Below are 57,671 nucleotides of genomic sequence, written 5' to 3' on the forward strand. Positions count from 1 at the left end.
TGGATACATCCCGCTGCATAAACAGGGAGCTGAACTATTATTTCAAGTCATCAGTCTGTGTTACGAAAAGAGGAGTATTATCATTACGACAAACCTTCAATTTGGGGAATGGAATCATGTATTTGGTGACCCGATTTTAACGGAGGCGGTCGTGGATCGCTTGATCCATCACTCCCACCTCGTCCTATTTAATGACGACAGTCATCGATTGAAAGAATCTATGGCTTTTCAGCCAATGTAGGAAATAAACGAAGGGATGCGAGTGGCTACATAAACGTTTTCCGTTTTATGCATTTTTCTCTTGCCAAATACACCTATAGTGGTGTTTTGGTTGTTAGATAGTTTTTATTTAATGCAAGAAAGAATTTTTCGAGACCTATATAATGAAATCAGAATAGAACCTAACGATTTTAACATGGCTTTAAAAAAAGAAAATGGTACAGTTCAAAGGTTATTGAAAGCTTTTTTTTCTCCAACTATTCTACTATTCTATTTTCATTTATTAATTTTTGTATTTCTTTTTATTTGTTTAAAAAGTTAATGAATACGACCTCCCTAAATGCCTGTTAGCTTTCATGCAGCAGGGTATTTAGGGAGAATTTTCTTTTTATAAACACCCAACCCGTTCGAAATGAGATTGATCATCTTGCGGCGAAGCATGATTGAAAATCTCCTGAAGCAGGGCCACGTCTTTGGGTTGCTTATAAAGATGATAGCCAAAGGTCTTGCGCATCGTAGGCGTGCTGATGTTAGTGTGCTCAAGCCAGTCGGCGGACTCTAGGATGTGATACAACACTTGCATGGCCGAGGGATGTGTGCCTTTCCGGCCGATAAAGAGGTATGTTCCCCTTCAAGGAAGGAGTCCAGATTCTGCCGAATCGAGTCGAGCTTAATTTCTCATTTTTCCTGATGTCCAGAATTTCTCTATTATTACTTAGTTTATTTGTGGTAAAGTCATATTAGAGATTAATACATAAAAATGAAAACGTTCATGTGTTTATTTGCATTCCTAGATACATTTTTTACGCTATCGGTCTTGCAGCCCAACCTTCAAAAAGAGTTATTGATTTCGGACTTAAGGAACTAAAGCGTAATCGAAAATGGATTCCGGCCTATTTTTAAAATACTTAAATTCTGTTTTGAAAAATAAAGCTGATGCATTTAAACTGAAATCACATAATTTTTTAATTATGATTTCATCCCGTAGCTATTATTCTCCCCGGTGGAGGTCAAAAATAAATATACGAATTTAAATATTTCTGTAGATACTTCAGAAGATTTTGAAAAATAAGCGAATTTACGTGTAAAGACGAAGGGTAAAGGGAATAACCGAAGTATCCCGAGCAAAGTGAGGTTTTGCAGATGGATCGTGTAATGCTCGTACGACATGCAGAAGCCGAAGGGCAGCATCGTGATTCCCCCTTGAGCCGTCGCGGGCTGAAGGAGACTGCTGCTCTTGCAGAGGAGCTTAATAACTGGAGCTGCTGCGAAGCTGTTTTTTCCAGTCCCTTTTTACGTGCGATTGAGACTATCAAACCTTTTGCCGAAGAACACGGACTTTCCATCCAGACCGATGAGCGGCTGGAGGAAAGAATATTGAGTGACGTTCCTCTGGAAGACTGGGAAGAGTATATCGAAGACAGTTTCCACGACAGGGAAATGAAAGTCTCCGGCGGGGAGTCTGCCCGTGATGCTAAAGAACGCGTCCGTGAGTTTCTGGAGGAAGTCGATTCCTTTACGTATCCTCTGCTCGTAACCCATGGGGAAATTTTAGTATATATTCTTGAACATTTCGGGATGGAAGTATCATTCGAAGACTGGCTCAGCTTCTCATATCCGGATGCCATTCTTCTTGAGAAAGACGGTAATCAGTGGAAATTCAGGAGAATTTGGCATAAATAATTGCCAGGTTTCATTATAATAGGTATGATTGAAGGTAGTGCTTCTTTCTAATTAAGATAGAGGGAAGAGTTTATCTTATAAAAAGGAGGAATAGAAATGGCATTTGTTATAACATCCCCGTGTAAAGACGAAAAATCAGGTGAATGCGTAGAAGTATGCCCTGTTGATTGCATAGAAGAAGGAAAAGACATGTTTTATATCGATCCGGCTATCTGCATCGACTGCGGGGCCTGCGAAGCGGTCTGCCCGGTAGAAGCGATATATATCGAAGACGAAGTACCGGAAGAAGAGACGCCATATATTGAAATGAACCGTAAGTTCTTCCAGGAATAGAGGAACACATAGGAAAAGCTGCCTGTTCAGAGGCAGCTTTTTTTACTGGAGAAGCTGTATCATCCTACAACTTCAAAATCCTGAAAATTACCCGGACCATCCAGGTCGGTGACGTCCGTTTTTGTAACATCCGCAGCAGGGGCAGGGCCGTTCTCGATTTTCTTTATGAATTCCTGTATTTTTTCTTCTTCACCCTGGGCGATTATTTCTACGGTTCCATCCTCTTTATTCTGTACCTGCCCTGTGATGCCGTGCCGGTCTGCAACCTGCTTGGCAGACATACGGAACCCGACTCCCTGGACTCTGCCGTGCACTGTTATCTGTTTAAGCATACGCTCACTCCTTTCTTTCATCATCAATATGTACCTTTTTCCTATCAATTTTAAACGTGGGAGGAATCACTATGAAAAGTATAGATGTACGCGAGGTCACTCCTTTCCTTTACGGTCACTGCACAGACGAAGAAAATGGGACCGGGACTACTGTCATCATTTACGAGACAGGCGCTGTGGGCGGTGTGTCCGTCCAGGGCAGAGCTCCGGGAACGAGAGAGACCGACCTTCTGAAATCGGAGAACACGGTACAGAAGATTCACGCTGTTACGCTAAGTGGCGGCAGTGCTTTCGGTCTCGAGGCGGCCGGAGGAGTGATGAGGTACCTGTCTGAGAGAAAAATAGGGTTCGAACTGCTTGGCAATACGATCCCTATCGTGCCGGGGGCTATTTTGTTCGACTTTCTTCCCTTGTCAGGAAACGCCTGGCCCGATTCTTCCTATGGTTATGAGGCTGCGCGTCAGGCTTTCGATAAAAATGATGTTCCCTCGGGCAACAAAGGGGCCGGCACAGGAGCCAGTATCGGTAAAATGAGAGGGTTCGATTCCGCCATGAAAAGCGGGTTCGGGTCCTGTGCCGTAGAAGTTGACGGTTTGAAGGTGGGCGCATGTATTGCAGTGAACGCGTTCGGTGATATAATAGACCCTGAAACCGGCCGGATCATTGCCGGAGCCCGGGAAAGCGGTTCCTTCCTGGATACCGCAAAATCTCTCCGGGAAATGGATCCTCCGGACGGAGCGGAAGGGATGAATACAACCATCGGCTGTATCACCACGAACGCGAATATTACGAAGTCTGAAGCCAATCACCTGGCCTCTGCTGCTCATGACGGCCTGGCAAGGTGCATACGTCCGGTACATACGGTGATGGACGGCGATGCTCTGTTCGTCATGGCCGGCGGCGAAGTGAATGTTTCACTCTTGCAGCTGTCAGCTCTGGCTGTGCACGTTGTGGAGCAGGCAGTACTTACTGCCGTTCGTGAGGCGAGAGGGGCGTATCAGCTACCGGCCCTTCAGGAATTATTTAAACAAGAATAAAGGAGATCGACTATGACTACCGTTCAAACATCTGCACATACGATCAAACAACTGTATACGTTCCTCGTGGAAGAAGGTCTTACCGAACAGGCTGAAAAAGTCCTGGATATATACGAAAAGGATATCGAACAGACGTTCATTATCGGATTCGCCGGTCATTTTTCCGCCGGAAAATCGTCTCTGATCAATTACCTGGCCGGGACGGATGTACTTCCTTCCAGCCCGATTCCGACCAGTGCCAATATCGTCCGTCTCCAGAAAGGGGAAGAGATGGCGGTTGCTTATAATCAGGAGAAACGACCGATTGCCAAAGAGGCCTCGCGTGACCTGGAGCGTCTGCAGGCTCTCTGTAAAGATAACAGGCAGATCGCTTCCCTTTCCATTTATAAGTCAGATGTCGACTTTCCTGAAAGCATCATGTTCATCGATACTCCCGGCGTCGATTCGACAGACGATATGGATCGTACGATTACGGAGGGCTCTCTTCACATTGTCGACCATTTGTACTATGTCGTCGATTATAACCACGTCCAGTCGGAAGTGAACAGCAGCTTTTTGACGGAGCTTGAGAATCAGGGGATTCCCTACACGCTTGTCATTAACCAGATGGATAAACACCAGGAAGAGGAAGTGACTTTCGATGATTTCAGCTCCTCGGTCCGGGTGTGGCTGAATGGTTACGAACTACACCCGCAGGACATCTTTTACACGTCGATGCACCAGGAGCACCTGAACCGTCTTGAAGGGAATGCGCTGCTGGGTGAAGACGTAAAGGAAAGGATAAGGGAGAGGGACGGGGAGAACCACATCCAGTCAGTACTTAAGGAATGCGAACAGGCTCTTCGGCAAAAATATGATATAGATGCTTACGAAGCCGAACTGGAAGCATACAGTACGTCCTCGCTCGAAGAAGCCGGGGAACGGATAGAAACGATCAAGCACAATTTTATGGAAAAGAAGAACTCACTTGAAGAGCAGTATAAGAAAAGAGTACGCGGTTTTCTGAAGAATGCCTATATCACCCCCGCTGTCCTGAGAGATGATGCACAGCAGTATCTGGAATCGATGCAGCCGAACTTCAAGAAGGGACTTATATTCACGAAAGATAAAACCAGTGAAGAGCGGAAGAGACGGCTGGATGTTTTTTATGAAAACCTGTCCGCGATTCTTGAAAAAAACCTGGAGTGGCCTCTGCGTGATCGTATGCGGGAACTTGCCGACACCCATTCGCTGACCGATGAACATCTTGAGAAACGGATACAACAGTTTCATGTACAGGTACCTGAGCAACTGCTCGAAGACGTGATTGCGAGCGGGGCCAACGTTACCGGCGAATATGTACTGAGGTATATGGAGGACCTCAGTAAAGACATATTGAAAATGTACCAGCAGGAGACGGAAGATATCTACAAACAGATGAAAGAACAGCTGGACGCCCAGCAGGAAAATGAGCTCGCTCTTTCAGGTGATGAGGAAGAAGAGCTGAATGAGAAACAAAGGGTCGAGGAACAGCTGAATGGACAGAAAGAAAAATGGGAGGAGAAACGGAAACTCCTGTATCGGGTCCATGATGGAGAGATAGAACAAGATGAGCAGCAGGCCGAGGCTGCACTTGCGGCCAGAAAAGAAACCGATTTTGAAAATGATCTGGAACTCGAATACGACCAGCGGCTGCAAAAAGAAGAACAGCCGGAGGAAGCGGGTAGCGGGCCGTCCGGCTCAAAGACCGAAATTAGAAGAAAAGCCGAAGAAGTGCTGCCGGTGCTGCAGGATTACGAATTCCTGGAGTCTTACGCCCGCTCCATTAAAGAAAAATTGAGCCGCGTGGATCATCAGCAGTTTACGGTAGCTTTATTCGGAGCATTCAGTGCCGGAAAATCTTCGTTCATAAATGCGTTACTGGGTGGGGACTACTTACCGACGTCCCCGAACCCGACGACCGCTTCCATCAACCGGGTAGTACCTCCGGAGGATAACCACCCTAATGAAACAGCGACTGTTCACTTTCTTACTGAAAAGGAACTCATCGAATCGTTCGATTTTCTTGACGTTTCCGGTCCGGAAGAAATTTTACGAACGAAAACCGATGAACTGGAAACGAGAAAACGAACGATGGTGCAGGCTTTTCAGAACGGTTATGAGGAACTTAAAGGACACATCGGAAGCCGCCTTGAAGTCTCTCAGAAAGAATTCGTAACATACGTCAGAGATGAATCGCACTCTGTGTTCGTAAAAGCGATAGACTTTTATGTCGATTCCGTTTATGCAAGGGAAGGGATAACATTTGTGGATACTCCCGGAGCCGACTCCGTTAACGACCGCCACACGGACGTATCGTTCGGTTATATAAAAGAAGCGGACGCTATCCTTTTTCTGACTTATTATAACCACGCCTTCACGAAAGCGGACGCCGGCTTTTTGCGTCAGCTCGGCCGGGTAAAAGATTCATTCGCCGTAGATAAAATGTTTTTCATCATCAATGCCAGTGATCTTGCCCAGAGTGAAGAGGATCTTCAGTCCGTACGCTCTTATATCGAATCCCAGCTCACCTTCTACGGAATAAGAAACCCGAGGATGCACGCCGTTTCTAGCCTTAAAGCAAGGCAGGGAGAGAAAGAGGAGAGCAACCTCCCCGCGTTCGAACGCGATTTCCGTACGTTCATTCATGAAGATTTGCAGGCTATGGTCTTTCAGTCGGTCCATTCCGATCTCGAAGAAACCGTGGAAGTGACTTCCCAGCTGCTTGATTTTGCTGCCGGAAATGAAGAAGAGCAGAAAAGACAGTTGGATAAATGGGAAGAGGAAGAGAGACGGATATCCGAAATACTTCTCGAAGAAAAAGGGAAGAAAGAAGCCCCTGCTGTGGGTCAGAAGGTGGACAAGCAGTTCCACTACCTGGAGGAGCGGCAGATTCTGCAGTTATCCGATTTCTTTAAAGAGGAAATCAACCCCGGGTATATACAGGGAGAGAAATCAGAAATAAAACCACAGCTGGTGAGAGCACTGGATCGTCTTTTGAACAGATATGAGAAGGAGCTTCTCGACGAAGTCAGAGCCATCAGTCTTCGTATGGAAAGTTTCGTCGGCGACCTTCTCCGGGAAAGAAGCCGGAAAACGGTGGAACAGGTAAAAGCCGTGACGGACTCCAGACCTTTCAAGGAAGAAAAGGAGGAAGTATCGGTGGAAACCCCATCGTTCACCGTCGAGATAGAGGAAACGGCCGAAGATCTGGATATCTCGCTGCAACGGTACTCGAGTGCCAAACAGCTCTTTGAAGGGAACAGAAAAGAAGAGTTACGCGAAGAAGTGAAAGAACAGCTACCCGGAATTTTCGGGAAAGTACTTACTCCGGTCGAGGAGAGTTTCGCGGAGTATTACAAGGAAGCCTATCTTGATGCGGTCAGCGAACTGATGGACAGGTATGAAGAGAAGGTGAAAGAGTACTACAGGAAACTCCGTAATAACGGAGAAGATGCCGTAAGTACGGAAGAGCTGCAGGAACTTAAAGAAAAGCTGACATCTTCCATCTAAAAAAACCCCCGGATTTCCGGGGGTTTCTTTTATACATTGACTTTAACGTCGGCTTTCTCACGAAGGGATTCAATGTGTTTGTTGACGGCTTCGCTCTGTTTCTGGGAAGCGAGCTGCTGTTTGATCTGGTCTTTCATCTCTTTGAAAGAGCCGAGTTGCTGCTGCTGTGCTTTCTGACCGTCTTTGTTGCCTTCTTCTTTCTGTGCATCCTGCTGTGCTTTCATCTGTTCCTTCATTTTCTCATACTGTTCTTTCGCTTCTTTATCCGTAACTTCCGGAACGTCTACGTTTTTGTCCACGTATTTCTGTGCTTTTTGACTTTTCTTCATTTCCTGTTTAATTTCTTCCTGAGACATATCATTTTTTTTAAGGAATTTTTCCCACTGATCGTTTTCTTTGTACTGTTTTTTCATTTCCTCGAACTGCTTGTTTATTTCTTTATCCGATACTTTAATATCCATTTCTTCCGCCTTCTGCATCACAAGCTCTGTACCGATCAGCTGATTGATGGCGGTTTTATTGATCTGATCTTCCTGCTTGGAAGCGTCCATGCCGAATTTCTTATACTGCTGCTTGACGCTTTCCACATTGGATTCGAATTCCTTCTGGGTAATTTCTTCCCCGTTTACGACTGCTGCCGCTTTGCCTGAATTGTCTTTATTTTCTTTGGAATCCCCGCTGCTGCTTTTTCCGTCATCTCCGGAAGAACATGCTGCCAGAAGAGTGACTGCTGCAACCAGAACGAGTAATAATACTTTTTTCATTGAAAAGCTCCTTTTCGTAAAAACGTTAATTGGAGTGTAGCACACAGGTATGGCGGTGTAAAACCTCCGGCGCGATTTACACATTTGTGCCATATAATTTTGACTTAACCGAAAAAAAGTAGTAAAATTAAAACAATTGTTTATTCTCTAGAATAAGAGGTGAGATAGTATGGCATTCGGAAGACAGAATCAGGAGAAAGCACCAGAGGAAGAAACATCCGTTTGGGAATGTACCGCGGAAGGTTGTAACTGCTGGATGAGGGACAACTTCAAAGATAAACAAGTTCATACATGCCCCGTCTGTGACAGCGAAATGAAACGCGCTACAAAAACGATTCAGGTCGTTGAGAATAAAAGCTTATACTATAATCAGTAGAAACGCGGATGCCCGCGTTTTTTATTTTGTGATTTCCTGATATAATAAATGAGAATTTTTGAATGGAGGATTAGTTACTATGCTACAAGTACAAAACGTAAGTCTGCGTTTCGGGGATAGAAAACTGTTTGAAGATGTGAATATCAAGTTTACGGAAGGGCACTGTTACGGATTGATCGGGGCCAATGGTTCCGGTAAATCGACATTTCTTAAAATATTAAGCGGCGAACTGGATGCACAAAGCGGAGAGGTCGCTCTCGGTAAAGGGCAGCGTCTCGCCGTTTTGAAGCAGGATCACTTCGCTTATGATGAATACAATGTTCTTGAAACAGTCATTATGGGATACGAACGTCTGTATGAAGTAATGGAAGAGAAAAATGCGATCTATGCGAAAGGTGACTTCACGGAAGCGGACGGTATGCGTGCTGCGGAACTCGAAGGTGAATTCGCCGAGATGAACGGATGGGAAGCGGAATCCGAAGCTGCACGACTTCTTACGGGTCTCGGTGTAGATGATGCTCAGCACGATAAAAAAATGAGGGAACTTCCGGCAAACGACAAAGTTAAGGTGCTTCTCGCCCAGGCACTGTTCGGTAATCCTGATGTACTGCTTCTCGATGAGCCGACCAACCACCTTGACATCCACGCCATCCGCTGGCTGGAAGAGTTCCTCATCGAATTCGAGAATACAGTGGTAGTCGTTTCCCACGACCGTCACTTCCTTAATAACGTATGTACCCACATTGCGGATCTGGACTTCCAGAAAATCCAGGTATATGTAGGGAACTACGATTTCTGGTACGAATCCAGCCAGCTTGCCAGAAAGATGGCAGAAGAACAGAACAAGAAAAAAGAAGAGAAAGTCAAACAGCTGAAGGAATTCGTAGCCCGTTTCAGCGCTAACGCTTCCAAATCGAAACAGGCTACGTCCCGGAAGAAAATGCTTGATAAAATTACGCTGGATGACATCCAGCCGTCTTCCAGGAAATATCCTTATATAGCTTTCCAGGCGGAAAGGGAAATCGGTAACGACTTGTTGACGGTGCAGAATCTTTCCAAGACGATAGATGGAGAAAAAGTGCTGGAAAATGTAAGCTTTACACTCAATAAAGACGACAAAGTCGCTCTTGTCGGTTCTTCCGAGACGTCCAAAACGGCCCTTCTCGAAATACTCGCCGGGGAGATGGAACCGGATGAAGGTACGTATAAATGGGGGGTCACGACATCCCAGAGCTACTTCCCGAAAGATAACACGGAATACTTTGAAGGGAACGAGAAAACGTTAGTCGAATGGTTGAGACAGTATTCCCCGGAAGACGAGACGGAGACATTCCTGCGCAGTTTCCTCGGCCGTATGCTTTTCTCCGGGGAAGAAGCACTGAAGAGCCCGAATGTTCTGTCCGGGGGCGAAAGAGTCCGCTGCATGCTTTCGAAAATGATGCTCTCCGGAGCTAACGTTTTGATTCTGGACCAGCCGACCAACCACCTGGATCTGGAGTCGATCACGTCCCTGAACAAAGGAGTGGCCAATTTCAAAGGTTCGGTCATTTTCGCCTCGCACGACCACGAGTTCATACAGACGGTGGCGAATCGTATCATCGAAATCACTCCTAATGGAATAGTGGATAAAGAAATGAGATATGATGAGTATCTCGATGACCCTAAAGCTCAGGCGGAAGCTCAACAAATCTAAGCTTTGTAATGTCTGTGCAATGTGAATGTTAATATTGCAAACAAACTGTTAGCTCCTTGTTCTTAAATTATTCTGTACACCTGTTATTATGGATATTGTGCAGATGAGAGATAACCATCAAGGAGGAATTAACAAATGAAAAAACAGATCGTTACACTAGCAACTACAGCAGCCCTTACAGGAGCATTCGCTACTACAGTAAGTGCTGAGGATCACAACGTAAACAGCGGAGATACACTTTGGGGCATCTCCGAACAATATAATGTGTCGGTAAGCCAGCTGAAATCCGTCAACGGCCTTAACTCCAACATCATTTACCCTGGACAGTCGTTGAGCGTGGACGGTAAAGCGGCAGAAAAAACAACAACAAATTCCAACGTCTATACCGTAAAATCCGGAGATACACTTCACAAAATCTCCAGCAGCCATGGCATCAGCGTGTCTCAGGTGAAAAGCTGGAACAATCTATCCAGTAACCTGATCCACCCTGGAGATGAATTGGCGGTAGGAAGTAAAGCGGCAGTTAAATCAGCTTCTGACTCCAAACAGGAAGAGAAAGCGGCTTCCAGTGCAAGCAGCAGCTCTGCATCCGAGCAGAAACAAAGTAGCAGCACAGCATCTGAAAGCAGCAGTGCCAGCTCTTCTGAAAGCAGCTCCCAGGGAGATGTACAGAAGCAGTTCACAGCTGAAGCTACAGCATATACAGCTTATTGTGCAGGATGCAGCGGTGTTACAGCTACAGGTCAGGATTTGAGAGCCAACCCTGGTCAGAAAGTCATCGCAGTCGATCCTGACGTCATCCCGCTCGGTTCCAAAGTATGGGTCGAAGGATACGGAACAGCTATCGCTGGTGATACCGGTGGAGCTATTAACGGCAACCGCATCGATCTCTTCATGCCTAGCCAGGGTGACGCCCTTGACTTCGGACGTCAATCCGTAACTGTCAAAGTACTTGACTAATATATTTTAAAACGAGAGTCCATCCTTAAAAAGATGGACTCTTATTTTATTTTCCACAGATTATTGGTAAGCTGAAGGTAGTCTTAAAAGAAAGGGGACAGTAATATGAAAGCGATTGTACATGAACACAAGCAGGGAATCTCCGGACTTACATACAGGGAGATGGACGTAAGGACGCCCGGTGCCGAAGAAGTGCTTCTGAAAGTGAACGTGGGTGGACTGAACCGGAGAGATGTGGCGGTCGTCGAGAACAAACATGACCCGGAATCAGGACCTTTCATTCCGGGATCCGATGCTTCTGCTACGATTGAAGAGACGGGAGCGGACGTCAAAGATTTTCAAAACGGGGAGGAAGTCATTATCTATCCAGGTCTCGGCTGGAAAGAGAAAAGTGATGCTCCGCCGGAAGGATATGAAATCGTAGGGTTCCCGAAAGACGGGACATTCGCCGAGTATATCGTCATGCCAGCGGAGAACGTGCGTAAAAAACCTGATCACCTTACGCTGGATGAATCGGGAGTGCTTTCTCTTGCAGCATTGACAGCTTACCGGGTAATGTTCACCCGTGGAAATATATCTGAGGAAGATACGATTCTTCTGCCTGGTATCGGGAGCGGTGTACTGACATATGCACTGAAATTCGCAAAAGCAGTCGGCGCACGTGTCATCGTTACCTCACGTTCGGAAGATAAGATGAAAGAAGCTCTTGATATAGGAGCGGACCGGGCCGTTTTCACCTATGATGACTGGAATGAAGTTCTTCATGACGAGACGATTGATGTAGTAGTCGAGAGTATCGGCGGCGAAACATTCCAGAAGTCCATCGATGCCGTAAGAAGAGGGGGAACTATCGTAACGTTCGGTGCTACAACGAAGGACACTTTCGAACTGGATATCAGAAGTTTCTTTTATGGCCAGTATAATCTTCTCGGTTCAACGATGGGGAGTATGGAGGAATGGGTGGACATGCTTCAGTTCATAGAGAAGCACGGCATCCACCCTGTTGTAGACAAGATGTTTTCAGCAGAGAACTGCCAGGAAGCCTTTACGTACATTAAGGAGTCCAAAAACTTGGGTAAAATAGGCATTAAATTTTAATCTAGTTCTACTTTAAACTTAGTAGTAACTCCGAAATAAAAATTTAATACCGGTTAAACAACCAGAAGAGAGTAATTATCTTATATAGAGAAGGAAGCTGATTTTTTCAGCTTCCTTCTTCTAATTATACGTAGTGCATACTGAGAATGATGATATAGGGACTGATTAAAAGCATGAAACTTAACGTAACTAATTTATAGTTCCGTAATAACAGTGCTACCATCCCTCCGAACAGACCACATATAAATGTAAAAAAAACTGTATAAATCACTCCGTAATCCACAAAGAAAAATTGCCAATAAGAGTGAAGCCCCAAGAGAAAGAGGAACCAATAAACAATGTAGGGGAATTTTTCTTTCATTACAGCAGGACTCCTTTACATATCATCTTCTACTTGCCGGACGAGTTTGTAAAAGGTCGTTTTCTTCACTTCCGCCTGTTTCATCGCCTGTGTCGCTGTAATATTTCCTGACTTCCATTCATTGTACGCTTCTAGGAAAGCATCTGTAATCTCAGCTTTCGGGCGACCCAATCGTTTGTAGGGATTGTTGACTTCGCTTTCTTCTTCCTTCTGCAACTCGCTCTCATCGTTATCATTTTTGGCCATCCAGGAAAGCATTTGTGAAACGAGATCGGCAATAAATGTCCCCATGCTGTCTTTATACTTTGTCGTATCCAGAAGAGGCATGTCCAGTACGACAACATCTACTTCAAGCTCTTTCGTAACAGTGTGCCATTCCTGCATAATCTCTTCTTTACTACGCCCCAGATGGTCAAGGGAATGAAGGTAGAGAACATCTCCCGGGTAAAGAATCCGTTTAAGAAGCTCATAATTATCTTTTCGAACGCTTTCATCAGTGTTCACATCTGTAAAAATGTCCCGCCCCTGAATGTTTTTTTCCTTTAGACCGGTAATCTGTTTATTATTATTTCGTTCATTATTGTCGGTATATATGTATCCGTATTTTCTGTGTTCCATCGTACAGCCCCGCTTTTCTTATGTATTATTCATTCATATCATAACACAAACGTTCGCAAACTTTCATCACTTAACTTACTAATTATCTTAACCTGAATCAAAGAAAGCGTACTAAATTATTTACGAACGTTCATCAATTAGTTGGTTGATGGAATACTACCAGTCTTTTTTAGGTTTCGTTTAACATTGCTGTACCTGCTTGTATAATCAGAAGTGACTGTTTCGAAGAGTAACCCACTGGATTGTATGATAAGGAGGTTTTCGTTATGAGACGTTTTGAAAACAAAGTAGCACTGGTGACAGGTGGACGAAAAGGAATCGGCCGCGCCATAGCCAGACGCCTGAGTGAGGAAGGTGCAACGGTCATAACTGCGCAACGGAGTGAGGACGAAGCATTCGACTCTATTACCGCGGACTTCTCCGATCCGGAAGCACCGGGGAGAATTATAAAAGAAGCCATCGCCCGTACTGGTCGACTGGATATACTGGTCAACAATGCGGGAATGATGAAGGAGAGTTCCATTGAAGAAATGAGCCTTGAAGATTGGGAGAGGAATCTCAATGTGAATCTGACAGGTCCATTTTTGATGATTCGTGCCGCTTTGCCATATTTGCGCAGGACGAAAGGCAACATTGTCAATATCGGGTCGGTGGAAGGGCTGGCAGCGAACCCTGGACACGCAGCATATAGTTCCACGAAGGCTGCCATACATGGATTGACTCGTGCGGTAGCTGTAGATCACGGACATGAAGGGATCCGTTGTAATGCAGTAGCACCCGGCTGGATTGATACCGAATTGAATCTTGATTTCATCAAAAGCACACCAGATCCTGCAGCATTCCAGCGGGATATAGGAGACATCCACCCTGTGGCTCGCACAGGTACGCCTGAAGAGGTGGCGTCTCTTGTGGCTTTTTTGGCAGCGGAAGAGGCCGGTTTTATTACCGGGCAGGTCTACCAAGTCGATGGTGGACGAACAACAAAACTGAGTTTGCCATAACGTTAAATCGTGTCTGTCGTTTTTTCAGTCCAGTGATCGGTAAAAGACAGTCTATATCTTGAAGAAGTGGATTGTTTTATAGTCTATTCTGTGAAAGGGAGGCTTTCGATGAGTGAAAGACTCAAAAACGGTCTTCTCTCAGCTGTGGTTTTCGCAGTTGTTTCTATGTCCTTTAGTTACTTTGCTGAAGGAGAGATAAGGTGGAATAACGTTATAGGCTTGGCCATAGGGGGATTTGTTTCCTGGTATTTTATTATACCCAGGATTAATAAGAGGAGAGCTGACAAAAAGAAGGGATGACCCGTAAATTCAAGGCCGGCAAAAGGACAGACACTGTTAGTATTGTTAGGAATTTTAATATTTTGAAAGGGAGGGCCGGATTATCGTTAAGTATTTTTATGGGATACTGGTAAGCATAATCCTATTCACAGGTGTTACAGGTTTAATTTCCGGAAGAGTAGGTGTACCGGGTTTCGTTTTCGGTGTGTCGGCTTTTGTTATTTTAGAATCATTAAGAAGAAGCGGAAAGAAATCCGACAAAACGGAGGAGCGGGGAGAAGTAAACGGGAAAATTTATAAGGTTTCATTACTGGTCTTTTTGGTGTCGACTATAATATTAACGGTAATTCTGACCATTAATAGTTATTTATTAGGAATGAACACTGTAAAAGCTGATTACATCCTTTTGTATCTAATGGTTACTTTTTATATTGCGTTGTTTTTAGGTCCTTCGCTAATAAAAAATAAATAAATGATCGGAAGCGGAGAAAAGACAGACTGCAATGTGTTCAAATGCTAAATATTAAAATAAAGCATTTTAATTTATTACTAAGTAGTTACTCCGAACATAAATTAATATACATAATTATTAAGTCCAGGGTATTACAACAATACGGCATCACTAGTGAAACAGTAGTTGGAAACTGGCTTTCAGATATAAGATGGCACCAATGATAATGGCTTAGTTTCAAAATGTTACTTAGATTATCCAAATAGCTATTAAACTGTACTGAAGGAAAAGGTTTTATTTATTAGAGCTTTCAGGTTTGGAGTGAAATAATTGAAAGACTCAGGTCAGTTATCTAAAAAGAGAAGATACCAAGAAAGATTTGCAGTTATTTATTTTGTGGTAGCTTTATTTTTTATAACAGTAATATTAGAAGATGATTATAACGTTTTTATTGTGGCCGCCATCACTTTATCAATATATGTATTGGTGAAATTTCTGATAGGTGTTTACGTAGAAAAAAACGAGAGGGGGTCGTAATGAAGCGAAAAGATATCCTGGATTCCAGTCATATAGAAGGCCAGGACTCACAGAGGAGAATTTTTAATCAGTTATACAAAATAACGATCGAAGTGACACATCAACTTACTGGTGTCAAAAAATGTTCATTCTCCAACCGTGTTCCACCCTCGTTGCTATCTGTCATATATTCATTGCTTTAAAACAACGGTCATTCATTAACGGGTGGACGTTGAACACCTATATCAAGGCCCGGCTTCCTTTATAACGTAAGGGGACGGGTTTTTTATTGTTCTATGCTATACTAACGCACCTATTATAAAAGTAGAGGACGGAGGGGGATGATGCCAAAGGAACCGTTTTTTTTAGGTTCGATAGGGGAAGAGGGGTGAGAGGAGGGACACAAAATGACTATACTTAAAATAATAGGACCTCCTATTTTTCTTACCGGAGTGATTTTAGTATTAGGTCCACTTTTTGATTATAATATAGCGGAACGTATAAGTGCAGTTATTGTAGCTACCTTATTTTGTTATTTGCAAATTTTTATTTCGAATAAGAAAAGTCAGAATAGTTTTAAATCTTAGTTAAACATCTATCTAAAAGCACTATATTTTTGTATTGAGTTACTGTGTTATCGTTCGTAGGCAAATATGAAGTAGTAACTAGGATATATAAGACTATTGGAAAGACTGCCTTTAGGTAACGTGGAGGAAGTCATAGACGTTTATTCTTATTGTAGCTTTTTTTGCGTTCTTTTAGAGCCGCTATTCCTATGAAAATAAGTAAAAAAGAAATAAGAAGACTTAAAATTATTGTAATTTCTACATAAAAATGTAAGAAGAAAAATGATAGAAGCCCTATAGTTATATAAAAATGCGCCATTTTCTTACTAAATGATTTATAAGGCGGATTTGCTTTCATTAAATGAGCGTTTGTTCTCAATATTTATCACTCTTCCTTTTTAATTAAATGTAATCAAAACCAGCAGATTGAGCGCCAGCCCTTCCACCAGCTACGCTGCCAGCAATTGCTCCAGGAATTCCAAGACCTCCGAATCCGGCAAGTCCGGCTGTACCATCTGTACTTGCAATGCCTAGATTACATTTTAGAGCATTCTGGCTAAAAGCTGCTTGGATCGTACCATCTGCAGTGTATTTTACTACTTGAACTTCAATTGTATTACCATCTTGATCTACTTCATTTGTTGGGAGAGTGGTTTGCTCTCCAGTTTTAGAACTGTGTATTTCAACGGGATCATTAGTATCTAAAGTAATAACCGCATTGTTTACTATTAACTCCATAGTGCTTTCATTTACAAGTTCAAGGTTATATGTAACGTAACCTTTTTTCTTTAAGAGTAGTTTTTTTTCCTCTTGTTCTTCACTATAAGTAAAATAGTCCTTCAATTAAAGACCATTCATTCTATGCAGGTTGCTAAAGAAGGTAAGAAACGTAAAAAAGCCACTTACTAACGATTTCTTAAATCAATAAGATTTCTATTGTGCAATCAATGAAGGGCAGGAGTTCATGAGGAAGATGTTGGAAGTGACTGACATCTAGTATATCAAGAAAGAAGTGAATGGAAAAGGATGCAGCTACTCAGATGTTGCAAGAATGACGAATACGGACGTCCGCACGGTAAAGAAATATGCAGACCAGGAAGGTTTCGTTTTTTGAACAGAACTAAAAAAGAATCAACCAGCCGCTGTCATGGGTTTCGTAAAACCGAAGATTGTTGAAGGGTGATGATTTCAGAGTTTTTGAAAGAAGCGTGTGTACCTAAGTGTCGAGGAGGAAGAGGGAGTTAATTGAGGAAGGGGAAAATGTTTTTTAGATGGGTTAAAACGATTCTTCGATCAAACCTTTCGATTGAAAGGAAGTTATTCCGAATATAATAATAAAAAACATAAGTATATAAAATCAATCACTTTTAAAAAAAAGATCGAATTTTAAAATACAAGTAGAATAATAATTGGTAGTGTTATCACGTACATATGATGTCGTATAGTGGGGAGGGGGGAGTTGTCAGTGAAAATACTTCAAATAGTGCTGGGAGTTACCATAACTGCCCTGGCCGGGTATAGCCTCATAACCGGAACGGCTGATAGAGGACCTTACCTTCTGTTGTTGATGAGCGGGTTGGTTATCCTCATAGGGATCAACGAATATCAAAAGCGGAAACCGGCTGCTTTCACACTTTTTCTTTCCGCAGGTTTTACTATCTTTGTGGCAGTTTATATTTTATAGACCATCTGTACCTTCAGGAGAGAAGTCACTCTTTGTAATTGAATAGTTAGCGCCCGGAAAGAAGGAGGATGTTACTTTGAAAAACCTGTATGTTCATCTTTTGAACGTAACTGCTTTGGTTTTATTAACTGTTTTTAATCTTTTTGCTTATCTCGGGTTGAATTTCACTCCATTAGATGAGCCTCTTACAGCGGAATATACTCATCTGGCCAGCTTTTATGTACTTTTAGGGAGTTTTTATTATTTACAACTACAGCAAATCTCACGGGTTAAATTTATAATTATTATCATGATTGAATTTTGTTGTATTTATACGTGGGCTTTGTTTGGGGAAGGTGTACTGGAACCTTTGATTGAGTAGTGCTTACCGGTTTCTTTTGAACGGAAATTTCTTTAAGCTGCCCGTTGTAGAGTCAGCAGCCATAAATCTCCGAACTTTGAAGCATGTGATATAATTTATACTATATATTCTTAAAAGAAGGGTGACTTTTATGCAAATTTATTCTATTGAAAACGCAAAACAATTTAATGAGGAGCAATTCACTAAAGTCAATCTTATTAAAAATGAACACAGCACAGCGTTCGTACTGAACTTTTTACCTGGACAGCATATGAAAGCGCATAATCATCCACATCGTGAATTGTATTTGTACGTTATCGACGGAGATGGGATCTTCTTAATCGACGGTGAAGAAGTAGCGGTGTCAGCAGGTGATGTAATTTATTGTGACTCCAAGCAGCAGCTCGGCTTTACCAACACCAGCGATGCGCGCGTTTCGATTTACGCAACGATGACAAAATTGCAGGACTGATACAGCGGGTGAACTGCAAAATTAAACCTTGAAAATCTATGTATGTGAACTGTTGGAGGTGGAGGAAAAGTCCCCACCTCTTTATTTATGGTTATAAGAAATTTCACAACGCAGGATTTGGCATATTCGTTCAGGGTTAAATGAATTGATAAAAGAGAAGGTGAAGGGATTATGAAGGTAGGGCAAATGTTCGTCAGTCTGTTTTTTTTTGTTTTTGCTTACCGCTTGTCAATTAACCTCTGACTCCTCGGAAAACGTGTCAAAAGAAAAGGAGAAAGATACTATGAATCAACAATTAATCGACTCCGCTCAACGTGGGGACAAGAAGAACGTCCTGGAGCTTCTGGAAAATGGTGCAGATATCGATGCAACGAATGAACAGGGAGTGACCGCTGTAATGGCAGCAACCCGTGAACATCACACAGGTACTGCAGATGCCCTTATTCAACGAGGAGCGGATATTGATATACGGAATAACAATCAGGATAATGTACTTTTATATGCAGGGGCAGAAGGGTTTCTTGACATTGTGAAACTTGCAGTTGAAGCAGGAGCTGATACGACACTAACGAACCGGTATGGAGGAACGGCACTTATACCTGCTGCAGAAAGAGGTCATGTTGACGTCGTGAAAGAGCTTTTAAACAATTTTGATACAGATGTTAATCATATTAATAATCTGCACTGGACAGCATTATTGGAAGCGATCATTCTAGGGGATGGCGGCAGGGATTATCAAAAAATTGTACAAATATTGGTGGACTACGGGAGTGATCTCAGTATTAGTGACAGGGAAGGTGTAACGCCTTTGCAGCACGCCAAGAATAATGGATATCAGGAAACTGTAAGTATACTAAAAGAAGCCGGAGCCTGATTACTATTGGAATAAAACTGCAGGATAGAAAGGACGACCGTGTTTTTTCAGGGTTACTTTACGTATTATATTAGAAGGGATAGATCAACTGTGAATTCCACATTTCAGGCACAAAGACGGAATGTTTCCATCTATTAATCAAGGACCAGAAGATTGCAAAGTTTGTACCTTCCGCTGAAACGATAACTGATGATTTACCAAAAAGAGATGCGAATCAACTGCTGGTGCTCCCGTCGTTCATCGAAAAACATTGTCATTTAGACAAAACATTACTTGGGGATCGATGGCGTTCTGTACCCTCCGTCAATAATATCTTTGAAAGACTTGAAAGTGAAAAAGAGGTTGTGCCGTCCCTGGAAACTACTACAAAAGAACTTGCAGACCAACAAGCATTACAAACATTTGAAGGAAGACTATCCTATGAAATCGTCGCCTTTCCTCAACATGGTTTACTGCAAACGAAGACGAAAGATTTAGTGAAGGAAGCACTTGATCGAGGGGCGGACTTTGTAGGCGGAGTTGATCCTGCTACCATGGATGGGGATATAGAAGCCTCTTTGAACAGCATGGTGGAACCGGCCGTGGAAGGGAATGCAGGAATTGACTTGCATTTACATGACCCGTATCACCTCGGAATTTTTACAATGAAACGATTGGCTCAGTTTACGAATGAAGCCGGTCTGCAAGGCCAGGTTGCGATTAGTCATGCATTGGGACTCGGAGATATTTCGGCATCTCAAGCAGAGGAAATGGCAGAATTATTGGCTGAAGCGGGGATCACCATTATCTCCAGCGTTCCGATTGATCGAAAGTTCCCGCCGATAAACTTATTGCGTGAGAAAGGAGTAGCAGTTGCCATAGGATGTGATAATATTTTTGACGTCTGGTCTCCGTTCGGTAATGGAGATGTGTTAGCACGCGCCAGTCGTTTAGCAGAAATTTCAGGATGGACAGATGAACAATCGTTAGCACAGACCCTCTCTTTTATCACCAATGGGAAGACCCCGCTTAATTCCAAAGGGACACAGGTATGGCCCAAACCCGGTGACGAAGCCAGTATCGTTTTTGTTGAAGCTTCCTGTTCTGCCGAAGCTGTTGCGAGAAGATCAAGTCGGGTAGCTACAATTTATAAAGGGAACATAGTCTCAAGTTCTTTGGAAGATATAAGAAATAACTGAAAACCTGATATCTGAAAAAAACACTTCCCCAAAACGTCTGCCTCAGGAGACTGATGTTTTGGGGAAGTTTGAAACATTATGAATTTATGAACGGGACTGCATTGATCTTCTTATAATTTTCCGGCCGTGTATCCGCCGTCCACCGGTACCGTCACACCATTAATCTGCTTCGCAAGGTCGGAGCATAAAAACGCAACAACGTTCCCCTGATCTTCCGGTGTGGACATTTCACCTGCAGGGAGTGACTCCAATACGCCGTTATATTGTTCCGGCTGGTTCTGGGCCCATTTTTCAATGGCCGGTGTAATGGTTGCGCCCGGAGCGATTGCATTAATACGTATGCCCTGTTTTCCGTATTCCAGTGCCACGGACTTCGTCAGACCGACGACACCGTGTTTTGAAGCGGTGTATGGTGTCATCTTCGCTGAGCCTTCCAATCCGGATCCTGAAGCGGAGTTGACTATCGAACCGCCGCCCGTTTCCAGCATCTCGTTAATCTGGTGCTTCACACAGTAAAAAACTCCGTACAAGTTTATTTTTATCGTTTTATCCCAGTCTTCGGATTCCATTTCTCCTATTTTGACCTGACCCGCGTTAATACCGGCGTTATTGTGAGCGATATCCAATTTACCAAAAGCGGAGACCGTTTCATCCACTAATGCTTTCACCTGATCTTCGTCACTCACGTCACACTTGAAGAATTGTGCTTCGCCGCCATTATCCCTGATCATTTTAACGGTTTCTTTCCCGCCTTCTTCGCTGACATCAGAAACCATTACTTTGGCTCCGGATTTTGCCAGGGCGATCGCACTGGCACGGCCGATGCCCGATCCTGCTGCAGTGACTAATCCTGCTTTGTCTTTGAGTAATTCTGTCATAACAATCTCTCCCGTACATTAATTTTCAGGACGTGTTACTATCTACATATAGAAAAATTCTACATGTCTATGAATCTATATAACTATTTCAGTTTACCACTGTTATGTGCAGCTTTCGATGATAAGAGATCAGAGGTTCAATGATTGAACGAAAAGGGAACTTATTCAAAAAATCATGAGTTCCATTCAATAAGGAGATTGGAATGAAGAATCTTAACCTAAAGTTCAAAAGCTCCTGGCAGTGTAGAAATTCAACTGTCAGAAGCTTTTAGTTCAATTGATGATTAATTGGAGGATTTAAGCATAGTCTCCACTTTATCTCTATTATCCTCGATCCACTTTTGGGCAAGTTCTTCAAATGACTTATCTTCCTTTTCATATTTCAGCATCATTTCTTCTAGATCTTCAACACTGATTTCCCAATTTGAAAGGATATTGTAGGCTTCAGGATGTTTCTCTTCGAGTCCCTGGTAAGAAAGGACGTACACATTATCATATTTGAAAAGGTCTTTTGATTCTTCGAGAAATTTCAGATCATATCTCTGAAACATAGAGTGAGGTCTCCATCCTGTGATAATAAAAGGTTCTTTAGCCTTGGTCTTTTCATCGACAACTCCCATCATGGCAGATTCACTGGTTGGAACTAGTTCGTAATCGTCAAGTCCGTAGGCTGGAAAAATATCTTTAGAAATTTCTACAATACCTGCCCCGGCTCCGATAGTTACTACTTCATCGGTGAATTGATCTGATTTTCCTTTTAAATCCTCTATAGAGTCTGCTTCCATATATTCAGGTACAACCCAGCCCAGAGGAACTTCTTTGTAGCTGGCCGTTACTTTTTGTAATGAATCTTTGTATTTATTCCATAACTCCTCTTCTGTATGAGGAAGCCAGGCGTCCATAAAAACATCCATATCCTTATTAGCAAGACCCTCGAAAATTAAGGGTTGGGCAACTGTGGTAATCTCTGTTTGATAACCGGCTTCTTCAAGGATCTGACTCGCAATGGCCGTAGGTACCTGAGTACTAGTCCATGTAGTAGCTCCAAAAGTAATTGTTTCATCTTGTTTTGTGTCAGCGGTTTCTTCTTTATTATTACTTTCTTCATTTGATTGAGTTTCTTCACTTCCACATGCTGCAAGCATGAGTAGGGCAAAGAAGAATAGAAGGGCGGTAATTTTCTTCATGATTTATAGTCTCTCCTTAGTATTCGCGATTTTTTGGAATTGCTTTTTCATAGTTTCTGGAGTGAAAGGCAGAGCATCAGGAGAAGGAGCTTCATATACATCGTAAGGGATTCCATTAAGTTTGTTGATGATATTCTTCGTATCGTAAATAGATAAGGTATAAACCCAGTTGGACATAATCAACATGGATGCCATATGCGCTCCTGTATTAGTGGTAGCGCAAATATCTTCAACCAGGTTGATTTGGTAATCTCTGAAATAAGCATCAAAAACAGAAGTCATAAGGCACCCGTCACTAACGAGGCCACCTATAATTATGTTTGTAACTCCCATGTTTCTAAGCATAAGATCAAGGCTTGTTTCGTGAAAAGCACTCCACCGATATTTATCTATAATAATATCGTCTTTTTGAGGTTTTATATCATTTATGATTTCTATGTTTTTTGAATCCGAGGAGTAGTAATAAGGGCTTCCGTCTTTATTTAGGGGTTCCCCTTTAGAAAGTCCCTTTGTATCAGCTCTATTGATTTGTCTTGTATAAATAATAGGAATGTTTTTTTCACGACAAGTATTAATGATTTTTTTTGTTCGACTCACGATTTTTTCAAGGTTGTCGATGTCAAAATTATTTTCTTTTTGAATATCGATAAGCACAAGTGCTGTTTGATCCATAAGTGTGTTAATCCTCTCTTCATTAGTTATTTTTAGGAAAGTATTTGAAAATATCTCCTGATTCCATTGCATTCGCAAGTTTCATTGTCCAATGAAAGTAATTCATGGATCCATGTATCAAGTCCAGATTTTTTTGTGCTTTTTTTTTAATTTCAGGATTCTCACTATTTGTCGACAGGTATTTGAAGGTGTCTTCTGTTTGTTCTACTCCTTTCAAAATTAACTGTCGCTCCTGACGTATTTTCTTAGTGAAGAAATTAATAAAGTTCCGCAAGAAATCTTTTTCAGCAATGTAATGATCTTTTCTTTCTCCTTTTTTCCATACTTTTGTGACCATATCGGTTTCTAGAAGTTCCCTCATACCGTTACTTACACTGGCTTTGCTCATTGCTACTTGAACTTTTATATCGTCGAGAGTCATAGGTTCGTCAGCAAAGAAAAGAAGTCCATAAATTCTTCCTACTGATGGGGTGACTCCGTATATGACCATAGTTTGAGCGAGGGCGCTGATCATCACATCTTTTGATTCTTCCAGTAAATATTCATCTTCATTCGCCATATTCATCCCTCCTTTTGTACAATTAATTAAAATTATTCAATTTATACTGTATAGATTAAACAAAAAGATTGTTATTGTCAACTTTACTTAGAAACATCTGAAATTATTTTATGATAGAGCAAAGGAAGTTACAGAAGAGTATAGACATTTTCCCTCCTTTTATGAGTTAGGAGTATTCCCGAATTATACCCAGGGAGATTGAACAAATGTTCTTATTCATTTAATTCCCCTCGTCTCTGAGGTAAAATGATAGGGAGGAGGGGTGTTTTCGTGAGTCACAAAAATAATCCTAAAAAATTCGCATTGAATATGAGCGCAGCTCAGTTTACCAAGTTTTATATTATGCATCTGCTTCAGGTGAAACAGCCGATGATCAGCGAACACTTCAAAAAGGAATTCAAAACCTTAACAAAAAACTGGATACCGGCACCTTCCACGCTGCTGGATACTTTACATGAGATGACGGAAGAAGGGCTTCTGGCAAGGAAGGAAGACTATAAATCCCATGACAAGAAGCGGCAGAAGGTGTATTGGTACTATTTGACCGATGCCGGGAGAGAAGAGTTCGAAGTTCTTAAAAAGAGATATAAAATTCTCTTTGAAGAGCAGCAGCAGATTTTAGACAAAATAATGCGGGACGTGTATAAATAAACAGGAGGATGTACAGTGATACTTAGTGTGTTGGATCAATCACCGATTTCGGACGGAGGTTCGCCAGGGGTCGCATTAGCACAGACGACAGAGCTTGCACAGTTCACGGAATCCCTCGGATATCACCGGTACTGGGTGGCCGAGCATCACAATACGAACGGGTTGGCCAGTGCCGCTCCGGAAGTAATCATAAATACGATTTTAAGTAAAACGACGAACATAAAAGTAGGGTCAGGGGGAGTGCTGCTGCCACAGTACAGTCCGCTGAAAGTTGCCGAAGTGTTCCGTACACTTGAAGTCTTCTACCCGGGTCGGGTGGATCTCGGTCTCGGAAGATCTCCGGGAGGAGGCCAGAAGACGAGGGCGGCTCTGACTGATGGAGTGAACAAGCCGCTCAGTTCTTTTCAGCGGCAATTGAAGGAACTGCAGCATTTCCTTTACGACGACCTTCCAAAAGGCCACGATTATTATGGAGTAAAAGCAAAACCGGCATCGCCGACGATTCCTGACATGTGGGTGCTCGGTCTCTCGGAGCGGGGTGCCCGGCATGCGGCGAAGCAGGGGACGGGCTTCACTTTCGGGTATTTTATCAGCCCCGATGCGGTGGAAGAGGCCCTGCAGACTTACCGCGATAAGTTTGAGCCATCTCTGCAGCTCAGCGAGCCTTCCGTGAATATGTGCGTCTTTGCTGTATGCGCGGATACGGAAGAAGAAGCGGAGTATCTGGCCAGGAGTCAGGATATGTGGTTACTCCAGGTGGAAAAAGGACTCGATACGAAAGTATATGCGCCTGATGAGATTGATTTTGATAATCTGCCCGGGGACGAAATAGACAAAATACAGAAGAACAGAAAACGAACCATCATAGGCACCCCTGAAAAGGTGGCAAGGAAATTACAACAGTTATCCGAATCGTACCAGGTGAACGAGTTTCTTCTTATAACGAATATTTACGATTTTGAAAAAAAGAAAGCATCTTATCAAAAAATCAAAACGGCTGTCGATCGTCTGTATCAGTAAAACAGCCCGAAAGGAACTAGCTATGAACTTATCTATTATCGGAACCATTCAAAAAGCGGAAGTCACCGGTGACGCTGAGGTTACCGTACACGGAGAGACACTCCCGCTGGAGACGACTGATGGCGCTCCGGCCCTGAATACAGAAATAGAGGTATTCTGCTACTTGAATAAAAACGGGGATCTCGTCACGACGGATTCATTACCGGCAGCTACCGCAGATGCTTACGGATGGGCGGAAGTTGTCAGTATCCTGCCGCATCTCGGAGCATTCGTCCATATTGGAGTGGAAGGCAAAGACATCCTCGTTTCCAAAGATGACCTGCCTCTGATGAAGGCTGTGTGGCCGAAAGAAGGAGACTTCCTGTTTGTTACGCTGGAGACGGACAAGAAAGGAAGACTCGAAGCTAAACCCATTTCGGAAGACGAAGTAATGGCAGAACTTGATAAGGCTCCTGAAGATATGCTGAACAAAGAAGTCGGAGTACGTGTGTATAAAGCTGTAAAAGCCGGTTCTGCTGTACTGACGGAAGAAGGATATCGCGGGTTCATTCATCCGACGGAGCGGATCGCGGAACCGAGGCTCGGGGAAGACTTAACAGCAAGAGTAATAGCCGTTAAAGAAGACGGCACTTTGAATTTGTCCTTGAGACCCGTAAAAGCGGTCAGCCAGAAAGAAGATGCGGAAGTGATCTACGAGTATTTAGAAGAAAATGACGGCGTTATGTTCTTTACGGATAAAAGCGATCCGGAAGATATCCGGGCAACATTCGGCATCAGCAAAGCTGCATTCAAACGAGCATTAGGAAAGCTTATGAAAGACAATAAAGTGATCCAGCAGGAAGACAAAACAGTCATTAAACATTCATGAACAGGACGGGATCAGCGGGGACGATAGATATTCTGCTGATCTTGTCTGTATATAAAAGAGGGGAGTATTAACAATAAAAAGATAAAACCCCTCTCTTATTAACAAAATTACTTAGTTTACATAATATATATTATAGGAAGTTAAGGGGAATTACTTTTCGATGTCTCATAAACTAAGCATACTTATGATAGTGAGACAAAACATAATTTAACAGCTCCCTGATACATACGTAACGGGAGCTGTTTTTATTTGGCTATAGCAATCGTCTTCTTATAGATCTCAAGAATTTGTTCGGAAGGTTTCTCCCAACTGAAATTCTCTGCTTCTTTTCTGGCGTTTTCGCTGAGATGTTCCAGCAGTTCGGGGTCTTCCAGTTGTTCCACAGCATCTATCATGCTTTGAGTGTTCTCATTTTCGAACAGTATTCCGGTTTCGCCGTCTACTACCTGTTCTTTCGTAGGGCCACTCTCAGCTGCTATTACCGGCAGTCCGGATGCCATAGCTTCCAGTATAACGAGTCCAAGCGTTTCCGTCACCGATGGAAAAATCATCGCGTCCCCACTTGCAAACGCTTCTCTGAACTCTTCTCCGTGCAGATTACCCGTAAATACCGTTTTCGTCCCCTCAAACTCTTTCTCAAGCTGCTGACGGATCGGTCCGTCCCCGATGATGGCCAGAGAGACGTCTTTCCGCTTTTCCAGCAGAGGCTTTATTTTATGGATTTCTTTCTCCGGAGCAAGACGTCCGACGAATACCAGCAGTTTATCCCCCGGATTCCCGTTGGATAACCGTTCTCTCATACTCGTGCTTTCGTGCTTCGGATGGAAATGGTCGATAGCCACGCCCCGTTTCCAGACTTCAAGATTGTGTATGCGCTTTTGCTGCAGTTCTTTCAATATCGTTTGCGATGTACATACGTTTGTATGGGCATAGCTGTGCAGTTTCTTGAAATAAGCCCAGAAAATCGGTTTAAAAGGATAAAGGTTATAGTAATCCAGGTATTTCGGCACGTGTGTATGATAGGAAGCCACGAGCGGAAAACCTAATTTGTTGGCATAATATACCCCGGATACCCCTACTAAAGCAGGGTTGACGACGTGAACCACGTCAGGGTTATGTTTTTCCAGCAGGTCCTTTACTTTTCTGCTCGGAAGGGAAAAGTACTTGGAAGAGTAAACGGGTAGCTTTGCGGGTTTTATGCCCTCCACAATCGCTCCGTCGAATTCTTTCACCCCAAGATCGGGGGCTATAATGACCACTTCATGCCCTTTTTTATGAATATAAGTAATAGCCTCCTTCAGACGGGTGACCACCCCGTCTGTAGAAGGCAAAAAAGTTTCTGTGACAATAACGATTTTCATAAAGGTCCTCTATTACTTCCAGGTGACAGACGGAAGAACGTTGTCTTTAATGACACGGTCTTTATGATCAATCACCGTCTGGAGCATGTCTTTGATGACTTCGTCTGTCAGAAGGTGTGGTTCCAGTCCGAGATCACGAAGTTTCGTATTGACTGCACTATAGTAATGGTCTTCTGCTTCCACCCTTGGGTTCTCCATATTATCAATGGAAACATCGATACCTTCTTCTTTGGCTACCTTCTGAACTTTGTCTGCGAGCTCTTTGACAGAGAACCACTCCGTAAACTGGTTGAATACGCGGAATTCACCCGGTTCGGCAGGGTTTTCGGCCGCAATCTCTACACAGCGGACCGTGTCCTCGATGTTAAGGAAAGCACGCGTCTGTTTACCGGAACCATAAACGGTCAGGTCATGTTCGATGGCTGCCTGGTTGATGAAACGGTTAAGAGCCGTGCCATACACCCCGTCGTAATCCAGTCGGTTGTTCAAAACAGGATCCTGCTTCGTTTCTTCGGTATGTAAACCGTAAACGATTCCCTGGTTCAGATCAGTGGCACGGATACCCCAGATTTTACAGGCGAACTGGATGTTGTGGCTGTCATGAACTTTTGACAGGTGATAGAAGGACCCCGGCTGTTTCGGGTAAGGAAGAGTGTCTTTTCTTCCTTTATGTTCGATTTCAATATACCCTTCTTCAATATCGATGTTAGGCGTGCCGTACTCACCCATCGTCCCGAGCTTAATAAGATGACAGTCCGGTGCCAATTCTTTGATAGCGTAGAGTACGTTCAGGTTCCCCATAACGTTGTTCGTCTGAGTGTACACCGCATGTTCACGGTCGATCATGGAATAAGGCGCAGAACGCTGTTCGGCGAAGTGGACGAAGGCATCCGGCTTGAACTGAGTAAAAACCTGCGTCAGGAAGTCATGATGGTTCAGATCACCCACGAACGTTTTGATTTCTTTACCGGTAAGCTCTTTCCACTTATTCACCCGTTCTTCGAGTGTGGCGATAGGTGTTACCGAGTTCGAATGCAGTTCATTATCGATTTTACGTCGTACTAAATTGTCGAGGATTGCTACGTCATGACCCTGCTTGGATAAATACAAAGCAGTAGGCCATCCACAGAAGCCATCTCCTCCGGCTACAATGATTTTCATAAATATCTTTCCCTCCTAAATCAACATACATCTATAGAATAACATTTTCTTCAGTATAAGCGCTATTATTTTATGGAAGATTATTATTCCAGCGGACTTTCATAGCCCACTTTTCTCCAGGCCCCCGTCACATCCCCGTTCTGTTCGGTGTCTATAACGAATGTTCCGTTGCTGTAGCTGTCCTTCGAACGGTACTGCTTCGGTTGGACCTCAATCGCTTCTTTGTCAGTGACGATACGGATATGACTCTCTTTATCAACGACGAGCATTTGTATGAGTGTATGAGGGTTTTTCTTCAGAGCCCGGAATACGACGTTTCCTTTTTTCGCTCTCGTCGTCGATTCAAATTCCCTGAGATCCATCCGTTTCACCGCACCTCTATGAGATACGACGAGAACAGTTCTTTGAGCTTCCGGGTCGAATACTTCCCCGGAGACAATGACTTCCTCCGTTTTTAACTGCATGCCTTTAACACCCGCAGCCCGGGCTCCCACGATATTGATTTCATTTTCCGGAAAACGGAGGCAGTAACCTTTGTTGGAGGCCAGCATAATATCTTTACGGCCGTCGGTGCGGTGAACAGCTACGACTTCATCATCTGCTTTCGTATTTATACCTACGAGAGGTTTGGAGTAGCGCTGCGCCTGATAATCTTTCAGCAGCGACCTTTTCACCATCCCATTTTTAGTGACGAATGTCAGGTAGTCATCCGTTTCGAAATTTCGTACAGGGATAACTTCTATGATTTTTTCACCGGCTTCGACCGGTACCAGGTTCGTTACGTGCTGACCCAGTTCCTTCCATTTTATGTCCGGTAACCGGTGCACCGGGAGATAAAGATACTTCCCTCTATTTGTAAACAGTAATAAAGTATCCGTCGTATTGAGTTCCATGAGGCTTAAAAGATAATCTCCTTCTTTCAGAGGCGGAGATTCTTCCTGTGAAGCTCCGTAGGAACGGAGACTCGTCCGTTTGACGTAGCCGTCTCTCGTAACAGAAGTCAGTATGTCTTCACTCGGAACCATGACTTCCAGGTCCACCTTCAGCTCCTGAACCTGCTCTTCGATGACCGTCAGTCTGTCATCTTTATAGGTTTTCTTTATGGAGCGGAGATCTTTCTTAATTTCTTTCAGCAACAGTTTCTCATCCGAAAGAATACTCTCAAGGTTTCTGATCGTCTCTTCCAGCTCTTCTGCTTCTTCCTGAAGGGCTGTGATGTCCGTGTTCGTCAAGCGGTAAAGCTGAAGATTGACGATAGCTTCCGCCTGAGCCTCGGAAAACGTATAGGCAGACTTCAGTTTTTCTTTGGCATCGCTTTTATCACTGGAGGAGCGGATCGTACTGATCACTTCATCCAGGATCGAAATAGCTTTAATGAGTCCCTGGACGATGTGCGCACGATTTCTCGCTTTTTTCAGGTCGTGCATCGCCTGGTTCCTTACAATGTTTTTCTGATGACTGATATAGGCATCGAGAATCATCGGAAGAGACATAAGTTTCGGTTTCTGATCGGAGATAGCTACCATATTGAAGTTATAGGATACCTGAAGATCCGTGTGTTTATATAAGTAGTTGAGTATCCCTTCACTGTTCGACTCTTTCTTCAGTTCGATCACAATTCTCAGACCCGTACGGTCCGTCTCGTCGCGGACTTCTGCGATCCCTTCCACTTTCCGGTCGATGCGAAGCTCATCCATCCGTTTCACAAGTGTGGATTTATTCACATCATAAGGAAGTTCATCAATGACGATCTGTTCCTTACCGCCTTTGATCTGCTGGATTTCCGCTTTTCCGCGGACGATGATTTTTCCTTTCCCGTTTTCATAAGCTTCTTTGATGCCCTGAGCACCCTGGACGATGCCTCCGGTAGGGAAGTCAGGTCCCGGTAATTTAGTCATCAGTTTATCTACTGAAGCCTCGGGATTATCGATCCTCATAATAACGGCCTCGATTACTTCCCCAAGCCGGTGAGGAGGGATGTCGGTGGCATATCCGGCCGAGATTCCGGTAGAACCGTTAACGAGAAGGTTCGGGAACCTTGCGGGCAATACGGTAGGTTCTTCTATCGTGTCATCGAAGTTAGGGATATGTTCCACCGTATCTTTCTGGATATCACGCAGAAGTTCCGTGGATATTCCGGAGAGCCTTGCTTCTGTATACCTCATGGCTGCAGGCGGATCGCCGTCAATACTTCCGTTATTCCCGTGCATCTCCACGAGCGGATAGCGGACTTTCCACGTCTGACTTAGTCTTACCATGGCTTCGTATACCGAAGAATCCCCGTGCGGGTGGTAATTACCGATTACCGTACCGACAGTTTTTGCAGATTTCCTGTACGGTTTGTCGGCCGTGTTTTTTTCCTGCTGCATAGCATAAAGAATACGGCGTTGTACGGGTTTGAGCCCGTCCCTGACATCAGGCAGGGCCCGTTCCTGGATAATGTACTTGCTGTAGCGGCCGAATCTGTCTCCCAGTACTTCCTCAAGTGGCAGATCCAAAAGTCTTTCTGTTTCAGACATGAGAACTTCCTCCTGTTAGTCGTGCAATTTTTCATTTTCTAAAATATTTTCGCCTTCATCAAGACCGAAAGTAACGTGCGATTCAATCCATTTCCGGCGTGGAGGCACTTTGTCCCCCATCAGAGTTGTCACCCGTTTTTCGGCGGTTGCGATATCATCAATCGTTACGCGAATCAGCGTCCGGGAAGACGGATCCATCGTAGTCTCCCACAACTGATCGGCGTTCATTTCCCCGAGTCCTTTGTAACGCTGGATGGTATAGCCATTCTTAAATTGTTTCAGTACTTCTTCAAGACCGTCTTCATCCCATACATACTCCTCTTTCGCTTTCTTACCTTTCCCTTTGGAAATCTTATAAAGCGGAGGCAGTGCAATGAATACCTTACCTTCCTCAATGAGCGGTTTCATATACCGGTAAAAGAAAGTGAGCAGCAGTACCTGGATGTGAGCGCCATCTGTATCTGCGTCCGTCATGATGATTACTTTATCATAATTACAATCCTCAATGTCGAAATCGTTCCCGACGCCTGCGCCGATCGTGTGCACAATCGTTGATATCTCTTCGTTTTTAAATATATCATCAATCTTCGCTTTTTCCGTATTAATGACCTTACCTCGAAGCGGGAGGACGGCCTGGAACCGGCGGTCCCTCCCCTGTTTGGCAGACCCGCCTGCCGAGTCCCCCTCGACCAGGTACAGTTCATTCTTATTGGGATTACGTGATTGGGCCGGTGTAAGTTTACCACTTAGGAGGGAGTCCTTTTTCTTACGCTTTTTCCCACTGCGGGCATCTTCTCTGGCTTTTCTTGCCGCCTCGCGAGCAGCCTTGGCTTTGATGGCTTTTTTTACAAGCATAGCAGCCGTCTCCGGGTTCTCCTCGAGAAAGTAAGCAAGGCGCTCAGCAATGACGTTATCTATAGCCGAACGGGCTTCCGGTGTGCCGAGTTTGCTTTTAGTCTGACCTTCAAACTGAAGCAGATCTTCCGGTATACGTACGGAGATGATGCACGTAAATCCTTCGCGTATATCGTTCCCTTCCAGATTTTTATCTTTCTCTTTCAGCAGTTGTGTCCGACGGGCATAGTCGTTAAAAACGCGAGTAATGGCCGTTTTTGCTCCGGATTCATGCGTTCCGCCGTCTTTTGTCCGTACGTTGTTGACGAAGGACAATATGTTCTCCGTGTACCCGTCGTTGAACTGAAAAGCGGTGTCCACTTCGATGGACGTATGTTTCCCTTCGAAGGAAATAACCGGGTGGAGCGTCTCTTTCTCTTCGTTTAAGTAGGCTACAAAAGATTCGATTCCATCTTCATAGTAGAATACTTCTTCCTGTTTTTCATCTCCACGTTCGTCTACCAGTTTGATTTCCAGTCCTTTCAGAAGGAAAGCGGCTTCTCTTAAGCGTTCCATCAGCGTCTCGGTGTGAAAGTTGATCGTGGAAAAGATGGACGTATCCGGTTTAAAGGAAATAGTGGTTCCCATTTTCTTCGTATTACCTATCTCTTCCAGCGTGGTGACCGGCAGCCCGCCGTTCTCGAAACGCTGCCTGAAATGGGTACCTTCTCTGAATATATCGACGACGAGCCATTCCGAGAGCGCATTTACAACACTGGCCCCGACGCCGTGCAGACCGCCGCTGGACTGGTAACCTCCCTGACCGAATTTACCGCCGGCATGCAGTACGGTCATTATAACTTCAGGGGTAGGTTTGCCGGTCTGATGAGTCCCGGTAGGCATACCTCTCCCTTTATCACTTACAGAAACGCTATTATCTTTCCGGATCGTAACTGTAATAGTTTCTCCATATCCGGCTAAAGCTTCATCTACCGAATTATCGACAATTTCAAAGACAAGATGGTGAAGCCCCCGGTGATCCGTAGATCCAATATACATCCCCGGGCGTTTCCTTACAGCTTCCAGTCCCTCCAGCACCTGTATGGAACTGTCCGTATAAGTTTGTTTCGACTTCATTTAAATCATCTCCTTCCGTTCCAATATCACCTTACTATCTATATTAGAACAAACGTTCGTGTTTGTAAATTCAAACTTATTCACTCGTATCATTGTAGCTTTTTTTTTCGTATAAAAAAAGTTATTTATGGACAAACAAGAAAAACCCCCTTGTGAAAAAGGGGGTCCGTTGCTATAGAAGAGTTGTATGAGCGACTTTGATGCAGGAATCCATGATGACTTCCTGCTTACTGTCTTTCAGTTCTTCGTACGCTTCCGGGTGGAAGACTCCCTGCTGAGCCCAGAAAGCTTCGGCATCTATCGCTTTTGCCTCTCTGGCCACTTCCGGGAGAAACTCGGAACGCCGGAATACGTTGATGATATCGATCTTCTCTTCAATATCCTGAAGAGAAGAAACTGCTTTTTCTCCTAAAACTTCCGTCACTTTCGGGTTTACGGGGATGATTTTGTACCCCGCTTTCTGCATCGCCTCACTGATCTGAAAAGAAGTCCTGGCGGGATTGTCAGAAAGGCCCACTACAGCAATAGTCGATGAATTTTTCAAGATTTCTGCGGTCGCCTGTGGACCGGGATTGGTAAAACTCATTGAAATTCCTCCTATTTATCGAGCAGCCCTTCTTCTACAAGATAGTCTCTTGCGACTTCCGAAGGAGCTCTGTCTTTTACATCCACTTCATAGTTCATTTCCCGCATTTGATCTTCGGTAATCTTCCCGCCCAGCTTATTCAGTACGTCCTCCAGCTCTGGATACTTCTCGAGCGTTTCCTGTCTCATGAGCGGAGCGCCCTGATACGGAGGGAACAGATTTTTCGGATCATCGAGAGTCGTCAGATTAAGTTCGACCATATAGCTATCTGTCGCATACGCATCGATAATATCCACTTCTCCGTTTTTAATCGCTCCCTGGCGCAGACCGGGGTCCATCGTTTTCACTTCGCCGAATTCCAGATTATACAACTCTTTCATCCCCTGATATCCGTCTTCCCTGTCATTGAATTCAAGAGTGAAGCCGGCCGTTACTTCGTCATCTATCGGAGCAAGATCACCGATGGTTTCAAGATTATTTTCCTGTGCATATTCTTTCGTCGTAGCCACAGTGTAAGTGTTGTTATACTTCATCGGTTCCAGGTAAGCCATATCGTACTCTTCGGCCATGCCCTGTTTGGCCTGCTGGTATACCTCTTTCGATTCGTAACTGTCCGGCTGACGATCGAGAAGGGATACGAGTGCTGTTCCGGTAAATTCCGGATAAATGTCGATACTTCCTTCCTGCAGGGCACTGAAGACAAGATCTGTTTTTCCGAGGTTCGGTTCAAGACCTACTTCAAGATCCGTCTCTTCTTCGATAAGCAGTTCATACATATTGATAAGGATTGTCGGTTCAGCGTTCAGTTTGGCACCGATGGTAATATCGTTCCCTGCTTTTCCGGTGAAAATGATCGGAGCAACGACGATCAGCAAAGCTACAATGATAAGGATAAACAAGGATTTCATCCCGGTTTTAGCAGAAGTTCTCTCAAAGAACCGCAGAACGACATCGAGAAGAATCGCAAGAAGAGCCGCAGGAATAGCCCCGAGAAGAATAAGGTTGACGTCTCCTCCACGGTCAAGTCCGAGAAGAATCAGATCCCCCAGCCCCCCGGCTCCTATTAATGCAGCGATAGTGGTTGTTCCGACAATCAGTACCATAGAGGTACGGATGCCGGCCATAATGACCGGCATAGCCAGAGGAAGCTCAACTTTCGAGAGACGCTTGAAAGAGTTCATCCCCATTCCGGTAGCGGCCTCCAGTAAAGAATTGTCGACTTCGCTGACTCCGGTATATGTGTTCCTCAATATCGGCAGAAGACCGTATGCAATCAATGCGATGATCGCAGGTGTCTGTCCGATACCGAAAAAAGGAATAAGAAATGCCAGAACGGCCAGACTCGGAATTGTCTGAAGGATCGCCGTCACCTGGATGATCGGTTCGGCCGTTCTTTTATATCTGGTTAGTATCAGCCCGAGCGGGACGGCTATCAACGTTGCTATTATTAAAGATATAATGGAAATCTGCAGGTGTTCCCACAGTTTGATCCAGAATTCATCCTGACGCTGCTGGAAGATATCAATAAATTCATTCATTGCTGTACAACACTCCCTTCACGTTCAGCGGATGCTTTTAAGTAATGCACGATATGCTCGTACGTAATGTACCCGAGAAATATGTTATTTTTCGTTACCGGGAGTGTTTCTTCAGGAGTCGATTCCAGCGTTTCTACAGCTTCTTTTAACGTAGTGCTGTTGCCGAGAACCGGCACTTCCACTTCTCTTCCTTCTTTTTCGGCGTATTTATACTGTCCTTCTTCATCTGTCACAAAAGTCATGCCCGCAGGAGTTGTCGCCTCTTTCTTCATTACGACGTCCACGGCAGTCTGCCAGGGACTCTTTCTCTCGCCGATGAAATTCTTCACAAAGTCATTGGCCGGGTGCAGGATGAGTTCCTGAGGGGTGTCCACCTGTACAATCTCGCCTTCTTTCATCAGGCAAACACGGTCTCCCAGTGCAAGGGCTTCATCCATATCGTGCGTAACGAACACTATCGTCTTTTTAATTTCTTTCTGGAGCGTTTGGATATCTTTCTGAAGCTGTTCTCTACTGATCGGATCAAGAGCACTGAAAGGTTCATCCATCAAAATAATGTCGGGGTCAGCAGCGAGTGCACGCACTACTCCTACTCGCTGCTGTTCACCACCCGAGAGTTCCGAAGGTTTTCTCTTCCTGTATTTCTTCGCATCCAGTCCTACCATGTTCATAAGTTCGTCTATTCTCGAGGAAATATTCTCCTTTTTCCACTTTTTCATCTCAGGTACAATAGCTATATTTTCTTCCACGCTCATATGAGGAAATAAAGCTATCTGCTGCAGAACGTAGCCGATGTTCCATCTCAGTTCATGAATGGAATAATCTTTGACTCTCTTGTCGTTTATGTATATGTATCCATCCGTAGGTTCGATGAGTCGATTAATCATTTTCATCGTAGTGGTCTTTCCGCAGCCACTGGGACCTATTAACGTTACGAACTCCCCTTTATTCACCTGTAAATTAAAATTCTTTACTGCAGTAGTGCTGTCGGGGAAAGTTTTGCCGACATTTTCAAATCTGATCATATAATCCCTTCTTTCTGTAATTAAGAAGTAACTATTTGCCTATTCCCTAATTATGTGGTTATAAACTTTCTTTTGTTAATATATTGGAGTTACTACTAAGTATAAAACTATGTACTTTATCCATTCTTTTTTTAATCGACACGTGATAAACTGAAACTATCATTTTTTGTGAATGGAGGTCGTGCTTTTGGAATTTATCAAATTTGCTGCTATTGCATACCTTCTGGGTTCTATCCCCACCGGTCTGCTTGTAGGTAAACTCTTTTACAATGTTGATATCAGGGAACATGGCAGCGGCAACCTGGGCGGCACTAATGCGTTCCGTGTGCTCGGTGTCAAACCGGGGCTATCCGTTACCGTCGCCGACATTCTGAAGGGAACCGTCGCAGCTGCCCTCCCCCTGTGGATGGGTACGGAACTGAACGGCGTAATCATCGGTATTTTTGCGGTGATCGGCCATATGTACCCCGTTTTCGCCAGATTCAAGGGCGGCAAAGCTGTTGCGACTTCCGGTGGAATCATTCTCGGAGTGAACCCGCTTCTGTTCGGAATTATGCTCCTCACTTTCTTTGTCACTCTGTATATAAGTAAGTACGTTTCGTTATCCTCCATGGTGACGGGTGTCGTCACCGTGGCCGTTACTATCATCCAGCAGGAGTTCTTACTGACGGCTGTCGTCTCTGTTCTTACAGCATTTGTCATTTATCGGCACCGTACGAACATCATACGCATCAAGAACAGGGAAGAGCCGAAAATAACGTGGATGTAACCGGCACGGGATAAGCATTTAGTTGTAAATTAAAATTTATATAAGGTATACTTCTTGATAGAAAAGTCGTTGAAAGGAGCCACGGTTATGAATAAAACAGAATCTCATATCACTGATACAATGCCTTCAAAAGATGAACGTCACAAATTATTCGGGTCTGTACCTCCCGGACCGAAAACCAAACCTGTGGAAAAGGATCAGATGGCTGATCTTCAGAATTCCAGACAGGATTTTCTTTTCGACCTGGATGTCGTCGGAATCAACAACGTAAAACATCCCATTACTATTGAAAGTTCGATGAAGCCGTCCACTCAGACCACCATAGGAACCTTCACCTTTTCTTCCTCGATTGCCAAAGGAAGCAAAGGAACGAACATGAGCCGCTTCACGGAACAGTTGACCAGTTATTACGAGCAGGGCTTTACAGTCACGATCGAATCGCTGAAGCAGTTTGCAGAAGAACTCGCAGGCCGGCTGAAGCGGGAAGATGCGTTTATAAAAGTCGAATTCCCGTGGTTCTTTGAAAGAGAAGGACCTTCTTCGTGTCTAGCCGGCATGAATCATGCGGATGCCTTCATTTCCGTAACATGGTCCAAAGCGGGCGGTTTCGATATTCAGACCGGGCTGACCGGTAAAATCACCACCCTTTGTCCCTGCAGCAAGGAAATCAGCGAATACAGTGCGCACAATCAGCGCGGAAATGTCTCGATGGCAATAACGCTTACGGAAGATTTCAACGAAGATATGGTGGACTGGAAAGAAGTTCTGCTGGAGGCTGCCGAGAGCAACGCCAGTGCACGCATTCACCCCGTCCTGAAACGGCCGGATGAGAAGATGGTCACGGAGCAGGCTTACGAAAATCCGAGATTCGTCGAGGATATGGTCCGTCTTGTAGCTGCAGACCTGTACGAAACTCCGTTCATTCACGCTTTTGAGGTTTCGTGCCGTAACGAGGAATCGATTCATCTGCACGATGCTCTCGCCTCCCTCCGCTTCGACAAACGTACGGATGAGCGCTGATGCTGAGGAACGCCATGATAGGACTGATCCGCTTCTACCGGAAAGGCATCAGTCCCTTCACTCCTCCGACGTGCCGCTTCTACCCGACCTGCTCGGAGTACGGTCTCGTCGCTTTTCAGAGACACGGGTTCGTAAAAGGGATGTACCTCACCTTGAAAAGAGTACTGAAGTGTCATCCCCTGCACCCGGGCGGTGTGGACGTCGTACCCGAAATAAAAGAAAAGGAGTGATTATGTGAATATCACTGTATCGGAAGAAGCCGCGCAATGGTACAAAGAAGAACTGGATTTGACAGAGGGGGACGCTATCCAGTTCTTCGTAAGATACGGGGGATCCGGAGGACTTCAGCCCGGATTATCCCTCGGTATGAAAATAGAAACCCCCTACGAACCGGTCGTCGAAACGAATGTCGAAGGGATCCTGTTCTTCGTTGAAAAGGCGGACGAATGGTACTTCGATACCTATTCCCTTAAAATTACTTATGACGAGAGCCTGGAAGAAGCCGCTATCGGCTACGAATGAAGACAGTCAAAAAGCAGCCGCGCCTAAAGGTAGCGGCTGCTTTTTTGATGCAGACGGAATCTTTCAATATGATCATTTCTGTTCTCGGCCTTAAGAATGGTGAACTGATGTCTTCCGAAAAGATCGTAATGGGGGAACCCTTCCTTACGGTCGATCCACTCTTTTTTCAATCCGTACTGTTGCCCCCACTCCGCCAGCTTTTCTATGTCGCTGCATCCGACTTTTGTCACCGTGTCACACCCCGGAAATCTGTCATCCAGCCAGTAGTGGGTCAGGATAGCTATATTCCCGGCACGGACGTCCCGCTTCCATTTCCTCAGTTCTTCCTTACCGATGCCGAAAGCCATCAGTGCTGCCCCGCTGCTTCTTTGTACACGGCGTGCCAGGCGGGAAAGGCTTTCCGCAGGGAAGTCGGGCGGAAATCCTCTTTTCTTACAATGACGTGATCGGAGGTGCCGGTTACAGCTACCGTTCCATCCTCATGGACCACTTCGTACGCATACGTCGTTTTGACTCCCGTGTATGCCTGGATCCACGTCTTCACAGCTACTTTATCCCCGTACCGGACCGGAGTCCGGAACGAAACCTGTACATCCGTAACCGGGGATACCACCCCTGCATCTTCCATATCTTTATAATCGAAACCGAAACTTTCTATTAAAGAAGTCCGACCGATTTCGAACCATACGAGATAATTGGCGTGATAGACGACGCCCATCATATCCGTCTCCTGGTATCTTACCTGTATATCTTTCACATCTAATTTCACTCTAAATCTCCTTTCTTACGGCTTTCCATGCTTCCTCAATATCTTCCCGGGAAAGAACCGGGTCTTTGTATTCCCCTTTATGGTGCCAGGCATGGTACTGAACGGCTTCATCCATCAGGTTTCCGATGAACCTTCCGTTTCCCTGCACCTTCGTTTCCAGCAGCTGCACTTCCAGGTACTCCCGGGCCGCGGGGGACAGAGAATAGTTATATGCCCCTGCAAGCGTGACCATCATTTCCAGCAGCTCTCCGGCCGAATAATCCGGGAAACGGAAAAATTTCTTGAATCTGGAAGCGAGTCCCGGATTACTGTCTATCAGGTCACTCATCTCCCTCTCGTACCCGGCCAGAATGACTACGAGATTCTCGTTGTGCCTCGTCATTTCATCCACCAGTGTTTCCACTGCCTCTTTTCCGAAATCGTCTCTCCCTCCGCTCTGAAGGGCGTAGGCTTCATCAATGAATAAAACCCCTCCGAGGGCTTCTCTTATTTTCTTCTTCGTCTTGATAGCCGTCTGGCCCACATACCCCGCCACAAGATCACTGCGGGAGGCCACTACGACGTGTCCTCTTTTCAGAAGCCCGCATTCTTTCAGTATCGTCGCATACACTTCGGCCACCGTCGTTTTTCCGGTGCCCGGGTTTCCGCTGAATACCGAATGCAGCTGAATGGGAACAATAGGGTCCCCTTCTCTCTTCCGCTGCTGCTGCATCTGTACGAAGGAAGATAGCTTTTCCACCTCGCGTTTCACCGTATCAAGACCGATCAGGGAATGGAGACGTTCCACCCCGGAAATGGCGTCGTCTGCAGAATCTTTATCCCAGTGCAGATCATCTTCCGTAATACGCATGTGATGGAACCAGTCGTCATGAGGTTGTATGACTTCCCGGGAACCCTTGTAAAATATCGTTTTCATGACGATGTTCCGCACGCTTCTCGCGTTCCCGAACGATTCGTCCACCTGTTCCTTCTCAATCAGCGTACCGAGTCGTCTCCGCGCCTCTTTCGTAAAGAAAAAGTCATTGTTCAGCGCGATATATTCTCCGATATCCTCCAGTTCACCGATAGAGTAATCCGGCAGATCGAGGCGGTTCTGCTCCGGTATCCGGCTTCTGAGGCCGGGATTCGCCCACAGAAACTGGCGCATTTCTTCCGGGTACCCCGCCAGTATAAGAGCGAAAGTACCGCCGTGTTCGGTGCTGGTGAGAGCGGAAACGAGCGTATCAATCACTGCCTGTCCGTAATCGTTTCCTCCCTGACCTTCGCGTTTCAGGCTGTACGCTTCATCAATGAATAATATTCCGCCCCGCGCTTCTTTTATATAGTTCATCGTATTTTCCTCACTCTGCCCCATGTAGGACCCGACCAGGTGGGAGCGGTTCACTTCCACCACTTTGCCCGTCGACAAAAGGCCGAGTTCCGTATATATTTCAGCCAGGAGACGTGCGAGAGTCGTTTTACCGGTCCCAGGGTTCCCCGTCATAATCATGTGCAGCGACGGTTCGTCAGGCATACGAAAACCGAACGATTTTCTTTCCTGTTCATACCTCAGAAAGTGATAAAACTGATGGATGTACGTTTTCACGTCACGAAGACCTATCATCTCCTCCAGTTTATCTAGAGCATGACGCCTCTCCTTCCGGGAAAAGGAAGGAGGAAGATAATCCTCCAGTTCCTCTCTCTCATCGTCCAGTTCCCGCACCGCGGAATTGATATCACTCACCGGCATTTTGATACGTTTGGATTCCCTCGTCTCCAGGGCGTAATCGATCGTCTCCTTCGTCTTCAGAAGATATTCGTACAGCCGCTGGTACGTCCGCCATCTGGAACCGGCGTCCACGACTGTCTGATTGACGTAGTTATCATCAAACAGATGCAGCAGAAGACTCAGTTCTTCCTGAATATCAGATATTTTTTTGACTTTCTGGGTAATGTGATCCGTTTCATGCAGCACGGGAATCCGGCCGGATACGTCTTTCATATAATAAATAAGGCGAAGGACATGCTGCAGTTCCTCCGTCTCCCTGATGAGCTTCAGGGAAGGGTCAAGCATTTTCGCTGTTTCCAGTATGTAGGGAGTAAGAGTATCGCCCTCCGGCACTCTTTTCATTCTGTAATAAACTAAAGCGACCTGGAGCAGGGCCCTTTCTCTGTCCTCCCGCTCCTCTTCCTGCAGCAGACGCAGCACCTCCGTTTCCTTCCACGGCGGCGTCGTGTAGAGAGAGGTCCAGGTTTCGAGCTTATCCATCGTTTCACTTCCTTCCTGTCCCCAGTTTACCACAGCTTTAAGCCTTTAAAAAAAGACTGCTACAGGCAGCAGCCTTTGAACACTTACCAGGAGCGCGGGAAACCGGAGATTATTCAAGTTCTTTCATTTTTTCGATCATGTACTCGTACGTCATAGGGCCGAATTTGCGTGAATGGATCGTCCCGTCGCTGTTGATGAAATAGGACGCCGGTACAGAGAACGTCTGGTACTTTTCGGAAAGCTGGTCGTCACTGTCCAGTACCGTTTCAAAAGTGAAGTTTTCTTTGTCTACAAAGTTTTTCGCATTTTCCGGTGAGTCTTCGGTGGAAGTTGCGTTTACGGCTAGAACCGTGACGTCCTCGCCGTACTTTTCATGAAACTTCTGCATCTCCGGCATTTCTTCCTTGCAGGGCGGACACCACGTCGCCCATATATTTAAAATGACCGGTTTTCCTTTGTAGGCATTAATATCCGTTTTTTCCCCTTTGAGCGTCTCGACAGGCATGTTCGGTGCCTCATCACCGATTTCAATCCCTTGGTGTGCTCCCTCGGGCACGATGGACGTCCCTTCCTGCGATGTATTACCCGAAACATCGTATTCCCCGCCTGTCGACTCTTCCTCTCCCGTCAACTCGAACACGCTGTACAGCAGCAGTGCCAGAATCAGGGAAAAAATAGCCATAGTACCGATTTTTTTCATATCCGAGGAATCTCCTTTTTTCATTTCTTCTTTAAGAAGTGTATCACAGAACCCCCTATCTCAGGTATCCCCGGCACCTGAATGTCATAATAATGACAAAAGAGGCATGCACACGGGGGTGCATGCCTCTTTCCTGTACATTATTTATTTTTTCAGCTTGTTACGAAGAACCATCTGAAGGATTCCTCCGTGACGGTAGTAATCGATTTCCACATCGCTGTCAAAGCGGGCAATAACTTCAAATTCTTTCTTATTGCCGTCTTCGTCCGTAGCAGTGACTTTAACGAGATCGTGCGGCTTCACGTCTTCGCCGATTTCCACGTCGATCGTCTCCCGTCCTGTCAGTCCGAGGGACTCGATAGTTTCGCCCTCCTGGAACTGGAGCGGAAGTACGCCCATCATAACAAGGTTGGAACGGTGGATACGTTCAAAGCTCTGAGCGATGACCGTTTCGATACCGAGCAGATCGGTACCTTTGGCAGCCCAGTCACGTGAACTTCCCATACCGTAGTCATCACCGGCGATAACAGCAAGCGGCGTATTATCTTCTTTATATTTCATAGCGGCCGTATAGATCGGCATAACTTCTTCTGTAGGCCAGTATGTCGTATAACCGCCTTCTGTACCCTGAGCCAGCTGGTTACGGATACGGATGTTTGCAAACGTACCGCGCATCATCACTTCGTGGTTTCCGCGACGGGATCCGTAGGAGTTGAAGTTTCGCGGTGAAACGCCTTTCTCCTGCAGATACTCACCTGCCGGCATGCTGCTGGCGATGGCGCCCGCCGGGGAAATGTGGTCAGTGGTGACCGAATCTCCGAATTTACCGATAACGCGCATGCCATTCAATGGTTTGACCGGGTTGGAATCTTTGGACAACCCTTCGAAAAACGGCGGGTTCTGAATGTACGTGGAGTCTTCGTCCCAGTCGTACAGCGGCTCATCCGTTGTTTCGATTTCGTTCCATTTTTCGTTGGAGTTGAACACGTTTTCGTATTCCTTACGGAAGATCTCAGGCGTTACGACGCTTGAAATCTGTTCTTTGATTTCTTCCTGGGAAGGCCAGATATCATCGAAGAAAATATCATTCCCCTGCTGATCTTTGCCGATCGGTTCATTTCTCAGATCGATGTCGACCGTGCCGGCAAGGGCGTAAGCTACAACAAGCGGTGGTGAAGCCAGATAGTTGGCCTTCACGAGCGGGTGAATCCGTCCTTCAAAGTTACGGTTACCGCTCAATACGGAAGAAACTGTCAAATCTTCATCTGCAATCGCCTGTTCGATTTCAGGAAGCAATGGACCGGAGTTACCGATACATGTCGTACAACCGTAACCGACCAGGTTGAATCCAAGCTGGTTCAGGTAGTTCATAAGACCTGAATCTTCCAGATAGCGCGTTACAACCTTGGAGCCGGGAGCGAGTGATGTCTTCACGTATTCCGGTACTTCGAGACCTTTATCCACAGCTTTTTTAGCTACGAGCCCGGCACCAAGCATAACGTGCGGGTTCGACGTGTTCGTACAGGAAGTGATGGCAGCAATCGCCAGAGCTCCCGTCTTCATTTCCGCTGTCTCGCCGTTAGTGAATTCAACTGTCGCTTTTTTGTTGAACTCGGATTTATCGAGACCGAAACCCTGGTTTCCTTCCGGAGCCGTGATTGAGTTATTGAACGACTCTTTCATTTCGGAAAGCGGGATCAGATCCTGTGGACGTTTCGGTCCGGACAGGTTCGGTTCCAGTTCTTCCAGGTTGATTTCGATCAGCTGAGTGAATTCCGGATCTTCGAGTGAAGGATCGTACCAAAGATTGTTCTCTTTACAATATTTTTCGACGAGATCGATCTGTTCTTCCGTTCTTCCCGTAAGTCTCATATAGTCGAGAGACTCTCCGTCTACCGGGAAGAAACCACACGTCGCCCCGTATTCAGGAGCCATATTGGAAATCGTGGCACGGTCTGCCAGCGGCATTTCCTGAAGACCGGGACCGAAGAATTCGACGAATTTACCGACGACGTTCGCTTCGCGGAGGCGCTGCGTCACTTTAAGTGCAAGGTCTGTCGCGGTCGTTCCCTGAGGGAAGCTGCCCTGCAGTTTCACACCGATCACTTCCGGTGCCGGGAAATAGGACGGCTGTCCAAGCATCCCTGCTTCCGCTTCAATTCCGCCAACGCCCCAGCCGAGTACGCCAAGACCGTTGATCATAGTCGTGTGGGAATCGGTACCGACAAGTGTATCCGGGTATGTATCCACACTTCCGTCAGCGTTCTCCGTAGCATGAACGACGTTAGCGATATATTCCAGGTTCACCTGGTGAACGATTCCTGTAGCAGGCGGAACGGCACGATAGTTATCGAACGCTTTCTGTGCCCAGTGAAGGAACTCATAACGCTCCTGGTTCCGTTCGAATTCAAGTTCCATGTTCGCCTGAAGCGCTGTACTTGTACCATACTGATCCACCTGAACAGAGTGGTCGATGACGAGATCGACAGGTACTTCCGGGTTAATCTCCTCCGGCTTACCGCCCATGTCCACCATTGCTTTACGTAGGCTCGCAAGATCCACAACGGCAGGAACACCTGTGAAGTCCTGAAGAATGACACGTGACGGCTTGAAAGGAACATCTTCCTGTTTGCTGTCACTCTGGCCCCATTTAGCGAGACTTTCTACGTGTTCATCCGCTATTACCCGTCCATCGTGCTGACGAAGGAGTGATTCAAGTAAAATACGGATGGAAAAAGGCAGGCGCGAAATCTTTCCGATTCCTGCATCTTCCAGTGATTTCAGATCATAATAGTTGTACGTTTTGCCATTTGATTCAAACTGCTTTTTAGCATTGAATGGATGGTCTGCCATATCTCATATCCCCCTTATCATTCTTGCTGTGAAAGTATTACTTGTTCTTTCACATACTTATAATACTATAATTCGCCATTTACATTGTAAATGAAAACGATTTTAAAGTAAATTCATTATAGTACTTTTTACTAAAGGGAAATTCGTTGTTTTTCCTCCGGTCACCTTTTATAATAAAGGTAATATCAAAGAATAGGTGATGACATGTCTTTAGGGTTTTCGCTATTTATCGTAGGTTGGGTCGTCATTATGGTGGTGCTTATGGGCATCGGAGGTTTCTTCATGTTCCGTAAATTCCTAAAAAGCATGCCGAAAGAAGACGGGAACTCCACCATCGACTGGGAAGAATACTATATTGAACAAACGAGGCACATGTGGAGTGAAGACCAGAAACACTTTCTGGAAGAACTGACCTCCCCCGTACCCGAACTGTTCCGCAGCGTTGCTCAGCAGCGGATTGCAGGCGAAATCGGCAGGATCGCCCTTAAAAGGAAGCTTCGGCACATGACGCAGGATACGATTATCGAAGGGTACATTTTGGCTACTCCCAAACGTGACCACAAGTTTCTCGTGAAGAAACTGAACGAAAAAGAAATCGATATAGATCCGTACAGGGACTACCTGGAAATATAGAAGAAGCACCGCTTTTTATAGCGGTGCTTTTGTCGTTTCCAGACTTTTTTGTATGCGGAGATATTTATAAAGCATAGCAATACGCCAGGATACGATCATTCCGAAAGCAAGAACGAAAAACATCCCGCTCGTCTCCCCGAAAGAAATCGTCTGTCCGATGATCAGCTTAAATACCACCCGGAATGCGAGCAGACCGAACAGAACTCCTATGAAAAGTCTGGACGGTTTAAGATAGATTTCCCCTCCACGTGTTTCAAAACGGGAGGTAAGTATGAGAAAAACCGAAAATACCACTCCGACGCTGAGGGCCTCCAGTACTTGGGACAGACTGATCCGGAAGACCGGGAACAGAAACATCAGCGCCCCCGAGCTCATAAACAATGGAGGGAGCACGATCTTTTTAATACTTGCAGGTCTTTCCGCGACTTTCTTCCGTACGAGTATCATCGTTACCGCCATAAAAGCACCGACTATCGTAGAAGCTATTAATAAAAACGTATTCATCGAATAACCCCTTACTCCGAGAGTTCTTCTTTGTGATCCTCAGCGATCGACAAGATGATTGTCATCGTGATCCCGATAACAGTGAGATAAACCCCAAGATCAAACAGCAGTGCCGTGGCCAACTCGGTACGTCCGAGCACGGGAAGCTGAAAGTAGGCGAATGTCTGACTGAGAAACGGTTCATTGAATAAAAACGACCCCATGCCTGTCGCAAGTGCGATCAGCAGTCCCAGTTTAAACAGAAAACGGAAATTGATCGGCAGGGAGCTCTTCATTGCCTCCTGTCCGTAAGCCATATTCATCAGTACGATGGCAGCGGACGTCATAAGACCGCCGATAAACCCTCCCCCGGGAGCATTGTGCCCGGCAAAAAATAAATATATCGAGAATCCTAGCAGAATAAAAGCGATGATGGAAGTCATCGTTTTCAATATCAAATCATTACTGTTAATTTTCATCGCAAAAAAATCCCCCTGTGATCTTTCAATTACATAGCTGAATACATTCTATCAAAAATTATCATAAAAGACGAACGACATCGTTAGTAATTGTTTTTTTAACATTTCGGAGTTGCTACTAAGTTTCAAGTTAGAATGTTAACGTTTCGTATCTTTGATCACTTTTTCCCTGTTTTTGAGATATCTGTACTGTTCGCTTGGTGTTTTACCACGTAAGTTCTCATCATTGGAGGCTTCCGCGATCAGTTCACTGCAAATCATCTGGTTCGGATCGTTCCATGGTTTTCCGTATTTAATGCCGTACCAGAAAAACAGTCTGAGATCGTAGCGTTTTTCGATGTGTTTCAGAGCTTTACGCGGGTCTCCTTCCACTTCGAGTACTTTGTAATCTTTCAAATCAAAGTGCCTTATCCGGACGCCTCCCGGAAAACGGGAATCGATAATGTGGTAATCCCCCACTTTAATAGCGTTATGACTCCACTTTCCTTTCGTGAAATACTGAATCAGTCGGGACAAAGGAGATGTGTTGCGCGAGAAATACAGTTCCATCCGGATTCCTCCTTTACGTAGTTTCCGAAAACGTCAACAATGTCATTGGAGATGCAGGCATCATCCCGCTTCAGTTTGAAACTTTACAGGTGTATCATACCACACCCTTTATTTGAAAAGCAGAGATACCTTCTTCATTTTTTATCACTATCCTCCAGTTTAACGAAAACCATAAAACAGGCAGAACCCTCGACTGGGCCCTGTCAGTTTTATCCACCGAGCATTTAGACGAATGTTTTTATTTCTGCTGAAAAAGACTCAGTTTCCCCCGCTCATGCACATAAGGAGAGATAATCCCCTGAAGGAGTGTATCAGTAAGCTGTTCTTCGTTAGAAAACATATCTTCGTAAGCTTTTGTGAAAAATCCTTCGATTTCTTTTAAGGATCTATTCTTTTTCGAAGGATGTCCCCTCATAAGTCTCCACTGATTTCCCCTCCATCCCCCCTTAAGAAGACATTTAAATGTAATTTATGTTACTTGCCAGCGTCTTCTCTGACAAAACACAAAAAAACCTGCCCGCCATACCGGATAACCGGCAGGACGGGCAGGGAAGATGGAGCGGCGCTTACTTGTCCATCTGGTTGTTCATCTGTTTCATCATCTGGTTGATCTTCTTCTGTGAAGGTTTCTGACCCATTTGCATCATCAGTGTCCGCAGCATCTGTTCATTGATTGGAGGGTTTTTCTTCAAATAATTCATCATATATTTTCTGGCGATGAAAAAGCCTAAAGCCGCTCCTGCTATTAACGCGACTAATGCAATCAGAATAATCCATATAATTCCTAATTCCATAATAAGTTTCCCCTTTCATAATATATCCCATAACAGTATAGTAAATTGAAACGGGGATTACAATAGACGGGTGAACAGATGCACACAATATTTATGACTCAATAGTTTCGATCATAATTTCCGGCACCCGCCGAACACGTTTGAAAAATTTCAAAACTGTACCCGGGACCCGCTGCCGGACTGCAGTTCCCCAACGTTTCTCTACCTGTATTATACCATATCGTTCCTCCGGGCTTAAAACTCAAGACCTCGGATAACGGCTATGACTTCCACCCGTATAACTGCGGAAGTGAAGAGCCTTATGTAATAAACAGGAACTCCGGATAGTTTTCCGAAGTCCCCGATTCTTGCCCTACTTCACATAGCTTTCTACATGCTTCACAACATTTTCGACAGTAAAACCGAAGTTTTCAATAACGGTCGCTCCAGGTGCCGAAGCTCCGAAGCGGTCAATACCCACTACTTTACCGTCAAGACCGACGAAACGCTCCCAGCCAAAGGAAGAAGCCATTTCAATAGCTACGCGATTACGTACACTGTTCGGCAATACTTCTTCTTTATAGGCATCATTCTGAGCTTCGAAACGATCGAAGGAAGCCATGCTGACAACGCGGGCATCTACGCCTTTGCTCTTAAGCTCTTCTTTGGCTGCCATAGCCAGCTGCACTTCCGATCCGGAAGCCAGAAGAATGGTATCCGGTGTGTCTTTGTCGGAGTCACTGAGTACGTAAGCTCCTTTTTTCACGCCTTCATAAGCTTTCTCTTTCGTCCCTTCCAGCGTCGGCAGTCCCTGCCTGGTCAACACGAGAGCTGTCGGGTTGGACGTGGATTCCAGTGCCAGTCTCCACGCCGCACTGGATTCGTTCCCGTCTGCCGGACGAATGACCGAGAGGTTCGGAATAGCCCGAAGTGCAGCCAGATGTTCTACAGGTTCGTGAGTCGGGCCGTCTTCCCCTACAGCAATAGAGTCATGCGTGAACACATAATTCACCGGAAGATTCTGAATAGCCGACAAACGGAGAGACGGGCGCAGGTAGTCACTGAAAACGAAGAATGTGCCTCCGTATACTTTAAGGCCTCCGTGTAAAGCCATTCCGTTCAGAGCCGCTGCCATAGCGTGTTCACGGACACCGAACCAGATGTTTCTTCCTGCATAGTTATTTTTCGAAAAGTCTTCCTGCGCCTTGACCGTCGTCTTGTTGGAACCTGCAAGGTCGGCACTTCCGCCGAAGAAGTAAGGGATTTTATCGGAAAGAGCGTTGATCGCTTCCCCGGACGTTGCACGGGTGGCCGCTTTGTCACTGGACGTGTCGTAAGCAGGGAGAACCTGTTCCCAATCTTCCGGAAGTTCACCTTTGATGGCTTTTTCAAGTTCTTCGGCCAGCTCAGGGTTAGCTTTTCTGTATTCTTCGAACTGCTTATTCCATTCTTCCTCTTTCTTCTCCCCGCGTTTTTGGATCTTTTCCTGGAAGTCTTCATAAACTTCATCAGGCACATAGAACGATTCTTCGTATTCCCAGCCATAGTAGTCTTTCGTCTGCTGCACTTCGTCTTCCCCAAGAGGTGCTCCGTGCGCATCCGCTTTACCCGATTTGTTCGGTGCACCGTAGCCGATGACGGTTTTCACTTCGATCATCGTCGGCTGTTCGGTATTTTTCTTCGCTTTATCGAGTGCATCGGTGATAGCTTTCGTATCATTTCCGTCTTCTACACGCAGCACCTGCCAGCCATAGGCTTCGTATCTCTTCTCTACGCTTTCACTGAACGCACGGTTCAGCTCCCCGTCAAGAGAGATGTCATTGGAATCATATAGTACTATGAGTTTTCCGAGACCGAGGTGACCCGCAAGAGACGCGGATTCCTGAGATACACCTTCCATAAGGTCTCCATCACTGCAGATGACATACGTATTATGATCAATGATCGAATGTTTATCTGTATTGTAGTTGGCCGAAAGATGGGCTTCCGCCATCGCGAACCCGGTAGCCATGGCAATACCCTGGCCGAGCGGTCCGGTCGTAGCTTCCACGCCATGCGTATGCCCCACTTCCGGATGTCCGGGCGTTTTGGAATCCCACTGGCGGAAATTTTTGATATCATCCATCGTTACGTCGTATCCGGAAAGATGAAGCAGACTGTACTGCAACATGGATCCGTGACCTGCCGAGAGTACAAACCGATCACGGTTGAACCAGTCGGAGTTCTTCGGGTTGTGCTCCATATACTCCGTCCAGAGTTTGTAAGCCATAGGCGCCGTGCCCATCGGCATACCAGGATGCCCCGAACTCGCTTTTTCCACTGCGTCGATCGTCAGTGTACGAATAGTATTAATAGACTTCTGTTCAATATCTTTAGTCAATGCCATTCCCCTTTCTGATGCGGAATATGTAACAAGTATAATCCTATAATGAAATAGGTTTCGTAGCAAGTCAGTAAACCGCTTTCACACAAAAAACCTGCGATTCCCGCAGGTTTTTAATGTTTTTTCTCATTCTGCTGCATACGTTTCACTTTCTCCGGAGTAACGTCCTGTCCTTCCGGATCGATGACCGTCATGCCTTTTAAATGGTTCTTAAAAGATTTTCTCACGTTCTGTAAATATTCCTGACGCAATTCATGCTGTTCGTTCTGCTCTTCAGAAGAAAGGCCCTGCTCTTTTTTCTTATTAGCTAAAGCGTTTATACGATCAAGCTTGTGTTGTGCCAACATGTTTTGTCACCTCTTTACTTACCCTGTATATACTGAAGGGTATTATCTTTACTTATGATAACGCGACGTATTTTCATTTTCAAATGTTTGGCTTTCTTTATATCTGCGATGCACCGTCGCTTTGGAGACATCATACCCCATACCGCGGAGAGTAGCCGCAATTTCCTGAAACGTGAGCTTCTTTTCCCGGAGACGTGCCACTTCCGTCACAGGGAAATCAATACGTTCCCGCCCCCTGGCCTGGTCGATGTTCTTCAAATTTTTGGAAGGGTCATAACCATCTTCCACCGCTTTTTTCATCCCTCGTCGAATTTTCATGTTATGAAGATAACGCTGATACTCTTCCACCACTCCGACGATCTGCAGAACCATGGAATCAGACTCGGAAATCTCCATTTCTCCGCTCCCCGTCACCGTATAGATCGTCACATCGAGCTTTTCGAGCTGGTGTAAAAGGGCGATCTTCGTGTTCCCCCTGCCGAGTCTCGTCTCATCCTGAATCAGGAGTGCTTCCGCTTTTTTCGAGGAGAAAATATCAAGTGCACGAAGTATACCTTCCCTTTCGATGGAGTACCCGCTGGCTTTTTCTTCGATAACTTCCACAATATCCATACTATGGTTCTCCGCAAGTTTTTTAAGTTCTTCCTTCTGTCTCTGTATAGACGTAACCTGGGTTTCTTTTTCCGTACTTACTCTGCAATACAAGACCGCTTTCATCCTTACCACCTCTCCCACAGAGAAATGATACAGGATTTAAACACTGGAAACCATTGCAATGTATAGGAAAACCAGACTCAGAATGAACAGAACGATATGAGTAAGATCCTGCTTGGATAATTTATGAAACATGGAATACCTCCCGATAGAACTATTGTTCCTTAGAACTTATGTTCGTGTAAATATCATTATATACGAACTATTGTTCCTGTCAACACAAAAGTTCGAACGCCTGTTTGTATTCCGGCATCCTACGTGCTACAATATATGTAATAAATTTTCTATACAGGATGTGACATTATGACTAACCTATCCAAACGACAGCAGGAAATATTGAATTTCATAAAACAGGAAGTGATCGACAAAGGATATCCCCCGTCCGTCAGGGAAATCGGTAAGTACGTAGGTCTTGCTTCCAGTTCTACCGTACACGGCCACCTCGCGAGACTGGAAAAAAAAGGTTTCATTCGGAGAGACCCGACGAAACCGCGGGCGATCGAAGTGATAGACCTGGAGGAAGGTACTAAAATCCCTAAAGGGGAAGCGACGTTCGCTCCCGTGATCGGTAAAGTAACCGCCGGTGTTCCTATAACTGCAGTGGAGAACATCGAAGAATATCTTCCGGTGCCGGATACGATAAGCAGCACGGAGGAAGATACTTTCATACTCGTCATCCAGGGAGAGAGTATGATAGAAGCCGGCGTTCTTGACGGAGACAAGGTAATCGTCCGTAAGCAGAACACCGCTCAAAACGGAGATATCGTTGTCGGTATGACAGAAGAGGGAGAAGCTACAGTGAAGCGATTCTTCAAAGAAGCGGATCACGTACGCCTTCAGCCGGAAAACTCCTCCATGGAGCCTATTCTTCTCGATGACGTCACCATCCTCGGGAAAGTGGTCGGATTATTCAGGAACGTACACTGAACAGCTTCCCCATTACACACTTAAAAATCCTCCATTACCGGCCGGTAATGGAGGATTTTCATTTTAGTTTTATGGTCATGTAAATCTTAAACGCTCTCAACGGAAATTCCCCTGAGAGAGAGAGGTTCCCATTAATACGTCTGCAGATACTGTTCCCTCTCCCAAGGGTGTACCTGGGTACGGAACATGTTCCACTCGATTTCTTTCGCTTCGATAAAGTGCTCATACAGGTGTTCGCCCAACGCCTTCACCATCACGTCATTCTTCTTAAGTTCCTGAAGTGCATCATACAGCGTAGCCGGGAGATCGGTCACTCCCGCTTCTCTGCGCTCTTCCTCATCCATCACGTAAATGTTGCGATCCACCGGTTCAGGCACTTCCAGTTTGTTCTCGATACCGTCGAGACCCGCAGCAAGCAGAGCGGCCATCCCCATATACGGGTTGGCAGCCGGATCGACACTGCGTACTTCGATACGTGTACTCACTCCGCGGGACGTCGGAACGCGGATGAGCGGACTTCTGTTCTGGGATGACCAGGCTACGTACGAAGGAGCTTCGTATCCCGGAACGAGACGCTTATAGGAATTCACTATCGGGTTGGTTATTGCCGTGAAAGCCATGGCGTGCTTCAGAATACCGGCAGTAAACTGGTAAGCTACTTCCGAGAGCTGTTCTTTGCCGTTCTCATCGAAGAAAGCATTTCCTTCTTCCGTGAATAGAGACATGTTTGCGTGCATACCGGAACCGTTCACTCCGAAGAGAGGTTTAGGCATAAACGTTGCATGCAGACCGTGTTTACGGGCGATGGTTTTTACAACGAGTTTAAACGTCTGGATATCGTCACAGTGCTTCACTGCTTCCGAATATTTAAAGTCGATTTCATGCTGCCCGGGAGCGACTTCGTGGTGGGAAGCTTCGATTTCGAAACCCATCTCCTCAAGCTCCAGTACGATATCCCGTCGACAGTTCTCCCCGAGGTCGGTCGGAGCAAGGTCGAAGTAGCCGCCTTTATCGTTCAGTTCAAGGGTAGGATTCATGTTTTCATCCATCTTGAACAGGAAAAATTCCGGTTCGGTACCAAGGTTGAAAGCGGAGAAACCGAGTTCTTCCATTCTTTTCAGGTTGCGCTTCAGGTTATAGCGGGGGCATCCTTCGAATGGAGTACCGTCCGTGTTGTAAATGTCACAGATGAATCGTGCCACTTTCCCTTTCTCGGAAGTCCATGGAAGTACGAGAAAAGAATCGAAATCCGGTACCAGATACATATCGGACTCCTCGATTCGTACGAATCCTTCAATGGAAGAACCGTCGAACATCATCACTCCATCCAGAGCTTTGTCGAGCTGGCTGAACGGGATCTCCACGTTTTTAATAATACCGAGCATATCCGTAAACTGCAGACGGATGAATTTGACGTTCTCTTCCTCGATCTTCTTGTAAATTTCTTCTCTTGTTAAGCCCATGCGTGTGCCTCCCATAATTTAGTGAAAGAATCTTGATAATTCTCCCTGTCTGAGTCCAAAATTTCCTTTTCCTGCATCATTCTCAATTTCCTTACGAAGCATTTTCCGTAACTCTTTTTCGCTGAGCTGATGGTAGACTTCCTGTACTTCCCCGGGTTTGTAATCAGGGCGGGGCGTTTCCTGTTTCAAATCGAACACCTGCCTGATACCCGCAAGATTGACCCCTTTTTCTACAAGTGATTTAATCTCAAGAAGCCGGTCTACATCATTAAACGAAAACAGTCGCTGATTCCCTTTGGAACGGGCCGGAGTCACCAGCCCATTCTGCTCGTAATAACGAATTTGCCTCGGAGTGAGGGCAGTAAGGGATTGGACGATTCCCATAGAAAACAGCGGCATGGAACGTCGTACTTCATCACTCACTTCTGCCACCCCCTCCAAGAATTCTTACTATTATTATAATTCAAAACAAACAATTGTCAAGCGATGTCAGGAAAGTTGACATGAAAAAAGCCGGAGTATTCCGGCTTCCTTTCGTAGTGCCCTACGACGTAACAGCATTTACGGCACGCCGCACTGCTATTTTCACGTGTTCCGCCGTTAGTCCTCCCTGGACAAAAGCCATGTAGGGAGGCCGGAGCGGGCCGTCTGCTGTCAGTTCAAGGCTCGCACCCTGAATAAACGTGCCGGCCGCCATAATGACGTCGGAATCATATCCCGGAAGCGGGCCCGGTTCCGGAAGGGCGAAGGCATTTACCGGTGAAGCTTTCTGGATCTCCCGGCAGAAATCGACCATCTGCTCCGCATTGTCGAAGTACACTGTCTGAATCAGGTCCGTACGGTATTCATCATAGGACGGTTTTGTCCGGAATCCGTAACTATCCAGATATTTCGCCGTGTAAACCGCTCCTTTCAGAGCTTCCCCGACTACGTGGGGGGCGATGAATATACCCTGGTACATCTCCTGCAGAACGGAAAGCGTGGCACCCATTTCCTTGCCGAGTCCTGGAGCCGTCAGCCGGTGTGCACAGGCAGTAATCAGTTCTTTCCGCCCGGCTATGTATCCGCCCGTACGTACAATACCGCCGCCGGGGTTCTTGATGAGGGAGCCTGCGATCAGATCGGCTCCCGCTTCCAGTGGTTCCGCTTTCTCTACAAATTCCCCGTAACAATTGTCCACAAAAACAATCGCATCAGGTTTCACTGTTTTTATTTCCTTTACCATTCCTTCAATATCCTCAATAGTAAAAGAAGGTCTGTCTGCATACCCCTTGGACCTCTGGATGGCTACCATTTTCGTTCGTGAAGTGATGACTTCCCGGAAACGCTCTGCATCCACCTCCCCTTCTTTTAAAGGTAAGGCACGATAACTGATGCCGAAGTCGTGCAGGGATCCGTGGTCTGCTCCTTCCCCGGCAGGTACAATTACTTCACGGAGAGTGTCATAGGGTTCGCCCGTCACATACAGAAGCTCATCCCCCGGACGGAGAACACCGAAAAAAGCGGTGGAAATCGCATGGGTACCCGAAACGAGCTGAGGTCTGACAAGCGCATCTTCAGCTCCGAATATTTCCGCATAAACTCCTTCGAGCGTATCTCTTCCTTCATCGTCATAGCCATAGCCTGTCTCCGAATGGAAATGACGATCCGCTACGTTCTGATTTTGAAAAGCATCCAGCACTTTTTCCTGATTATGCAGCACAACGTCCTCGATCTTTTCTTTGTAAGGACGGACTTCCTCTTCTATATTCACAATATCATTCATCTTTATGCTCCTTCGGTATTACTTTATCCCTCAAAGGGTGCAGAGGGTCAATATATCCGCGCACTACGTACTCCCCGCGATCTTCAAGGAATTCACGTACGTAAACGAGCGTGTTAAGCTCCAGTGTTTTTAAGAATTTACCTTCTTCCGCTTTCACATACGTATGGTAGGGATCCCAGTTTTCCGATAGTACTTCTTCAATTGCCGATAATACGTCCCCGACTCCTCTGTCATCTTTAAAGGAAGTCTGGACCGACGGCTTTTCCATCGGTGTAAATGGTCCCTCCACCTTATCCTGCTTATTATAAACGGTAAGCCGTGGCAAATTCTCGGCTCCAAGTTCTTCAAGAAGAGAGAGGACCGTTTTTTCATGCTGGTCATGATCGGAGGCCGAGGCATCCACGATGTGCAGAATGAAGTCGGCTTCCGTCACTTCTTCGAGAGTGGAACGGAAGGCGGCAATCAATGTTGTAGGCAGGTGCTGTATGAAACCTACCGTATCGGACATGAGAACTTCGAGCCCCGATGGGAGCTGGGTCTGCCGCGTCAACGGATCGAGTGTAGCGAACAGCTTATCCTCCTGCAGAGAATCGGCGGAAGTTATTTTATTGAAAAAGGTCGTCTTTCCGGCGTTCGTATATCCGACGATCGCCACCTGAAACGCACTGTTCTCTTTCCTTCGTTCTCTGTATTGCTTCCTGTGCTCCACGACCTGATCGAGTCTCGTCCTTACATCACGGATCCTCCTTCTGATGTGGCGGCGGTCCGTTTCCAGCTTCGTTTCCCCAGGGCCTCGCGTACCTATTCCGCCTCCAAGTCTCGACAACTGAACGCCCTGACCCGACAGTCTCGGGAGGAGGTATTGTAACTGGGCAAGTTCCACCTGCAGTTTACCTTCTTTAGTTTTGGCCCTATATGCAAAAATGTCCAGAATCAGCTGGCTTCTGTCTATTACTCTGACTTCCAGTCGGTTCGTAATGTTTCGGAGCTGAGTCGGTGACAGTTCATCATTGATGATTACCAGTTCAATATCATCTTCCTCTATAACACCTCTCGCTTCTTCCAGCTTCCCGTCGCCAAGATAATGAGCTTTATGAGGTTTTTCCAGCTGCTGGACAAGTACACTCACAACTTCTCCCCCGGCAGTTTTTGTTAAATCTTTCAGTTCTTCCAGTGAATAATCGAATGTTTCTTTTTTTCTCGGGTCTTTTCTTGCTAAAATCAACGCCTTCTCTTTATCCAAAGATAAGCATCCCCCTTTAATAAAAGTCTATATTACTGCAGTCTTCCCGCTGTGGACCGATTTCATCCCTCCAGGAACGGATTCTTTCTGCCTGATATTCTCTCATACTGTATCATCAGGGAAAAAGGAAGCAAATTAAGTTCGACAGGCAGACTTTTTTCAATAATAAAACCGGGCCAAAAGCGCCCGGTTTACATGTCTTCTAATGTAACATTTTTATTCGGAGAAAAAGTGGAAATCGCATGTTTGAAGATCAACTGCTGCTTTCCTTCAGTTTCAACGAGCACTGTAAAGTTATCGAAAGCTTTAATAGTTCCCTTTAACTGGAAACCGTTCAGCAGGAACAGCGTCAATGGAATCTTTTCCTTACGCAACTGATTCAAGTAATTATCCTGAATATTCACTGTCTGGCTCATAAAATGATCCTCCTCCATTCTATCTCTCTAGCTTAACAGTTTATTTCTCCGGCAACATCAAAAATCCTTCTAAATCTGACAAAATTAAAGAAACTTTTTCTGCAAAATTCTCCTCGGTCACTTCATACCAATCTACGGGAAGCTTATTTTTGAAATACGTATACTGTCGTTTGGCGTATCTCCTTGAGTTTCTTTGCAGAAGTGCTACCGCTTCCTCCAACTCCTTTTCCCCCTCCAGATAAGGGATCATTTC

59 protein-coding genes (1 of these 59 running past the window's edge) are annotated in these 57,671 nt (G+C 45.3%); 26 read left to right on the forward strand and 33 right to left on the reverse strand.

The features are described 5' to 3' along the window. The 3 genes from BLU03_RS00005 to BLU03_RS00015 all read left to right on the forward strand — a co-directional run. A partial coding sequence (locus BLU03_RS00005) for an ATP-binding protein (protein WP_143023801.1) occupies positions 1-241 on the forward strand: 241 nt, incomplete at its 5' end. A 1,121-nt stretch (positions 242-1,362) separates the two neighbouring features. Then, positions 1,363-1,902 carry a histidine phosphatase family protein gene (locus BLU03_RS00010; RefSeq protein WP_093104674.1) on the forward strand — a complete coding sequence of 180 codons (540 nt, stop codon included), beginning with the start codon at positions 1,363-1,365 and terminating at the stop codon, positions 1,900-1,902. Between the two features lie 96 nt (positions 1,903-1,998). Continuing rightward, positions 1,999-2,235 carry an indolepyruvate ferredoxin oxidoreductase subunit alpha gene (locus BLU03_RS00015; protein WP_008587621.1) on the forward strand — a complete coding sequence of 79 codons (237 nt, stop codon included), beginning with the start codon at positions 1,999-2,001 and terminating at the stop codon, positions 2,233-2,235. A 59-nt stretch (positions 2,236-2,294) separates the two neighbouring features. Here BLU03_RS00015 and BLU03_RS00020 read toward each other — a convergent pair whose 3' ends face one another. Then, on the reverse strand, positions 2,295-2,567 hold the full coding sequence (locus BLU03_RS00020; protein WP_040609065.1) for an acylphosphatase: 273 nt from the start codon (positions 2,565-2,567) through the stop codon (positions 2,295-2,297). 71 nt (positions 2,568-2,638) lie between these two features. On the opposite strand from BLU03_RS00020, the gene BLU03_RS00025 reads away from it, so the two are divergent. Together BLU03_RS00025 and BLU03_RS00030 are read left to right on the forward strand one after the other, a co-directional pair. Next, complete coding sequence (locus tag BLU03_RS00025) at positions 2,639-3,604, forward strand: P1 family peptidase (RefSeq protein WP_093104678.1); 966 nt, start codon at positions 2,639-2,641, stop codon at positions 3,602-3,604. A 12-nt stretch (positions 3,605-3,616) separates the two neighbouring features. Further along, positions 3,617-7,135 carry a dynamin family protein gene (locus BLU03_RS00030; RefSeq protein ID WP_093104686.1) on the forward strand — a complete coding sequence of 1,173 codons (3,519 nt, stop codon included), beginning with the start codon at positions 3,617-3,619 and terminating at the stop codon, positions 7,133-7,135. Between the two features lie 29 nt (positions 7,136-7,164). On the opposite strand, the gene BLU03_RS00035 is transcribed toward BLU03_RS00030, so the two are convergent. Further along, complete coding sequence (locus BLU03_RS00035; RefSeq protein ID WP_176765370.1) at positions 7,165-7,899, reverse strand: SurA N-terminal domain-containing protein; 735 nt, start codon at positions 7,897-7,899, stop codon at positions 7,165-7,167. Positions 7,900-8,068: 169 nt separating this feature from the next. On the opposite strand from BLU03_RS00035, the gene BLU03_RS00040 reads away from it, so the two are divergent. The 4 genes from BLU03_RS00040 (at position 8,069) to BLU03_RS00055 (ending at position 12,026) form a co-directional block, all read left to right on the forward strand. Further along, complete coding sequence (locus BLU03_RS00040) at positions 8,069-8,275, forward strand: cold-shock protein (RefSeq protein WP_008587634.1); 207 nt, start codon at positions 8,069-8,071, stop codon at positions 8,273-8,275. 79 nt (positions 8,276-8,354) lie between these two features. Further along, positions 8,355-9,968, forward strand: coding sequence for an ABC-F family ATP-binding cassette domain-containing protein (locus BLU03_RS00045; protein ID WP_093104697.1), 1,614 nt, complete (start codon positions 8,355-8,357; stop codon positions 9,966-9,968). Between the two features lie 135 nt (positions 9,969-10,103). Beyond that, positions 10,104-10,928: a LysM peptidoglycan-binding and 3D domain-containing protein gene (locus BLU03_RS00050; protein ID WP_093104702.1), complete on the forward strand. Its 825-nt coding sequence runs from the start codon at positions 10,104-10,106 to the stop codon at positions 10,926-10,928. Between the two features lie 105 nt (positions 10,929-11,033). Beyond that, positions 11,034-12,026, forward strand: coding sequence for a zinc-binding dehydrogenase (locus BLU03_RS00055; protein WP_093104703.1), 993 nt, complete (start codon positions 11,034-11,036; stop codon positions 12,024-12,026). 376 nt (positions 12,027-12,402) lie between these two features. Here BLU03_RS00055 and BLU03_RS00065 read toward each other — a convergent pair whose 3' ends face one another. After that, positions 12,403-13,005 (reverse strand): recombinase family protein, encoded by a 603-nt coding sequence (locus tag BLU03_RS00065; protein WP_093104704.1) that lies wholly within the window; start codon positions 13,003-13,005, stop codon positions 12,403-12,405. Positions 13,006-13,271: 266 nt separating this feature from the next. On the opposite strand from BLU03_RS00065, the gene BLU03_RS00070 reads away from it, so the two are divergent. The 3 genes from BLU03_RS00070 to BLU03_RS00090 all read left to right on the forward strand — a co-directional run bounded on the left by BLU03_RS00070 (position 13,272) and on the right by BLU03_RS00090 (position 15,839). Then, entirely contained in the window at positions 13,272-14,006 is a 735-nt protein-coding gene (locus BLU03_RS00070; protein ID WP_093104707.1) for an SDR family NAD(P)-dependent oxidoreductase, read from the forward strand. A 108-nt stretch (positions 14,007-14,114) separates the two neighbouring features. After that, the gene (locus BLU03_RS00075) at positions 14,115-14,306 is read left to right on the forward strand and encodes a hypothetical protein (protein WP_093104711.1); all 192 of its coding nucleotides are present in this window, start codon (positions 14,115-14,117) and stop codon (positions 14,304-14,306) included. A gap of 1,353 nt (positions 14,307-15,659) precedes the next feature. Further along, on the forward strand, positions 15,660-15,839 hold the full coding sequence (locus BLU03_RS00090; RefSeq protein ID WP_093104719.1) for a hypothetical protein: 180 nt from the start codon (positions 15,660-15,662) through the stop codon (positions 15,837-15,839). Between the two features lie 381 nt (positions 15,840-16,220). On the opposite strand, the gene BLU03_RS00100 is transcribed toward BLU03_RS00090, so the two are convergent. Next, entirely contained in the window at positions 16,221-16,661 is a 441-nt protein-coding gene (locus BLU03_RS00100; RefSeq protein ID WP_093104725.1) for a hypothetical protein, read from the reverse strand. 622 nt (positions 16,662-17,283) lie between these two features. On the opposite strand from BLU03_RS00100, the gene BLU03_RS00105 reads away from it, so the two are divergent. The 5 genes from BLU03_RS00105 to BLU03_RS00125 all read left to right on the forward strand — a co-directional run bounded on the left by BLU03_RS00105 (position 17,284) and on the right by BLU03_RS00125 (position 20,366). After that, a complete protein-coding gene (locus BLU03_RS00105; RefSeq protein WP_093104735.1) occupies positions 17,284-17,502 on the forward strand; it encodes a DUF3953 domain-containing protein in 219 nt (72 codons plus the stop codon). Between the two features lie 76 nt (positions 17,503-17,578). Continuing rightward, positions 17,579-17,863: a hypothetical protein gene (locus BLU03_RS00110; RefSeq protein ID WP_093104749.1), complete on the forward strand. Its 285-nt coding sequence runs from the start codon at positions 17,579-17,581 to the stop codon at positions 17,861-17,863. A gap of 130 nt (positions 17,864-17,993) precedes the next feature. Next, entirely contained in the window at positions 17,994-18,314 is a 321-nt protein-coding gene (locus tag BLU03_RS00115) for a cupin domain-containing protein (protein WP_093104750.1), read from the forward strand. A gap of 283 nt (positions 18,315-18,597) precedes the next feature. After that, positions 18,598-19,188: an ankyrin repeat domain-containing protein gene (locus tag BLU03_RS00120; RefSeq protein WP_093104751.1), complete on the forward strand. Its 591-nt coding sequence runs from the start codon at positions 18,598-18,600 to the stop codon at positions 19,186-19,188. A 224-nt stretch (positions 19,189-19,412) separates the two neighbouring features. Further along, entirely contained in the window at positions 19,413-20,366 is a 954-nt protein-coding gene (locus BLU03_RS00125; RefSeq protein ID WP_322787555.1) for an amidohydrolase family protein, read from the forward strand. Between the two features lie 110 nt (positions 20,367-20,476). Here BLU03_RS00125 and BLU03_RS00130 read toward each other — a convergent pair whose 3' ends face one another. The 4 genes from BLU03_RS00130 to BLU03_RS00145 all read right to left on the reverse strand — a co-directional run bounded on the left by BLU03_RS00130 (position 20,477) and on the right by BLU03_RS00145 (position 23,662). Further along, entirely contained in the window at positions 20,477-21,244 is a 768-nt protein-coding gene (locus BLU03_RS00130) for an SDR family NAD(P)-dependent oxidoreductase (protein WP_093104753.1), read from the reverse strand. A 284-nt stretch (positions 21,245-21,528) separates the two neighbouring features. Beyond that, positions 21,529-22,431 (reverse strand): glycine betaine ABC transporter substrate-binding protein, encoded by a 903-nt coding sequence (locus tag BLU03_RS00135; protein WP_093104754.1) that lies wholly within the window; start codon positions 22,429-22,431, stop codon positions 21,529-21,531. A 3-nt stretch (positions 22,432-22,434) separates the two neighbouring features. Further along, complete coding sequence (locus tag BLU03_RS00140; protein WP_093104755.1) at positions 22,435-23,103, reverse strand: isochorismatase family cysteine hydrolase; 669 nt, start codon at positions 23,101-23,103, stop codon at positions 22,435-22,437. A gap of 22 nt (positions 23,104-23,125) precedes the next feature. Beyond that, on the reverse strand, positions 23,126-23,662 hold the full coding sequence (locus tag BLU03_RS00145) for a GbsR/MarR family transcriptional regulator (protein ID WP_093104758.1): 537 nt from the start codon (positions 23,660-23,662) through the stop codon (positions 23,126-23,128). A 270-nt stretch (positions 23,663-23,932) separates the two neighbouring features. Between BLU03_RS00145 and BLU03_RS00150 the strand changes: the two genes are divergently transcribed. Genes BLU03_RS00150 through BLU03_RS00160 form a run of 3 tightly spaced genes read left to right on the forward strand, consistent with a single transcriptional unit; the run spans position 23,933 to position 26,201 of the window. Continuing rightward, positions 23,933-24,313, forward strand: a complete 381-nt coding sequence (locus tag BLU03_RS00150; RefSeq protein WP_008587686.1) for a PadR family transcriptional regulator — start codon at positions 23,933-23,935, stop codon at positions 24,311-24,313. A 15-nt stretch (positions 24,314-24,328) separates the two neighbouring features. Beyond that, positions 24,329-25,333, forward strand: coding sequence for an LLM class flavin-dependent oxidoreductase (locus BLU03_RS00155; RefSeq protein WP_093104761.1), 1,005 nt, complete (start codon positions 24,329-24,331; stop codon positions 25,331-25,333). Between the two features lie 22 nt (positions 25,334-25,355). Then, on the forward strand, positions 25,356-26,201 hold the full coding sequence (locus tag BLU03_RS00160; protein ID WP_076570505.1) for a CvfB family protein: 846 nt from the start codon (positions 25,356-25,358) through the stop codon (positions 26,199-26,201). 245 nt (positions 26,202-26,446) lie between these two features. On the opposite strand, the gene BLU03_RS00165 is transcribed toward BLU03_RS00160, so the two are convergent. From BLU03_RS00165 to BLU03_RS00195, 7 genes are all read right to left on the reverse strand, one after another. Then, complete coding sequence (locus tag BLU03_RS00165) at positions 26,447-27,562, reverse strand: glycosyltransferase family 4 protein (RefSeq protein WP_008587692.1); 1,116 nt, start codon at positions 27,560-27,562, stop codon at positions 26,447-26,449. A gap of 12 nt (positions 27,563-27,574) precedes the next feature. Then, positions 27,575-28,723: an NAD-dependent epimerase/dehydratase family protein gene (locus BLU03_RS00170; protein ID WP_093104772.1), complete on the reverse strand. Its 1,149-nt coding sequence runs from the start codon at positions 28,721-28,723 to the stop codon at positions 27,575-27,577. Positions 28,724-28,806: 83 nt separating this feature from the next. Beyond that, positions 28,807-31,242 (reverse strand): DNA topoisomerase IV subunit A, encoded by a 2,436-nt coding sequence (parC, locus tag BLU03_RS00175; RefSeq protein ID WP_093104775.1) that lies wholly within the window; start codon positions 31,240-31,242, stop codon positions 28,807-28,809. Positions 31,243-31,257: 15 nt separating this feature from the next. Further along, the gene (gene parE, locus BLU03_RS00180) at positions 31,258-33,213 is read right to left on the reverse strand and encodes a DNA topoisomerase IV subunit B (RefSeq protein ID WP_008587697.1); all 1,956 of its coding nucleotides are present in this window, start codon (positions 33,211-33,213) and stop codon (positions 31,258-31,260) included. Positions 33,214-33,385: 172 nt separating this feature from the next. Further along, on the reverse strand, positions 33,386-33,799 hold the full coding sequence (locus tag BLU03_RS00185; RefSeq protein ID WP_093104780.1) for a CoA-binding protein: 414 nt from the start codon (positions 33,797-33,799) through the stop codon (positions 33,386-33,388). Between the two features lie 11 nt (positions 33,800-33,810). Next, positions 33,811-35,337: an ABC transporter permease/substrate-binding protein gene (locus BLU03_RS00190; RefSeq protein ID WP_093104783.1), complete on the reverse strand. Its 1,527-nt coding sequence runs from the start codon at positions 35,335-35,337 to the stop codon at positions 33,811-33,813. Beyond that, positions 35,334-36,362, reverse strand: coding sequence for an ABC transporter ATP-binding protein (locus tag BLU03_RS00195; protein ID WP_093104786.1), 1,029 nt, complete (start codon positions 36,360-36,362; stop codon positions 35,334-35,336). Before BLU03_RS00195 ends, BLU03_RS00190 begins: the two co-directional genes overlap by 4 nt. A gap of 187 nt (positions 36,363-36,549) precedes the next feature. Between BLU03_RS00195 and plsY the strand changes: the two genes are divergently transcribed. The 4 genes from plsY (at position 36,550) to BLU03_RS00215 (ending at position 38,673) form a co-directional block, all read left to right on the forward strand. After that, positions 36,550-37,131 carry a glycerol-3-phosphate 1-O-acyltransferase PlsY gene (plsY, locus tag BLU03_RS00200; RefSeq protein WP_076570492.1) on the forward strand — a complete coding sequence of 194 codons (582 nt, stop codon included), beginning with the start codon at positions 36,550-36,552 and terminating at the stop codon, positions 37,129-37,131. A gap of 87 nt (positions 37,132-37,218) precedes the next feature. Then, positions 37,219-38,151, forward strand: a complete 933-nt coding sequence (folE2, locus tag BLU03_RS00205) for a GTP cyclohydrolase FolE2 (protein ID WP_093104789.1) — start codon at positions 37,219-37,221, stop codon at positions 38,149-38,151. Next, positions 38,151-38,381 (forward strand): membrane protein insertion efficiency factor YidD, encoded by a 231-nt coding sequence (gene yidD / locus BLU03_RS00210; RefSeq protein ID WP_008587711.1) that lies wholly within the window; start codon positions 38,151-38,153, stop codon positions 38,379-38,381. Before folE2 ends, yidD begins: the two co-directional genes overlap by 1 nt. Positions 38,382-38,385: 4 nt before the next feature. Beyond that, positions 38,386-38,673, forward strand: coding sequence for a HesB/YadR/YfhF family protein (locus tag BLU03_RS00215; protein WP_008587713.1), 288 nt, complete (start codon positions 38,386-38,388; stop codon positions 38,671-38,673). Between the two features lie 23 nt (positions 38,674-38,696). On the opposite strand, the gene BLU03_RS00220 is transcribed toward BLU03_RS00215, so the two are convergent. The 5 genes from BLU03_RS00220 to acnA form a co-directional block, all read right to left on the reverse strand. Beyond that, positions 38,697-39,020, reverse strand: a complete 324-nt coding sequence (locus BLU03_RS00220) for a hypothetical protein (protein ID WP_008587716.1) — start codon at positions 39,018-39,020, stop codon at positions 38,697-38,699. Then, positions 39,020-39,442 (reverse strand): acyl-CoA thioesterase, encoded by a 423-nt coding sequence (locus BLU03_RS00225; protein WP_008587717.1) that lies wholly within the window; start codon positions 39,440-39,442, stop codon positions 39,020-39,022. The genes BLU03_RS00220 and BLU03_RS00225 overlap by 1 nt, the downstream gene beginning before the upstream one ends. Position 39,443: 1 nt before the next feature. Further along, the gene (locus BLU03_RS00230) at positions 39,444-41,690 is read right to left on the reverse strand and encodes an AAA family ATPase (protein WP_093104792.1); all 2,247 of its coding nucleotides are present in this window, start codon (positions 41,688-41,690) and stop codon (positions 39,444-39,446) included. 109 nt (positions 41,691-41,799) lie between these two features. Further along, positions 41,800-42,390, reverse strand: a complete 591-nt coding sequence (locus BLU03_RS00235) for a TlpA family protein disulfide reductase (protein ID WP_008587721.1) — start codon at positions 42,388-42,390, stop codon at positions 41,800-41,802. A gap of 144 nt (positions 42,391-42,534) precedes the next feature. After that, positions 42,535-45,243, reverse strand: a complete 2,709-nt coding sequence (acnA, locus tag BLU03_RS00240) for an aconitate hydratase AcnA (protein ID WP_093104794.1) — start codon at positions 45,241-45,243, stop codon at positions 42,535-42,537. 204 nt (positions 45,244-45,447) lie between these two features. Here acnA and BLU03_RS00245 point away from each other — a divergent pair, with 204 nt between their 5' ends. Then, positions 45,448-45,876, forward strand: coding sequence for a DUF2621 family protein (locus tag BLU03_RS00245; protein WP_040609069.1), 429 nt, complete (start codon positions 45,448-45,450; stop codon positions 45,874-45,876). A gap of 15 nt (positions 45,877-45,891) precedes the next feature. Here the strand turns inward: BLU03_RS00245 and BLU03_RS00250 are convergent, their stop codons facing one another. The 7 genes from BLU03_RS00250 to BLU03_RS00285 form a co-directional block, all read right to left on the reverse strand. Then, a complete protein-coding gene (locus tag BLU03_RS00250) occupies positions 45,892-46,380 on the reverse strand; it encodes a CcdC family protein (protein ID WP_093104797.1) in 489 nt (162 codons plus the stop codon). 11 nt (positions 46,381-46,391) lie between these two features. After that, positions 46,392-46,838, reverse strand: coding sequence for a Na(+)/H(+) antiporter subunit B (locus BLU03_RS00255; RefSeq protein ID WP_008587730.1), 447 nt, complete (start codon positions 46,836-46,838; stop codon positions 46,392-46,394). Between the two features lie 138 nt (positions 46,839-46,976). After that, positions 46,977-47,387, reverse strand: a complete 411-nt coding sequence (locus tag BLU03_RS00260) for a hypothetical protein (RefSeq protein WP_093104800.1) — start codon at positions 47,385-47,387, stop codon at positions 46,977-46,979. 566 nt (positions 47,388-47,953) lie between these two features. Continuing rightward, positions 47,954-48,181, reverse strand: coding sequence for a YneF family protein (locus BLU03_RS00270; RefSeq protein ID WP_008587736.1), 228 nt, complete (start codon positions 48,179-48,181; stop codon positions 47,954-47,956). A 352-nt stretch (positions 48,182-48,533) separates the two neighbouring features. Continuing rightward, on the reverse strand, positions 48,534-50,540 hold the full coding sequence (gene tkt / locus BLU03_RS00275) for a transketolase (protein ID WP_093104803.1): 2,007 nt from the start codon (positions 50,538-50,540) through the stop codon (positions 48,534-48,536). A 116-nt stretch (positions 50,541-50,656) separates the two neighbouring features. Beyond that, positions 50,657-50,890, reverse strand: coding sequence for a DUF896 domain-containing protein (locus BLU03_RS00280; RefSeq protein WP_008587740.1), 234 nt, complete (start codon positions 50,888-50,890; stop codon positions 50,657-50,659). A gap of 48 nt (positions 50,891-50,938) precedes the next feature. Then, positions 50,939-51,607, reverse strand: coding sequence for a YneB family resolvase-like protein (locus BLU03_RS00285; RefSeq protein ID WP_076570481.1), 669 nt, complete (start codon positions 51,605-51,607; stop codon positions 50,939-50,941). A gap of 300 nt (positions 51,608-51,907) precedes the next feature. Here BLU03_RS00285 and lexA point away from each other — a divergent pair, with 300 nt between their 5' ends. Next, on the forward strand, positions 51,908-52,531 hold the full coding sequence (gene lexA / locus BLU03_RS00290; protein ID WP_093104805.1) for a transcriptional repressor LexA: 624 nt from the start codon (positions 51,908-51,910) through the stop codon (positions 52,529-52,531). A 131-nt stretch (positions 52,532-52,662) separates the two neighbouring features. Here the strand turns inward: lexA and glnA are convergent, their stop codons facing one another. The 6 genes from glnA to miaA all read right to left on the reverse strand — a co-directional run. Beyond that, positions 52,663-53,994, reverse strand: a complete 1,332-nt coding sequence (gene glnA / locus BLU03_RS00295; protein WP_093104808.1) for a type I glutamate--ammonia ligase — start codon at positions 53,992-53,994, stop codon at positions 52,663-52,665. Positions 53,995-54,012: 18 nt separating this feature from the next. Beyond that, a complete protein-coding gene (locus BLU03_RS00300; RefSeq protein ID WP_008587749.1) occupies positions 54,013-54,417 on the reverse strand; it encodes a MerR family transcriptional regulator in 405 nt (134 codons plus the stop codon). 121 nt (positions 54,418-54,538) lie between these two features. Beyond that, on the reverse strand, positions 54,539-55,759 hold the full coding sequence (locus BLU03_RS00305; protein WP_076570479.1) for a methionine gamma-lyase family protein: 1,221 nt from the start codon (positions 55,757-55,759) through the stop codon (positions 54,539-54,541). After that, positions 55,752-57,002 carry a GTPase HflX gene (hflX, locus tag BLU03_RS00310; protein ID WP_093104811.1) on the reverse strand — a complete coding sequence of 417 codons (1,251 nt, stop codon included), beginning with the start codon at positions 57,000-57,002 and terminating at the stop codon, positions 55,752-55,754. Before hflX ends, BLU03_RS00305 begins: the two co-directional genes overlap by 8 nt. A 191-nt stretch (positions 57,003-57,193) precedes the next feature. Further along, complete coding sequence (hfq, locus tag BLU03_RS00315; RefSeq protein WP_008587755.1) at positions 57,194-57,418, reverse strand: RNA chaperone Hfq; 225 nt, start codon at positions 57,416-57,418, stop codon at positions 57,194-57,196. Between the two features lie 40 nt (positions 57,419-57,458). After that, positions 57,459-57,671 carry the 3' end of a tRNA (adenosine(37)-N6)-dimethylallyltransferase MiaA gene (gene miaA / locus BLU03_RS00320; RefSeq protein ID WP_093104813.1) on the reverse strand. The gene runs 726 nt beyond the window's last position, so only the last 213 of its 939 coding nucleotides appear in the window; its start codon lies beyond the right edge, outside the window — the gene reads right to left on this strand; it ends in the stop codon at positions 57,459-57,461.

Source organism: Salimicrobium album, from assembly GCF_900107115.1.
Taxonomy (GTDB): Bacteria; Bacillota; Bacilli; order Bacillales; family Halobacillaceae; genus Salimicrobium; species Salimicrobium album.

Bases quoted from the DNA above. Each gene is read 5' to 3' on its own strand.
- BLU03_RS00010 (WP_093104674.1), top strand. From the start codon at position 1,363: ATGGATCGTGTAATGCTCGTACGACATGCAGAAGCCGAAGGGCAGCAT.
- BLU03_RS00015 (WP_008587621.1), top strand. From the start codon at position 1,999: ATGGCATTTGTTATAACATCCCCGTGTAAAGACGAAAAATCAGGTGAA.
- BLU03_RS00020 (WP_040609065.1), bottom strand. From the start codon at position 2,567: ATGCTTAAACAGATAACAGTGCACGGCAGAGTCCAGGGAGTCGGGTTC.
- BLU03_RS00025 (WP_093104678.1), top strand. From the start codon at position 2,639: ATGAAAAGTATAGATGTACGCGAGGTCACTCCTTTCCTTTACGGTCAC.
- BLU03_RS00030 (WP_093104686.1), top strand. From the start codon at position 3,617: ATGACTACCGTTCAAACATCTGCACATACGATCAAACAACTGTATACG.
- BLU03_RS00035 (WP_176765370.1), bottom strand. From the start codon at position 7,899: ATGAAAAAAGTATTATTACTCGTTCTGGTTGCAGCAGTCACTCTTCTG.
- BLU03_RS00040 (WP_008587634.1), top strand. From the start codon at position 8,069: ATGGCATTCGGAAGACAGAATCAGGAGAAAGCACCAGAGGAAGAAACA.
- BLU03_RS00045 (WP_093104697.1), top strand. From the start codon at position 8,355: ATGCTACAAGTACAAAACGTAAGTCTGCGTTTCGGGGATAGAAAACTG.
- BLU03_RS00050 (WP_093104702.1), top strand. From the start codon at position 10,104: ATGAAAAAACAGATCGTTACACTAGCAACTACAGCAGCCCTTACAGGA.
- BLU03_RS00055 (WP_093104703.1), top strand. From the start codon at position 11,034: ATGAAAGCGATTGTACATGAACACAAGCAGGGAATCTCCGGACTTACA.
- BLU03_RS00065 (WP_093104704.1), bottom strand. From the start codon at position 13,005: ATGGAACACAGAAAATACGGATACATATATACCGACAATAATGAACGA.
- BLU03_RS00070 (WP_093104707.1), top strand. From the start codon at position 13,272: ATGAGACGTTTTGAAAACAAAGTAGCACTGGTGACAGGTGGACGAAAA.
- BLU03_RS00075 (WP_093104711.1), top strand. From the start codon at position 14,115: ATGAGTGAAAGACTCAAAAACGGTCTTCTCTCAGCTGTGGTTTTCGCA.
- BLU03_RS00090 (WP_093104719.1), top strand. From the start codon at position 15,660: ATGACTATACTTAAAATAATAGGACCTCCTATTTTTCTTACCGGAGTG.
- BLU03_RS00115 (WP_093104750.1), top strand. From the start codon at position 17,994: ATGCAAATTTATTCTATTGAAAACGCAAAACAATTTAATGAGGAGCAA.
- BLU03_RS00120 (WP_093104751.1), top strand. From the start codon at position 18,598: ATGAATCAACAATTAATCGACTCCGCTCAACGTGGGGACAAGAAGAAC.
- BLU03_RS00130 (WP_093104753.1), bottom strand. From the start codon at position 21,244: ATGACAGAATTACTCAAAGACAAAGCAGGATTAGTCACTGCAGCAGGA.
- BLU03_RS00135 (WP_093104754.1), bottom strand. From the start codon at position 22,431: ATGAAGAAAATTACCGCCCTTCTATTCTTCTTTGCCCTACTCATGCTT.
- BLU03_RS00140 (WP_093104755.1), bottom strand. From the start codon at position 23,103: ATGGATCAAACAGCACTTGTGCTTATCGATATTCAAAAAGAAAATAAT.
- BLU03_RS00145 (WP_093104758.1), bottom strand. From the start codon at position 23,662: ATGGCGAATGAAGATGAATATTTACTGGAAGAATCAAAAGATGTGATG.
- BLU03_RS00160 (WP_076570505.1), top strand. From the start codon at position 25,356: ATGAACTTATCTATTATCGGAACCATTCAAAAAGCGGAAGTCACCGGT.
- BLU03_RS00165 (WP_008587692.1), bottom strand. From the start codon at position 27,562: ATGAAAATCGTTATTGTCACAGAAACTTTTTTGCCTTCTACAGACGGG.
- BLU03_RS00170 (WP_093104772.1), bottom strand. From the start codon at position 28,723: ATGAAAATCATTGTAGCCGGAGGAGATGGCTTCTGTGGATGGCCTACT.
- parC (WP_093104775.1), bottom strand. From the start codon at position 31,242: ATGTCTGAAACAGAAAGACTTTTGGATCTGCCACTTGAGGAAGTACTG.
- parE (WP_008587697.1), bottom strand. From the start codon at position 33,213: ATGAAGTCGAAACAAACTTATACGGACAGTTCCATACAGGTGCTGGAG.
- BLU03_RS00185 (WP_093104780.1), bottom strand. From the start codon at position 33,799: ATGAGTTTTACCAATCCCGGTCCACAGGCGACCGCAGAAATCTTGAAA.
- BLU03_RS00190 (WP_093104783.1), bottom strand. From the start codon at position 35,337: ATGAATGAATTTATTGATATCTTCCAGCAGCGTCAGGATGAATTCTGG.
- BLU03_RS00195 (WP_093104786.1), bottom strand. From the start codon at position 36,362: ATGATCAGATTTGAAAATGTCGGCAAAACTTTCCCCGACAGCACTACT.
- folE2 (WP_093104789.1), top strand. From the start codon at position 37,219: ATGAATAAAACAGAATCTCATATCACTGATACAATGCCTTCAAAAGAT.
- yidD (WP_008587711.1), top strand. From the start codon at position 38,151: ATGCTGAGGAACGCCATGATAGGACTGATCCGCTTCTACCGGAAAGGC.
- BLU03_RS00220 (WP_008587716.1), bottom strand. From the start codon at position 39,020: ATGGCTTTCGGCATCGGTAAGGAAGAACTGAGGAAATGGAAGCGGGAC.
- BLU03_RS00230 (WP_093104792.1), bottom strand. From the start codon at position 41,690: ATGGATAAGCTCGAAACCTGGACCTCTCTCTACACGACGCCGCCGTGG.
- BLU03_RS00235 (WP_008587721.1), bottom strand. From the start codon at position 42,390: ATGAAAAAAATCGGTACTATGGCTATTTTTTCCCTGATTCTGGCACTG.
- acnA (WP_093104794.1), bottom strand. From the start codon at position 45,243: ATGGCAGACCATCCATTCAATGCTAAAAAGCAGTTTGAATCAAATGGC.
- BLU03_RS00245 (WP_040609069.1), top strand. From the start codon at position 45,448: ATGTCTTTAGGGTTTTCGCTATTTATCGTAGGTTGGGTCGTCATTATG.
- BLU03_RS00250 (WP_093104797.1), bottom strand. From the start codon at position 46,380: ATGAATACGTTTTTATTAATAGCTTCTACGATAGTCGGTGCTTTTATG.
- BLU03_RS00255 (WP_008587730.1), bottom strand. From the start codon at position 46,838: ATGAAAATTAACAGTAATGATTTGATATTGAAAACGATGACTTCCATC.
- BLU03_RS00260 (WP_093104800.1), bottom strand. From the start codon at position 47,387: ATGGAACTGTATTTCTCGCGCAACACATCTCCTTTGTCCCGACTGATT.
- BLU03_RS00270 (WP_008587736.1), bottom strand. From the start codon at position 48,181: ATGGAATTAGGAATTATATGGATTATTCTGATTGCATTAGTCGCGTTA.
- BLU03_RS00280 (WP_008587740.1), bottom strand. From the start codon at position 50,890: ATGTTGGCACAACACAAGCTTGATCGTATAAACGCTTTAGCTAATAAG.
- BLU03_RS00285 (WP_076570481.1), bottom strand. From the start codon at position 51,607: ATGAAAGCGGTCTTGTATTGCAGAGTAAGTACGGAAAAAGAAACCCAG.
- lexA (WP_093104805.1), top strand. From the start codon at position 51,908: ATGACTAACCTATCCAAACGACAGCAGGAAATATTGAATTTCATAAAA.
- glnA (WP_093104808.1), bottom strand. From the start codon at position 53,994: ATGGGCTTAACAAGAGAAGAAATTTACAAGAAGATCGAGGAAGAGAAC.
- BLU03_RS00305 (WP_076570479.1), bottom strand. From the start codon at position 55,759: ATGAATGATATTGTGAATATAGAAGAGGAAGTCCGTCCTTACAAAGAA.
- hfq (WP_008587755.1), bottom strand. From the start codon at position 57,418: ATGAGCCAGACAGTGAATATTCAGGATAATTACTTGAATCAGTTGCGT.